We start from the raw sequence: 53,860 nt of genomic DNA, 5'->3' as shown, positions 1-53,860 counted from the left end.
GACGGTTCGCGCGGCGACACGGTGGACGTGGTCAGCATGAAGTTCGCCACCCCCGAGGGCGAGCTGGAGGCCAAGGAAGAGACGCTGTTCGGCCTGCCCAAGCAGGATGTGTTCCGCATTGCCGAAACCATCGTGCTGGCCATCGTCGCCATCCTGGTCATCCTGCTGGTCATCCGGCCGCTGGTGGCCCGCGCCCTGGACCGCACCCCGCAGCTGGATGAGGAGCCCGACCTGCTGTCCGACCAGAGCGGCGTGCCGCAGCTGGCCGGCCCCGGCGGCGGCGCGCTGGCCCGCGAGCTGGCGCTGGAGGCCGCCCAGGCCAACGAGGAACTGGAACAGATGATCGACATCAACCGCGTCGATGGCCGCGTGCGCGCGTCCTCGCTGCGCAAGGTGGGCGAGATCGTCGAAAAGCACCCGGAAGAGGCCGTATCCATCATCCGGAACTGGCTGTACCAGGAAAATTGAGCGCGGACGTAGCCCATGACCAACATCCGCAGATTCCTGTTCGACAATTCCTTCGATCCCGAGGGCCGCCGCGTTGAGGTGGCGGAGGATTTGCCGCCCCCTGTTGTGCCAGAGCTGCCGCCGGAACCGCCGCCCCCGCCCCCACCGCCGCCGGAACCCACCTTCAGCCTGGCCGACCTGCAGCAGCAGGTGCGCATGGCGCGCGAAGCCGCCTACGCCCAGGGCCATGCCGAGGGCATGCAGGCCGGTGCCGACCAGTCGGCGCTGGCGCTGGCCAACGTGCTGGCGCAACTGCAGGGCAGTGTCGGGCAGCTGATCCAGGCGGAGACACAGGGCCGGGCGCTGCGCGCCCAGAACACCGTCCGCATGGCGCTGGCCATCGTGCGCAAGCTGTTCCCCGCCATGGTCAAGCGCCATGGCCTGGTGGAGGTGGAGGCATCGGTCAACGCCTTCCTGGCGGAGCTGTCGGACGAACCGCGCCTGCTGGTGCGCGTGCATGAGAACTGGCTGGCCCCCATCAAGGAGAAGATCGAGGACATGGCGGCGCGCCAGGGCTTCGCCGGCTCCGTCGCCGTGGTCGCCGATCCCCGCGCCGGGGAACTGGACTGCAAGGCCGACTGGGGCGACGGCGGCGCCGAGCGCGACGTGGCCGCCCTGTGGGCGGAGATCGACCGCATCGCCGGCAATCTGGGACGCCCGCTGGAAGATGGCCGCGAAGCGGCGGAATGAGCGTATAGGCCGTGATAGGCCAACATGTTATGGGCCAGTGTTGTTAGGATGCGTGACCGGGCGGCGCCCCGGCGGTGAGAAACGAGGGAAACGATGAGCCTGGACGATTTCGACGGCCAAGCAGGCATGGACGCCGACGGCGCCCCTATCGTGAAGGACCTGGAGGCCGTCTACGACATCCCGGTTCAGATTTCCGCCGTGCTGGGCAAGTGCACCATGCAGGTGAGCCAACTGCTGAAGCTGGGCCGCGGCGCAGTGGTGGAACTGGACCGCAAGGTGGGCGAGGCCATCGACATCTACGTCAACAACCGGCTGGTGGCGCGCGGCGAGGTGGTGGTGGTGGAAGACCGCCTGGGCGTGACCATGACGGAAATCATCAAGTCCGAACGCACCTGATCCGTAATCGAGACCTGATCCGTAATCGAGAAAAGAGAGACCGTTGAACAGCCGCCCCCCTTCCCCGACCTTGCGCGCCGCCGGCACCGCCGCCGGACGGATGGCTGCGGCCGCGCCGGCGCCGGAGGCGGCGAACGAGACCAAGGGGCCGGCCCATCCGGTGGGGACTCAGGCGCCGGCGTCCGCCCCCCTGCCGGAGCCGGTGCGGGTGCGCCACGGGCTGGACCTGACCACGGTGCTGGGCCTGGCGGCGGGGTTCGCGCTGGTGTTCTCAGCCCTGGCCTTCGGCGGGCACGCGCGCGCCTTCATCAACGTGCCCTCGCTCATGATCGTGGTGGGCGGCACCATCGCCGTCACCATCGTGTCCTTCGCGCGCGAGGACCTGGCGGCCTGCCGCCGCCAGCTGGCCCGCGCCCTGATGCGGCCGGTGGCCGACATCGCCGATGTCTCCGGCTATGTCCTGCAGATGGCGGAGGCGGCGCGCCGCAACGGCCCGCTGACCCTGCAGCCGCTGATGAAGGACAAGGGGGTCGAGCCCCTGCAGGCCCGGGCCATCGAGCTGGTGGTGGACGGCATCGCGGCGGAGGATGTGGAGCGCATCCTGCGCACCGAGATCGAGGCGCAGCAGGCACGGTCCCGCCATGGCGCCGCCGTGCTGCGCCGCGCCTCGGAAGTGGCGCCGGCCATGGGCCTGATCGGCACCCTGGTCGGCCTGGTGCAGATGCTGGGCAACCTGCAGGACCCGGCGGCCATCGGCCCGGCCATGGCCATAGCCCTGCTGACGACCTTCTACGGCGCGCTGGTGGGCAACATGGCCCTGGCCCCGCTGGCCGGAAAGCTGGAACGCAACACCGACGCCCAGGCCATCGTGGACACGCTGTTCATGCTGGGCGCCATCTCCATCGCCCGGCAGGAAAATCCGCGCCGGCTGGAGATGATGATGAACACGGTTCTGCCGCCGGAGCTGCGGCTGAACCATTACGATTGATGGTTGGACGACGGACGCGTCCCCGGTGGGGCGTCCCGGTTTGAAAGGGTTTTGAGCGATGCGGTTGCTGATCGTAGGGACGCTGGAAGGCTACATCACGGCGGCGGGCAAGATCGCGCTCCAGAAGGGCGCGAAGGTCGCCCACACCGACAGCATCGGCGGTGCCCTCAACGCCCTGCGCGGCGGCCAGGGCGCCGACCTGGTGATGATCGACGTCAAGCTGGACGTCGCCATGCTGATCGAGGCGCTGAAGACCGAACGCATCACCGTGCCGGTGGTCGCCTGCGGCGTGGCGACCGACGCGCAGGCCGCGGTGAAGGCCATCCGCGCCGGCGCCAAGGAATACATCCCCCTGCCCCCGGACGCGCAGCTGATCGCTGCCGTGCTGGAAGCGGTGGCGGAGGAAAGCCATGCCATCGTCAGCCGCGACCCCTCCATGGGGGGCGTGCTGCGCCTGGCCGACCAGATCGCCCCCAGCGACGCCAGCGTGCTGATCACCGGCGAGTCCGGCACCGGCAAGGAACTGATGGCCCGCTACATCCACCGCAAGAGCCGCCGGGCCAACGCGGTGTTCGTCTCCGTCAACTGCGCGGCCATCCCGGAAAACCTGCTGGAATCGGAACTGTTCGGCCATGAGAAAGGCGCCTTCACCGGCGCCGTGGCGCGCCGCGTGGGCAAGTTCGAGGAGGCCAACGGCGGCACCCTGCTGCTGGACGAAATCTCGGAGATGGACATCCGGCTGCAGGCGAAGCTGCTGCGCGCCATCCAGGAACGGGAGATCGACCGGGTGGGTGGAACCCAGCCGGTGAAGGTGGACATCCGCGTGCTGGCCACCAGCAACCGCTTCCTGGAGGAGGAGGTGCGGGCCGGCCGCTTCCGCGAGGACTTGTTCTTCCGCCTGAACGTGGTGAACCTGGCCCTGCCGCCCCTGCGCGAACGCCCGGCCGACATCGCCATCCTGTCGCAGCACTTCGCCACCAAATATTCCGAGGCCAACGGCCTGCCGGAACGCAGGGTAAGCCCGGAAGCGCTGGCCATGCTGCAGGCCCACCGCTTCCGCGGCAACGTGCGTGAGCTGGAGAACACCATGCACCGCGCCGTCCTGCTGTCGCGCGGGACTGAGATCGGCACCGACGCCATCCTGCTGACCGGTGCGGAACCGGCGGCGCCGGCGCAAGCCTACAGCGCGGTGGCCCCGGTGGCCGCCCGCGCCACCGCCGCCGCCCAGCCCCCGGCCGCCCCGGCGGGCGAGCCCGGCGCCTCCGGCACTGCCGGCCTGGTGGGCCGCAGCGTGGCGGATGTGGAGCGTGACCTGATCATCGACACGCTCAGCCATTGCCTGGGCAACCGGACGCATGCCGCCAACATCCTGGGCATTTCCATCCGCACCCTGCGCAACAAGCTGAAGCAGTACAGCGATGAGGGCGTGGCCGTGCCGCCGCCGGCGGGTGGCGAGTTGGACCGGGCGGCGATGTAAGGCGAGGGAACGGACACCTGACAGGCACCGGGAAGAGAGACCATGGCTGACCAGACCGCGGCCTCCGGCGGCAACATGCTGCAGTCCCTGTTCGGCAACGCGCGGACCGCCGGTCCGGCGCTGCTGAAGCGGACGGAGATTCTGTTCGCGCTGGGCATCGTGACCATCCTGGTCATGCTGGTCATCCCGCTGCCGACCTTCCTGCTGGACTTCGGCCTCGCCGTTTCCTTCACCTTCTCCGTCCTCATTCTGATGACGGTGCTCAGCATCCAGAAGCCGCTGGAGATGAGTTCCTTCCCCACCATCCTGCTGGTGTCCACCATGTTGCGCCTGGCGCTGAACATGGCATCGACCCGCCTGATCCTGGGCCACGGGCATGAGGGCACCCAGGCCGCCGGCCACGTCATCCAGGCGTTCGGCGGCTTCATCATGGGCGGCAACTTCATCATTGGCGTGACGGTGTTCGCCATCCTGGTGATGGTGAACTTCACCGTCATCACCAAGGGTTCCGGCCGTATCGCCGAAGTGGCGGCGCGCTTCACCCTGGACGGCATGCCCGGCAAGCAGATGGCCATCGACGCCGACCTGTCGGCCGGCCTGATCGACGAGGGCGAGGCCAAGAAGCGCCGCCGTGAGCTGGAGGAGGAAAGCCAGTTCTTCGGCGCCATGGACGGCGCGTCCAAGTTCGTGCGCGGCGACGCCGTGGCCGGCATGGTCATCACCTTCATCAACGTCGTCGTCGGCATGATCATCGGCGTCGGCCAGAAGAACATGTCGTTCCTGAAGGCGGGCGCCACCTACACCCAGCTGACCATCGGCGACGGCCTGGTCAGCCAGATCCCGGCGCTGATCGTCTCGCTGGCCGCCGGCCTCATGGTGTCGAAGTCGGGTCAGACGGGGTCCGCCGACAAGGCGCTGTTCGGGCAGCTGAGCTTCTACCCCTCGGCCATGGGCCTCAGCGCCTTCCTGCTGTGCGCCCTGGCCCTGCTGCCGGGCCTGCCCTTCCTGCCCTTCGTCTCGCTGGCCATCGCCCTGTTCGCCGGCGCCTACTACTTGCCGCGCCTGCGGAAAGCACGGTCGGACCAGATGGTGGGGGCGGAAGCCGGCGGCGCGCCCGGTGCCCCCGCCGGCCCCGGCGGTGCCCCCCTGCCGGCGCCGGAGGAGCCCATCTCCTCCGCCCTAGCCATCGACCTCATCCGCCTGGAACTGGGCTATGGCCTGCTGTCGCTGATCAACACCGACGCCGGCCACCGCCTGACCGACCAGATCAAGGGCCTGCGCCGCCAGCTGGCCAGCGAGATCGGCATCATCATGCCGGCCGTGCGCATCCAGGACAATCTGCAGCTGCCGCCCAACAGCTACGTCATCCGCATCAAGGAGATCGAGGCCGGCCGCGGCGACGTGCGCCCCAACATGCTGCTCTGCATGGACCCGCGTGGCGAGCCCATCCAGCTGCCGGGCGAAGTGACGACGGAACCGACCTTCGGCCTGCCCGCCATGTGGATCGAGCCGGCCTATCGCGAGGAAGCGCTGTTCAAGGGCTTCACCGTGGTGGATCCGCCCACCGTGCTGACCACCCATCTGACCGAGGTGGTGCGCGACAACATGGCGGACCTGCTGTCCTACGCCGAGACCCAGAAGCTGCTGGACGAGCTGAACAAGGAACAGCAGAAGCTGGTGGCCGACGTCATCCCCGGCCAGATCGGCGTAGGCGCGCTGCAACGCGTCCTGCAAAGCCTGCTGGCCGAGCGCATCTCCATCCGCGATCTGCCCGCCATCCTGGAAGGCGTGTCGGAGGCGACGGGCTACACGCGCAACATCACCCAGATCACGGAGCATGTGCGCGCCCGCCTGTCGCGCCAAATCTCCGACAGCCATACCAACGACCAGGGCTACATTCCCCTCATCACCCTATCGCCGGAGTGGGAGCAGGCCTTCGCCGAATCCGTCGTGGGCGAAGGCGACGAGCGCAACCTGGCCATGGCGCCGTCGCGCCTGCAGCAATTCATCACCGCCGTGCGCCAGACCTACGACCGCCACGCCATGATGGGGGAATCGCCGGTGCTGCTGACCAGCCCGGGCATCCGGCCCTTCGTCCGTTCCATCATCGAGCGGTTCCGGCCGGCCACCGCCGTCATGTCGCAGAATGAAATCCATCCCAAGGCCAAGATCAAGACCTTGGGACAAGTGTAAGAGCCGCAGGGGCGGCCGGGGGTATAGAAATAGCGGGGGTGGCGGCAGGACGAAGCGGTCTTCCGCCTGGATGATGTGGGGCGTCACCGAACATGGCTAACGCAAAATTAAGCAAGCGCGGTGTAAATGACACGGCGGGCCGGAAGCTGCGCCCGCACGCCCTTATCGCTGATGCAACGGTCCGAATAAGATGCCATCCTTGGGTCCTTGACGTATTTGTCCTTTTGACGGCAGACAAGCCGGGTTAATGCCCGCATACGCGCAAATGACCTGGCACAGCGCTCTTGATGGGGCGTCGTGCCAGGATGGCCGAACCGGGAAGCGTTCGGCCGCTTCGGCGCAGGGTTGAGGTTGGGGTTTCAGATGCCGTGGGCGGCGGGTGCAGCCGCGGCGGTTCCGGTGGCAGGGTCCCTCGGGGGTGGGCCGCTGTGGGGAGGTGGAGTGGATATGGCCCCTAGGGCAGGACAATCATGCGGCTGAAGTCCTTTCATGCCCCAACCATGGGTGAGGCGATGCGCCTTGTCCGGGAGGTGCTGGGGGATGACGCCATCATCGTCGCCACGCGCGAGGAAGAAGGCGTCGGCGTCCGGGTGACGGCGGCGGTGGAGGAGTCCATCCCCGTTCCGGGCATGCCCGCCCTCAACGACCGCTATCACGACCCGCTGGCCCCCGACCCCGCCGACCAGGTGACGGATATCCTGTTCCGCCACGGCCTGCCGGCCGACCTGAACCAGCGGCTGATGGACAGCATCGCCGATTTCGACGCCAAGGACGCCCAGACCCTGCTGGCCGCCGCCCTGGAGTCCGTCTTCACCTTCCAGCCCCTGCCCGAGGGCCGCTTTCCCAAGCCGCTGATGCTGGTGGGCCCGCCGGGTGCGGGCAAGACGCTGACGGTGGCCAAGCTGTGCGCCCGTGCCGCCCTGAAGGGCCGGCCGGTGGGGGTCATCTCCACCGACACGGTGCGCGCCGGCGGCATCGACCAGCTGGCCGCCTTCACCCGCGTGCTGAAGCTGCGGCTGATGACGGTGGAGGATCCGTTGGCCCTGGCCGACGCCCTGGACGTGCAGCGGGGGGCGGAGCAGGTGCTGGTCGACAGCGCCGGCCGCAACCCCTACAGCCAGGCCGACCTGAACGACCTGCGCGATTTCCTGGTGGCCGCCGACATCGAGCCGGTGCTGGTGCTGCCCGCCGGCATGGACCCGGTGGAGGCGTCGGAAATGGCCCGCGCCTTCCGCGCCCTGGGCGCCCGCCGCCTGCTGACCACCCGCCTGGACATGGCCCGGCGCCTGGGCAGCATGTTGACCGCCGCGCACGAGGCCGGCCTGGCCCTGTGCGACGCCAGCACCAGCCCGCGCGCGGCCGAAGGCCTGACGCCCCTCTCACCCACATCGCTCGCCCGCCTGATGATGCCCGGCTCTGAAACTAGCGAACGCCGCGCCAAGCAAACGGGGACCCACGCATGAACGACCTCCTCTCCCCAACCGGCGCGCCGGCGGCCCTCGCCACCGCCGACAACGTCATGCCCCTGCGGCGCCAGAACATCCTGGCCGTGGCCAGCGGCAAGGGTGGCGTGGGCAAGACCTTCTTCTCCGTCACCCTGGCGCACGCCCTGGCGCGCAGCGGCAAGCGCATCCTGCTGTTCGACGGCGACCTGGGCCTGGCCAACGTGGACATCCAGCTGGGCCTGATGCCCAAGCGCGACCTGGGCCAGGTGATCGACGGCATGGTGACCCTGCAAGGGGCGGCCCAGCGCTTCCCCGAAGGCGGCTTCGACATCATCGCCGGCCGCAGCGGTTCCGGCAGCCTGGCCAACCTGCCGCCGGCGCGGCTGACCCAGCTGCGCACGGAACTGGCGGACGTGGCCAAGAGCTATGACTGGGTGGTCATCGACCTGGGCGCCGGCGTGGACCGCATGGTGCGCACCTTCTCCGGCCCGGCCGGCACCACCCTGGTGGTGACGACGGACGAGCCCACCTCCATCACCGACGCCTACGCCTTCCTGAAGCTCAGCTACCAGGCCAACCCCATGGCCGACCTGCGCGTGGTCATCAACATGGCCGACAGCAAGGCGCTGGGCGAGAAGACGTATGAGAAGCTGCTGACCGTCTGTCAGCGCTATCTGAAGATGTCGCCCAAGCTGGGCGGCATCGTGCGGCGCGACGCCAAGGTGCGCGAGGCCATCCGCAACCAGTCGCCCCTGTTCATGCGCTTCCCCACCTCCGATGCCGCCCATGACATCGAGATGGTGGCCAACCGCCTGAACCAAGGGGGCTGATCCGGCGTGGCCCCCGGCTGGACGGCGCTGATCGGACTGGGACCGCCCCCTAAGGGGTGGAGCCTTCGGCCATGAGCGGCGTCCAGACACCGTCCATCATCACCCAGACGGCTGGCGCCGGGGGCGGCGCCGCCCCCACCGTGCTGGGACAGGTCACGGTGACCCAACTGCCGGACAAGCTGACCGGCCTGGCCCGGGCCCTGGCCGTCAGCGGCATGGTCACGGAACAGCAGGGCGAGCAAGCCACGGTGCGTACCGCCGCCGGCGACGTGCAGGTCCGCACCGAAGCCCCCTTGCCCACCGACCGACCGGTCACCCTGCAAATTCCGGCGCAGACCACGGGCGCCGCGCTGACCGCCACCGTGGTGGCGCAGGCGGCGACGCAAGGGGCGGCCCAGGGGGCAGCGCAGACGGGCGGCAGCGGCCAAGCCGCAGCGGCCGCCCAGCCCCAGCCGCAGCCAGCCGTCCAGCTGCCCAACCCCACCGCCGGCCTGCCGGCCTTGCAGGTGGGCACGACGCTGGCCGCCATCCTGCTGAACCCCGCCCCCGCATCCAACAGCGCCAGCACGCCGGCGCCCAACACCCAGGTGCCGGTATCCGACATCAACCAGGGCCAGGGGCTGGGCCTGATCGTGGGCGCCCAGGGCGACACCGGCGATCAGCCCGACCTGACGGACGACTCCCCACAGCAATCACCGAACCAATCGGCACCGAACCAATCGGCACCGAACCAGCCGGCACCCAGTCCCGCCGCAGCCAACGGCAGCGGCGCCACGGCCCCACAGACAGGCGCCACCGCTCCGGATACGGGCACCGGCCAGCCCTCATCGACCACCCCGTCTGGGACAACCCTGTCCGGGACAAGCCCATCCACGGCCCTGCCGGCAGCCGGCGGCCAGGCCTCTCCCACCCCCACGGGCACGCCCATTCCCGCCTCGGCCACCAGCACCCTGGCAAATCTGCTGTTCGCGCAGACGACAGTCGGTATGCCCGGCCCTGGCGCCGGCACCAACCCGCCCTCGTTGGCCGACCTGCTGCCCGGCATCGCGCCCCCCCCGACGTCTCAAACACCGGTGCCAATCGGTGGCAGCACGCCAGCCACCGCCACGCCCACGCCCGACGGCCAGTCTGCCACGGGCCTGCCGTCGCCGGTTTCATCCCCAGCAACCCCGTCCCCCACCCAAACCGCCATACCGTCACCCATGGCTCCGGTGACGCCCGGCAGCGCCGCACCCGACACCGGACCGGCCGGGACGCAAGCATCCCCCACCGCCGGCGCCCCCCCTTCCACGTCAGCGCAGCAGCCCGCCCCACAAGTGCCGTCCCAACCGGCGGCCCCCGCGCCGCTCGACCATGCCGCCGCCCTGCTGGCTGCCTTGGGCGTCCCGGAGTTCCTGCCGGATCTGAGGCAGTCCGGAACAGCACGGACACAGTCCGGCACACCATCACCGGGGCCGCAATCGGGCGCTGCCCCCTTTCCCACCGTCGTGCCCCCGGTGACGGATGAGGCATCCTTCGTCAGCGGCGGCCTGTTCCTGAATGCGGCACGCCCCAGCTTCGTTCGCACCGGCCTGCCCTCCGGCACCGCCGCCCCCTTTTCCCCCCTGCCCGCCACGACGCCACCGCAGGGGCAGCCGATCACCTCGCCCACACCGTCGGCGGCAACGCCCGTCCCAAACGACCAGGCACCACAGGCCCTAGCGCCACAGGTTGCCACCGTCGCGGCGGCCCCCCTGACGAATCTATTGGCACAGAACACACCCGCACCTTCAGGCCAAGTTGCGTCTCCGCAGATTCCGAACGGTCCCCCGGCGCTGGCCGTACCCGCCGGCCAAGCCGGGCCATCGGCGGCCATGGGCGGCGGTATGGCGACCTCCCCCCTTGGCGTTCCGTCCCAGGCGCCCGGCGCCTCATCCCCTCAGGCGGCGTTGCCCGGCACGCCCCTGCCGGCGGCGCCGGCCCCCTACACTCCCCCCCTGCGCACGCCCCCCAGTCCCAGCCCCGGGCAGACGCTCAGCTTCACCCTGCTGTCCGTACAGCGCCCGGGCATGCCCTTGGAAGCCGCCCCCGCCGGCACACCCGCTGGCACGCCCGCTGCCGGCCCCGGCATCCTGCCGCCGGAGGATGCGGCGGAGGCGCCGCTAAACCCCGCCCTGGCCCGGCCGGGTGTCCTGCCGCCCCTGCCCGGCACGGTGGTGGCCCTGACCCGCACCGGCCAGCCGGTGGTGGAGACCCCGCGGGGCACCTTGCTGTTGCAGGCCCGTACCGACCTGCCCGTGGGCAGCAAGGTGCAACTGGCCACCGCCGCCACGACACCGGAGCTGGACGCTGTACCGCCGCCCATAGACCCGGCGCGGGGCCGCGACTGGCCAGCCCTGCGGGAGGCCTTGGCGGTCATCGCCGCCAGCGACCCCGCCCTGGCGCACCAGCTGATCAACAGCGTGCTGCCCCGCCCCACGCCGCAGCTGACCAAGACCCTGGTGGTCTTCCTGGCAGCCCTGCGCGGCGGCGACGCCAGCGGCTGGCTGGGGTCGGAGGCGATGTCGACGCTCAGCAAGGCGGGACGCGGCCGCCTGTCCGCCCGCCTCATCGATGATTTCAGCAGCATCGCCACCCAGGCGGCGGAACCCAATAAGGAGGGCTGGCGCACCTTCGCCGTACCCTTCGGTGATGAGGTGGGGCGCCTGCAAGTCCATGTCCGCGCCATCAATGAGGAAGAGAGCGAGGAAGAGGAAGGCGGCGCGCGCGGGGTTCGCAACCGCCCGCTGCGCCGCTTCCTGATTGATCTGCAGCTGTCGCAGCTGGGCCCCATGCAACTGGACGGCCTGATCTGGACGGGCCGTTTCGACCTGGTGATCCGCACCCGCCAGCTGCTGCCCAGCAGCCTGACGCGGGAACTGCACGGCATCTACAGCAACAGTCTGGCGGCCGTGGGCTACAGCGGCGGGCTGGCCTTCCAGACGGGCGCCCATGGCTGGGTCGATCATGCCGCCAGCGCCGGCAGCGGCGGCATGGGCCCCGCCACGCGGATATAGCGCCCCTTGTTTCGAGGCAAGACCGCCCCACCTTGGTTAACGCCCTCAGCCATGAACACTCGGACGTGAACAAGCGGGACCTGCCCCATGGACAACCAGCCCACCCTCACCCTGAACGACGGCCGCGTCATGCCCCAGCTGGGCCTGGGCGTCTGGCAGACGCCGGACAGCCAGGCCGCCCCCGTGGTGGGCACGGCCCTGGAGGCCGGGTATAGGCTGGTGGACACCGCCGCCATCTACGGCAATGAGGCCGGCGTGGGCCGGGGCCTGCGCAGCACCGGCATCACCGCCCGCAGCCTGTTCGTGACCACCAAGCTGTGGAACGACAGCCATGGGACGGAGGCGCCGGTGGCGGCACTGGACCACAGCCTGTCGCGCCTGGGCCTGCCCGCCGTGGACCTCTATCTCATCCATTGGCCGACACCGGCCCGCGCGCGCTATGTGGAGACATGGCGGGCGCTGATCGCCCTGTGGGAAACGGGCAAGGCCCGGTCCATCGGCGTTTCCAATTTCACCACCCTTCAGCTGGCCCAGCTGATCGAGGAGACGGGCGTGGTGCCGGCCGTGAACCAGATCGAGCTGCATCCCCGGTTCCAGCAGCGCGAACTGCGCGCCTTCCACGAGGAACACGGCATCGTCACCCAGTCGTGGAGCCCGCTGGGCCAGGGCAAGCTGCTGGACCACCCGGTGCTGGTGGAAATCGCGCGCAAGCATGAACGGACGGCGGCGCAAATCGTCATCCGCTGGCACCTGGACCTGGGCCTGGGCGTCATTCCGAAGTCCGCAACCCCGCACCGCATCCGCGAGAACATCGCCGTCTTCGACTTCCGCCTGGATGAGGCGGACAAGGCCCGCATCGCCGGCCTGGACGACCCGCGCGGCCGCCTGGGTCCGCACCCCGATGATTTCAACTGAGCCTTTCTGATGAAGGGCGGCCGGGACTCCCGGTTAAGTCCCTATTTAACGAGCGAATTGCCCTCTTGCGGGCTGTCGGCGCAGAGGGAAATGGGCTCCAGCGCATCCCGAACGGTTTCCTTGGTCACGGGCTTCCCGTTGGTATAGGCCAGGGAGAGGGCCGGGCCAGCCGCCAGAAACTTCTTGTAAGCGGCCAGGAATGACGAGGGGTCCTGCGGCCAGAAGCCCTTCACCTCAATGTTGTTGTCCTTCAGGTACTGGGGCCGGGGCGTCCACATATTGTATTTGCTGCGATAACCATAGTCCGTACTCCCATTGGGGTCTTGGACCTGCACGTAACAAAAAATGTCCTCGACTAGGCTGGGCTCCATCAACAGTTCCAAGGGCGCGCCGATCTTGGTGTAGAAGGCGAATTCGAATTTGGCCCTTTGGGCGTAGTGCTCATATGCGGGATCATGAACTTTGCCCCGCAGCAGTCGCTCCATCGTGGCGTCGGTGTGATGGAAAGCAACGAGTCCAAGATCGCCGACCGTGCGATCTCGCGCGGCCATGAAGATGAAGGATGCGCAAGCAGACATGCAGTGGCCATCCACCACCAGGGCGATGCCATTGTCATAAACGAGATTGCCGATGACCATGGCCGGCACGGGATACCCGCCACCACTGGTGATGCGCAACGTCCTGACACCCCCGGCCTGGACCAATTTAAGGAACGATACCGCCGTATTGTCGTCGATGGACCCGTCGATGATGACCTCACCCGCCTCCCCTGGTTGGGCAATCGCCATCTTGGACATTGATTGAGAGGGCGCGGGCTCAGATTTGGTTTGAGCGAAGGCAATCCCGGCGATGACCTGAAGGCACAGAAGGGTGGCAAGTAAAAGCGATCCACGCAAGATATCCTACTCCTCCCCCATCCCGCCCTCTTCCTGCTGGCGCAGGTGGCGCTGGGCGGCGACCTCGTCCAGCATCATGGCCTCTTTGCGGGCCAGTTCCGCCCTCTCCTTGCGGATGCGCTCCTCCTCCGCCAGTTCGAAGCGCTTCAGTTCCTGGAAGGCCTGGGCCAGGTCTTCCTCCGCCCGCCGCAGGGCGATCATCAGCTGTTGGCGCGCCGTTTCCATGGCGTTGCGGCGCAGCTTGATCTGGGGAAGGTAGCTGGCGAAGGCCATCGCCATGTCGACGGAGGTGCCGGACAGCTGGCGCTCCATCTCCACCTGCGCCTCGAACTGCTGGCGTTGCAGGGTCAGCCGGTCCTCCTGGTCGCGCAACTGCGTCAGGTGGCGGCGCTTGTCGTCCACCTGGTTCTTGTGCAGCCGGATCAGGGCCTTCAGGCTTTTCATGGGTTAGGGTGATCCTGGTTCGGCTCAGACGGGCCAGCTGGCGCCGTTCAGGATGGCCTGCAGCTGGGCGTAGCCGGTGGCTAGGTCGCTGCGCTCATGGCGGCCCTGGCGCAGGAAGCCTTCGATGTGGGGGTTCAGCTCGATGGCGCGGTCCACCTGCGGGTCGCTGCCGCGGCGATAGGCACCCAAGCGGATCATCTCCTCCATGTCGCTGTAGGAGGACATCAGCCGGCGGGCGGCGATCACCAGCGCGTTCTCCTCATCCGTGTTGCAGTCCGGCATGGTGCGCGAGACGCTGCGCAGGATGTTGATGGCGGGATAGCGCCCGCGCTCGCCGATGCGGCGCTCCATGACGATATGGCCGTCCAGGATGCCGCGCACGGCGTCGGCGATGGGCTCGTTATGGTCGTCGCCGTCCACCAGCACGGTAAACAGGCCGGTGATGGTGCCGTCGCCCGCCCCCGGCCCCGCCCGTTCCAGCAGGCGCGGCAGCTCGGCGAACACGGTGGGCGGATAGCCCTTGGTTGTAGGGGGCTCGCCGGCGGACAGGCCGATCTCGCGCTGGGCCATGGCGAAGCGGGTGACGCTGTCCATCATGCACAGCACGTCCAGCCCCTGGTCGCGGAAATGCTCCGCCACGGCGAAGGTCATGTAGGCGGCCTGGCGGCGCATCAGCGGCGGCTCGTCGCTGGTGGCCACCACCACCACGCTGCGGGCCAGGCCTTCTTCCCCCAGATCGTCCTCGATGAACTCCTGCACCTCGCGCCCGCGTTCGCCGATCAGGCCGATGACGGTGACGGAGGCGGCGGTATAGCGCGCCAGCATGGACATCAGCACCGACTTGCCCACGCCGGAACCGGCGAAGATACCCATGCGCTGCCCGCGGCAGCAGGACAGGAAGGTGTTGATGGAGCGTACGCCCAGGTCGATCTTCTCCCCCACCCGCTTGCGGGTGCTGGCCTGCGGGGGGGCTGCCTTGATCGGGTTGCCCACGGGGCCCAGGGGCAAGGGCCCCTTGCCGTCCAGCGGCTCACCCAGGGCGTTGATCACCCGGCCCAGCCAAGCGGGCGTGGGGTTGATCTCGGGCTGGCCCTCGCTGACCTCGGCGCGGCAGCCCAGGCCGATGTCCTCCAGCGTGCCGTAGGGCAGCAGCAGGGCCTTGCCGTTGCGAAAGCCGACCACCTCGCACGGTACGGGCCGTCCCCCGCGCGAGATGACGCGGCACCGTCCGCCGATGGACAGGCGGCGTTCCACGCCGCCGACCTCCACCAGCATGCCCAGCACCGACGTGACCCGCCCGAAGATCTTGAAGGGGACCAGCGCCTCGATCTCAGGGATCAGGAGGTTGGGATCGTACATCATGGCCGGCCTCTCACGCCCTAAATCCGGTTTTATCAAGCTGTTACGGCCCCAGACCATCCCAATCTCGCGACGGGTTCCGGAGTGGTGCCCACAACGGGTGGGATAGCTAAAGGATAGCCTTACCCGCATAGCATAATGTCGCGGCATCTGTTAACCTAGTCGGCAGTTAACCTCCCCGCTCCCTTGAGACTACACCCCTTTCAAGGAAGACGCCCATGAGAGTACTGGTCGTAGAAGACGATCCGTCGATGGCCAAGAGCATCCAATTGATGCTCAAATCCGAAGGGTTCATCGTTGACATAACCGATCTTGGCGAAGACGGCCTGGAGATCGGCAAGCTGTATGACTACGACATCATCATCCTGGACCTGATGCTGCCCGACATCGACGGGTATGAGGTGCTGCGGCGCCTGCGCTCGGCCCGGGTGACCACGCCCATCCTGATCCTCTCCGGCCTGACGGAGCTGGACGCCAAGCTGAAGGGCCTGGGCTTCGGTGCCGACGACTACCTGACCAAGCCCTTCGACAAGCGCGATCTGCTGGCCCGCATGCAGGCCATCGTCCGCCGCAGCAAGGGCCATTCGGAAAGCGTCATCCGCACCGGCGCGCTGACCGTGAACCTGGACACGCGCTCGGTCGAGGTGGCGGGCCAGCCCCTGCACCTGACGGGCAAGGAATACGGCATCCTGGAACTCTTATCCCTGCGCAAGGGCACCACCCTGACCAAGGAGATGTTCCTGAACCATCTCTATGGCGGCATGGATGAGCCGGAGCTGAAGATCATCGACGTCTTCGTCTGCAAGCTGCGCAAGAAGCTGGCGCAGGCGACGGACGGCAGCAACTACATCGAAACCGTCTGGGGTCGCGGCTACGTCCTGCGCGATCCCAACGAGGCCCGGCAGCAGGCCGCCGCCAGTTAGCCAGTCAACGGTTCCCAAATTTCGAAAGGCCGCGTGCCGCCTGACCAGGCCACGCGGCCTTTGTTTTTTGATCGGCGGCATGAGCTTTAACTCACGCCGTAGACCGCGACCGCGGTCGCCGGAACTTCCGGGAAGCGCAGCGGACTGGAAAGTGAGGATAGCCAAGGGCGCGGATGCGCCCGCCCGGCGCCTGAGGGCGCACTAAACACTCGGCAGCTTGTGAAAGCCGGTGGCGCCCGGATCGGTCCCTGGCGTGGCGTCCACCTCGGTCACCCGGGCATGTGTGGGCCCCCGGCGGCAGCGGGTCACCATGTCCGCCACGGCGGCGGGCGGGCCGGCGAACAGGGCCTCCACCGTGCCGTCGTGCCGGTTGCGCACCCACCCGTCCAAGCCCAGTTCCAGCGCCTGCTCCACCGTCCAGTTGCGGTAGAAGACGCCCTGGACCCGGCCGTGCAGGATGACGTGGGTGGCGACACGGTCGGCGGGTTCGTCCATGGCAGGCTCCATCGGCGAAGGATCAACAGGGTCAAGCATATAACGTCCCCCAACCTCCGACGCCAACGGTCAAGGCAGCGCCCGGTTCCCGTGCGGCAACGCCGGGATGGACAAGGCCCGGGGCCCTTCGGCATCATCGCCGCCAATGGCCCGGCGGGCCTGCGACCAGGGAACGGAGGAAGGCGATGCGGCGCGCGGTACTGGAATGGGGTCGCTTCATCCTGATCTGGGGCGTCTGCGTCCTGTCGTTCCGGGCGTTCGCCTTCGGCAGCTACTACGTGCCCTCGGAAAGCATGCTGCCCACCCTGGCGGTGGGGGACCACTTCATCGCCGCCAAGTACGCCTACGGCTACAGCCGCCATTCCCCGGACATCACCCTGCCGGAGGGATTCATCCCCACCGCCGACGGCCGCCTGCTGTCCCACCTGCCGCAGCGGGGCGACATCGTCGTGCTGAAGCCGGAGGGAGCGCCGGAGGCCCTGGTGAAGCGGGTCATCGGCCTGCCGGGCGACACGGTGCAGATCGCCCATGGGCGGCTGGTGCTGAACGGCCAGGTGATCGGCCGGCATGAGACGGGCGCCTACGATTATCGCGACGATCACGGCCGTACCGTGCATGTGACGGAATATGTGGAGGACCTGCCGTCCACCGACGGCAGCCTGGCCCGCCATGCCATCCTGCAGCGCAGCGATGAAGGTCCGGCCGACAACACCGGCGTCTACACCGTGCCCGCCGGACATGTCTTCCTGATGGGGGACAATCGCGACAACAGCCAGGACAGCCGCTTTCCCTATCCTGACCTGGGGTTCGTGCCGCTGGACCGGGTGATCGCGCGCGCGCAGTTCACCGCCTACACCAATCATTTCTGCAAGGCCGAGAGCGACCTGACCTGCCCCGGCGGCGATTGGAGCACCCGCTTCGGCCGCAGCCTGAAGCCCTGACCCCTTATTGGAAGAACGCCTGCCCCATGGCCAAGCCGACCAAGCCGCCCGCCGGCCCCACCGTCCCCGCCGAGGAACTGTTCGCCCAGGGGGTGGAGCACCAGAACCAGGGCCGCTGGGCGGAGGCGGAGGCCGTGTACCGTGAGGTGGCCCGCATGCTGCCGCGCGCCTCGGCCGTGCACTGGAACCTGGGCACGGTGCGCAAGCACCTGGGCCAGTGGAAAGAGGCGCTGGACGCCTTCCGCAAGGCTGTCAGCCTGGATCCCACCTGGCGGGGCCGCGACTTCAACATCGGCCTCTGCCACCAGAAGCTGGGCCACGCCAACGAGGCGGCGGAAAGCTTCGCCCGCGCCGTGGCGGCGGAGCCGGACGACCCCATCAACCGCTTCAACCTGGCGGCGGCCCTGCGCGACCTGGGCCGCCTGGCGGAAGCGGTGGTGCACACCGAGACGGCGCTGGAGCTGAAGCCGGACTTCATCGAGGCGGAACTGCAGCTGGCCAAGCTGCGCAGCGCCCTGACGCCGCGCTGGCACGTGCCAATGATGAACGACATCGAGCGCAACGCGGCCTATGAGGCGGCCATCACCGCCGCCGTGCGCCCGGGCGACATCGTGCTGGAGATCGGCACCGGCTCCGGCCTGCTGGCCATGATGGCGGCGCGCGCCGGCGCCGGCCATGTCTATACCTGCGAGGCCGATCCCGTCATCGCGGAGACGGCGCGCGCCATCATCGCCGCCAACGGCTACGCCGACCGCGTCACCGTCATCGCCAAACCGTCGGGCGCGGTGACGGTGGGCAAGGACCTGCCGCGCCCGGCCGACCTGCTGGTCTCCGAAATCCTGTCCAGCGACCTGCTGTCGGAACGGGTGCTGCCGGCGGTGCGCGACGCCAAGGACCGGCTGCTGACGCCCGAGGCGCGCATCATCCCCCAGGCGGGTGGCGTGCGCGCCCTGCTGGCCGAAAGCCGGGCGATGGAGCGCACCTTCTTCGTGGATGAGGTCTGCGGCTTCGACCTTGGCGAGTTCAACCGCCTGGCCCCCCGCGCCGTCCGGCTGGACCGCATCGTGCCCTTCACGCCGCTGTCGGCCCCCTTCCAGGCCCTGACCGTGGACCTGGCCGATCCCCAGCCGGGTCAAAGCTGGCGCGGCCACCTGGCCGTGCCGGTGACCGCCGACGGCCGCTGCGTCGGCCTGTTGCAGTGGATATGGCTGAAGCTGTGGGACGGGGTGGAATTCGAGAACAGCCCCCTCACCCCCACCGAGGCGTCGGGCTGGCAGCCCGGCCTTTACCTGCCGCGCCGGCCGCTGGACCTGATGGCGGGGGAGACGGTTGAGGTCACCTCCTTCCACGACGGCCATAACGTCTGGCTCAGCCTCAAGCGCTGACGGGCGTGCTTTACCGGCCCACGGGCCCGCATCGCCTCCCCATTACGCGGCGCAGCACGCCATACGGGAAAGTCCTTCTTGTCACGGCGCCCCAGTAGTGGAAACAATCCCGAGCAACACGCGATTAAGGGGAGCGATTCACAATGGGTGCATTCGAAACGGCGACGGCACGGCGGTCCCTGCTAAAAGGGCTGGGCGCCCTGGCGGTGGGAACCAGTCTGCCAGCCAAAGCGCAGCAGTTGCTGGCAGACCCCGGCATAGAATTGCATCCCCTGCCCCGTGTGGTCAGCAAGGGGGCTTGGTCCGACCTGGCGCGGGCCATGACAGGCGACCTAGTCTTGCCCAATGACGCTTATTTCGGCAACTACTCCCAGGTTAACAACCTGTCCTATTCCCAGCGTCCGGCGGCCATCGCCCGCTGCGTGACCGACGCGGACGTGAGTGCCTGTTTGAAATGGGCACATAACACCAACACGCCCTTCGCCGTGCGGTCCGGTGGTCACAACTACGCAGGCTTTTCCACCACCTCCGGTCTGCTGATCGACATGTCGCCCATGGCCAAGATCAAGGCGGACGGCGACCGCGTCATCATTGGCGGCGGCGCCATCAACGTGGCGGTCTACCGGGCGCTGGAGCGCATGGGCCGCACCATCACCCACGGCCGGTGTGAAGGCGTGGGCGCCGCCGGTTTCCTGCTGGGCGGCGGCATCGGCTTCAACATGCGGCTCTACGGCATCGGGTCGGATCTGCTGCGCTCCACGGACCTGATGCTGGCCAGTGGCGAGAAGGTGACGGCCAGCGCCACCGAGCACGCCAAGCTGTTGTGGGCCTGCCAGGGCGGTGGCGGCGGCAATTTCGGCGTTAACACCAGCTTCACCCTCCAGACCTTCCCGGTCAGCACCGTCACGGTGTTCATCCTGACCTGGAGTAAAAACCAGGAACGGGTGTTGTACGACCTGCTGCACCGCCTGCAAGAGGCGCCTCCCGGCTTTGGCTGCAAGATCTCCGTGACGCCCCCGACGCCGCAGCAGCGGGCCCAGGGGGACGATATCGTCATCTCCGTCATGGGGCAGGCTCACCAGGGCACGCCCCCCTTGAAGGAACTGTTCGGCACCCTGCTGGAACAGGCGGATCCGAAGCGCACGATTGAAATCGACATGCCCTACTGGGAGGCGCAGGACATTTTGGCGGAAGAGGCCTTGCCCTATTTTTACCGGGAGCAGTCCGTCTTCCTGAAAACGGAGAACCTGACAGAAAAGGCGGTGGCGGATATGATCGCCACGGCCCGGGCCATGCCCGGCACCAGCCTGCCGTCTTCCTTCAAGTTCTTCCAGGTGGGCGGGGAAGTGAATAAGCTGAAGCCCACCGACACGGCCTTCGTCCACCGCGGTTTCGACTGGCTGTTCTCCAGCGAGGTCAACTGGTGGGAGCTGCGCGATCCGCCCAGCCTGGTGTCGGACAACCTGGTCTGGCAGCAGCAATTCTATGACAAGGTGCGCCGCCTCACCCCGTCGGGGGGCGCGTACCAGAACTTCCCGGACCCGGCGCTGAAGGATTGGCAGAGCGCCTATTACGCGGAAAACTACCGGGACCTGCAGAAGGTGAAGGTGGAAGTCGACCCCGGTTCGCTGTTCACCTTCGCCCAGGCGATCAAGCCGGCCTGATCCAGGGCAAAACATCCCGGACACGGCGCCAGGGGAATGGGGTGCCCATACCCCTGGCGCCACCCGAAGGTGAAAGCACTCAATCGTCCAGCATGCCGGCCAGCTTCAAGGCCACGCCCATGTCGCCCTGGACCTTCAGCTTGCCAAAGGTGAAGGCCAGGGTGGGGCTGAGCTTGCCTTCGCTCAGCTTCACGAAGTCGGCCAGCGAGATCTTCAGGGTGGTGTTCACGTCCACCGGATCGCGCGACACGGTGGGCACCTTGGTCGCATCCAGGAACAGGGCCCCGTCGGTGCCGAAGTCGAACTTCACCTTTGCGCCCAAGCCGGTGAACTGGGAAAGCGAGGCGCGCATCTTGGCTTCAAGCTGGTCGAAGGTCATGGGGGAACGGATCCTTGATGGGCGGGGGATATGCGGGGCAAAACGGTTGTTGCACTGCATATAAGGGGGCTCCGCGCGCCCAGTTCCAATGTTTTCTGAGGGCCGTCGGCTCAGGCCTTCAGGAACTCCAGGTAACGTAAACTGGCAGCGAGGTCGGCCTTTAGCGACGTACGCCGGGCCCTGGCCTCATCATCCTCACCCCACTGCTCGATTTGGAACGACTCGTCGAGTTCGGCCAAGTCGAAGGCCTGGTCGGCGTCGATGCGGCCCTCGAACAGGGCCAGGCCCAGCACCAGCGATCCGGTCAGCGCCACGGCGTTCTGCACGCCGGTCAGCTGCCAGTCGTCCAGCGCCTCCAGCGCGCGCTTCAGCGCGTTCAAGGCTACCGGGTCCTGGGCGCGGTGCATGATGCCGGTGGTGGTCTGCAGCAGGGCGTCATAGCGCAACGCCGCCCAGTCCAGCAGCGGCTGCCAGGCGCGCGCTTGCCGTTCGGCCAGCTTCGCCGGCTCGGCGGCGCGGTAGCACAGCAGGTCGGTGCCGCCATAGGCGGCCGCCCCGTCCAGGATGGTGGCGCGCTGCGGCCCCACCCGGTCGACGCAGGTGGACGCCAGCTGCATCATGGGCATGGACTCCGGCACGACGGTGTCGCCCTGGGCGTCCCACTCCGCCGCCACCGCCCGGGCCAGCGCCTCGGTCGGCAACACCAGGTCGGCCTTGGCCGGCGACTTCAGGATACGGGCGTCCAGCTGAACCTGCCAGCCACCATGCGGGCCGGGCACCACGGCCACCGCCTTGTAAATCCGCTTCATCAGATCGTTCCCAATCTCACGCCCGACATTTCAGGCCACCACCAGGGCGGCCACCGCCGCCGGCACCTCGGCATAATCATGGCAGACGCGGGCGGCACCAGCCGCCAGCAAGCTCTGCGGCGCGTGATAGCCCCAGGCCACGCCCAAGGCGGCGGTCCCGGCATTACGCGCCATCTGCATATCGTAACTGGTGTCGCCGATGACCACGGTGGTGGCCGGGCCGGCCCCCGCCTCCGCCATCGCGCGCAGGGCCATGTCCGGCGAGGGCTTGCCCTGGGCGCGGTCGGCCGTCTGCAGGGTGATGAAACGCCCGCCCAGGCCGTGATGGTTCAACGTGGCGACCAGGCCCCGGTGCGACTTGCCAGTGGCGATGCCCAACAGGAAACCCGCCGCCTCCAGCGCGTCCAGCGCGGCCACCAGGCCCGGGTAAAGCGGTTCTTCCGCGATGCCCTTGGCCCGGTTCGCAAAGAACGCGTCCTTGTACGCCGCGACGATGCCGGCCACGGCACCCGCCCCCACCCCTTCGGGCAGCAGGCCCAGCACGGCAACCTCCAGCGACAGGCCAACCTGGCGCCGCACGGCCTCGTCGGTCGGCGGCGTCAAGCCCTGGCTGGCGAAGCCCGCGGCCATGGCGGCGATGATGGCGTGCTGGCTGTCCACCAGTGTGCCGTCACAATCGAACAGGGCCAGGCGATTGAAGGCGGACATGAGGTCAGACGTAGCTGGCGAAAGGATCGCCGTCCTTCATATCGAAGCCGAAATATTCCCAGGTCTTGGCCATGTGCGGCGGCAGGTTGGCCGTCACGTCGATGGGCTTGCCGCCGCGCGGGTTGGGGATGACGATGCGACGGGCGTGCAGGTGCAACTGGCGCGGCAGTTCGGCACCGCCAGGCAGGAAGGCCTCCTGCCCCGCGTACTTGCCATCGCCCAGGATGGGTGTGCCGATGGCCACCATGTGGGCGCGCAGCTGATGCGTGCGGCCAGTCAACGGCCATAGGGCGACGAAGGCGGCCTGCCGGTGCGCGTTCTCGATCACCTGGTACAGGGTGACGGCGCGCGCGCCCTCATCCTCGTCCACCGCCATGCGCTCGCCGCGCGTGCCGGCTTCCTTGGCCAGGGCAGCGTCGATCTTGCCCTGGTACTGCTTGGGCACACCCACGGTGACGGCCCAGTAGTACTTGCGCGCTTCCTTGCCCCGGAAGTACCCGGCCAGGCGCGTGGCGGCGAAACTGGTGCGGGCCAGCACCAGACAGCCGCTGGTATCCTTGTCCAGGCGGTGGACCAGCTTGGGCCGCTCCTTCCCGTCGAAGGTCAGCACGTCCAGCATGGCGTCCAAATGCTTGTTCTGGCCGGTACCGCCCTGCACCGCCAGGCCGGCGGGCTTGTTCAGCACGATGACGTCGCCGTCGCGGTACAGCACCGCGTCGCGCAGGGCCTTCACTTCCTTGTCCGACAAGACCGGCCGTTCCTTGCGCGTCACGGCGCCCGGCGCCAGGGGCGCCAGGTCGGGCATGGGGGGAATGCGCACGGACTGCCCAGCCTCCAGGCGCGTGGCGCCCTTGACGCGGCCGCCGTCCACCCGCACCTGGCCGGTGCGCAGCAGCTTTTCCAGCTGGATATGGCTCAGCGCCGGGAAATGCCGCTTGAACCAGCGGTCCAGACGCATCTCCGCCTCGTCGGCGGTCACGGTCCGCGTCTCGACCTTACGGCCACCCTCATCACTCATGACATCACCGCACGTACCAGGGCCATGCCCACAAAAAGACCGCCGACGCCGACCACCAGCGTCGCCATGAAATACAGCATCGTCACCGGCCAATCCCCTCGCGACACCAGCGTGCCGATGTCCAGCGAGAAGGAGGAGAAGGTGGTGAACCCGCCCAATACGCCCACCGCCAGGAAGGCGCGCAGCTCCGGCGAGGGATGCCACACCCGGCCCGCAGCCTCCGCCAGCACACCCATGAGCACGGAGCCCGCAACGTTCACGAACAGCGTGCCCCAGGGGAAATCCAGCCCCAGCCAGCGCCCCAGCCACACCTGCGACAGATAGCGCAGCACCGAGCCCAAGGCGCCGCCCACGGCGACGACGATAACCTGGTTCATCCCCGACCCCCGAAGGCGGCGGCCCCGCCAATGGCGATGTCGCCACCCGACATATCGCCGGTGACGCCAAAAATCCATCCTTCGCGCCGCGCCGTGCCGGTGTCCAGCCCCTTGGGCGTCCAGACATCGTCCAAAGGCGCCCAGCGCATCATGCCGGCGGCGGCGATCATGGCATCCCCCGCGTGGTCATCAAAGACCGCCGGCACCTCCGCCCCCGCATGGCAGCCAACCTTTGCCAGGGCCGCTGCCATATCCGCCCAGTCGCGAATCTTGGCCAGGCCGTGCGCGCGGCGCCGGAACAGGGTGGGATAGATCTCCGTGACCGCCGACCGGGCGGCACCCTCCGGCCCCGTCAGCGCTTCCGCCGGCCACACCGCCAGCGCATCGCCCAGGCGCCGCTTTAGATGGCGCAGCGACCGCATGCCGGCCAGCGAGGCCTTGCCCACCTGCTTGGACGCCGCCGCCAGGTTGAAGACGGAAACGGGGGTGCCCACGCCCGTACGGGCGGCCACCAGTTCCACCCTGCGGCGCTTGCCCCCGCCTTCCGCGTCGGTCCAGTGGGCCGGCCGCCGTCCCGCCAGCCAGAAGCTGGGGCCCAGGCGCGGGTCGGCCAGCGCCGGGGTGCCGCAAAAATCATCGGCGCCGATGCCGTCGCCGGCGGCCTCATCCACCAGGGCCCACAGGCCCATCATGTCGTCCACCCCGGCGGCGCGGCCATCCAGGTAGCCTACGTCCGGCACATAGGGCAGGGAAAAGCCGCAGTCGATGCCCACCAAGGCGCGGGCGCCGGCGCGGTGATGGTCCGCCAGGCGCTCGGCCACCCAGTCCATGGCCTCGCGGCGGCTCCAGTACCGGCCGGGCGGTGGCACCAGGTGAACCGCGGCCTCATCCGGCCGGACGCGGGCGATGGCGATACCCCGGGCGGGCAGGGCCCCCGTCCAGTCGATACCGATATACTCATCAAAGACCGGCACCAGCCTCTCCTTAACCCTTGGCCTTAGCCCTTGGCGTTTGCCACCCTTCGCCCGTCGCGGTACCGCGAGGCGGCGGATGGCCGCTTTTCAACCACCCCACCCCTGCCCTGTCTGCAACGGACGCGCGCACGGTCGTTGGGCAGGCAACAGTTGGCAGGACGGTCTCACGTGGTAAGCTATATGACCGTCGCTGCGGAGTTTTTCCCGTGTTCGCCCGTAACTGGCTTCTTTCCGCCCGTCCGCTGCCCGCCCTTCTGGGCACGGCGGCGCTCGCCCTGACGGTCCTCGCCGCCCCCGCCGCCCTGGCCCAGGCCCAGCAGCCTACCGCCGCGCCAGCGCCGCAGACCGACGCGCCCAAGCCCGGCCTGGACAAGAACGGCCTGCCCACCTCGGTGGTCAAGGTGGCTGCCCCGCCCGCCCCGGCCAAGGATCCCGACGCGGTCGAACCGCCCCGCACCGACGGCCCCATCGACGACATCATCATCACCGCCCCCCAGTTCGGCAACCGGGAGGAGGTCGAGGCCTTCCACAAGGCGGAGTTTGAGCGCCTGGACAAGATCTACGGCAAGCACGAGGAAAAGCGCAGCCGGGGCGACACCCTGACCAAGGCGCCCGAGTCCAACACCGGGACCACCCGCGACGGGCCGATCACCTTAGACCGGTAAAATTCCCTCAAACGCCGGGCGCCGACATCCGTCGGCTTGGCTGGTCCTCGATTTCCAGTCCACTATCGCTCCCCGGAAATGTCCGGCGACCGCGGTCGCGGCCTACGGCGGCGCGACGTGCGCCGCCGCTTGGATTGTGGGTCAGTCCAGCGCGATGTCGCTGATGTCGCGGCCCTGCACGTGGGCCAGGGCCGCCATGGCCAGCGTGTGATCCTCACGCTGCGGCAGGCCGGAGACGGTCAGCGCGCCGATGCAGCCCGCGCCCGCCACCACTAGGGGTACGGCACCGCCGTGGCTGGCGTAGTCGCGATGCGGCAGGCCGCTCTTGATCTCCAAATTCGTACCCTGCTGCGCCAGGCCCAGGCCGATGGCGTAGGAGCTGCGGGCGAAGTGCAGCGCGGTGGCCCGCTTGCGGCGAACCCAGTCGTCATGGTCCGGCGTGGCCGGCCCCACCGCCAGGCGCAGCAGCTGCTGGCGGTGCAGCGACACATCCACCACCAGCACCCCGCCACGCTCCAGCCCGGCCTGCCGCAACCACACGCCCAGGGCCCAGGCCTCCTCCTGTCCAAAGCGCTCGAACACCAGCCGCTGTTCCTGCAAGGCGATGCGGCGCAGGTCTTCTTCATGGGACATGGGGGGCCTTCCGTGGGGATGAGTGCAGGGCGTCGTGCAGGGTAGCGATACCTGGTCCCGAGCGCAGCCCTCAACGCTCGACCACGATGGTCACCCGCCGGTTCGCCGCCCGGTCGTGCACGTCCAGGGGCCTGGTGTCGGCGTAGCCCACCGCCCGCAGGCGTCCAGGCTCCACCCCGTTGGCGATCAGTTCCCGCACCACGGCGCTGGCGCGGGCGGAGGAGAGTTCCCAGTTGGTGGGAAAGCGGGCCGTGGCGATCGCGACATCATCGGTATGGCCTTCGACCGCGATGACGCCCGTCAGCACGCGGAGACTGCGGGCCACATTCGCCAGCAGTTGCCGGCCGGGCGGCGCCAAGTCTGCCTTGCCGGAGGCGAACAGGATACGGTCCTTGATGGCGATCGTCAGCTTGCGATCCGACAGGATGACGTCAAGGTCGGCCGGTTTCCCCGCCGCCTCCAACTGAGTCAGCAAGGCCTGGGCCGCCGGTGTCAGGGTGGCCCCTCCGCCGGACATGCCGTCCGCGGGCGCCGAGGCGGCCGGCTGTCGTTCGTCGGAAAATGCCTCACCCCGGGGGTTGGAAACTTCCTCCTGGGCTGAGTCGTCGTGCCGGGCCGCGACTGTGCCGGCATCCACCGGCTTGGCGGCCAGCCGTCCCTTCATGCCCAGGATCGCCACCATGCCCAGGAAGACGACCATCAGCAGCGTGACCATGTCCATGTAACTGATGACCCATTCCTCCGACTCCTCCGCCGGGGGCGGCAGCGTGGTGAACTTGGCTGGGTTCGGCCGTTTGGGCATCGGCGCGGATGCCGTACCGGTCTTCCCCAGCTCAGGACGTGCTCCTTCGGGGTGCCAGAGATCAGTCATTGTGTTCCAATCACAGACGGCGCGTCACGGAAAGGCGCCGGCATGGCGTCGATCGTCGGCACCCGGGCAAGAGTTGATATTGCGACCGGCAATTAACACTCACCGCATCGCGCCTTCAAATGTAGCGCAGACTGCAAAAATCCAATTGATTCAAATCATCACAACAGATCTGTAAGCGGATGTACAATAACCATAGCGCCGAAATGAGGCGCAAATGGCCATATTAGCCGTAAGGAAACATATCATGGCCACAAATACGCCGGACGTACTGGCGCATGTCGCCAGTATTATACAGAATAAGCAGGAATGCCGGGCAGCATTGCTTGATCTGTCGGGGGTTGTGGATGCCTATGAACCAGTCATCCACAGAATTGTTGATGCGGAATTAAAGGCGGTCGCAGCAGCCAATGATCATACCGTTGGGATTAATACTTATGGCATAGGCTCGTATGGCTGGCTTCTTATCGGCGATGCGGACAGCGGCGAGACATTGCTGGCCGCGACCGACCGTGTCTGCACCGTGTTCGCCGATGCACACCAGGGGAAGGTCGACGTCCATTGGTTTGATCTGCCCGGTGAGGCCAAGCCTCTGATCGCCTGCCTGCGCATCCTGATGGGCGACAAATCCCTGGCCCCGCCGTCACCCGCCACGGATGATGTGGTCGCCCTGCTGCGCATCGAACGCGGACTGCACGGGGCGGACCTGTCATCCCTGATCCGCCGCCAACCCGTTTACAGGGTTGGTGACGACGGCATCTCTCTGGAGCCGATCATGCTGGAACAGACGGTGGACCTGACCGCGCTGGAGCGGCTGTTCAACGTCACCATCATCGGCGCCCCTTGGATGCACGCCCGCGTGACCGAAATCCTGGACCGGCGCATGCTGCACCATCTGCTGCATGACGAAATGTCGCCGCGATTGCCCATCGCCATCAAGCTTCACGCCGGCAGCGTGCGTCAGGGGAGCTTCGCGGCCCTGCTGGATGAACTGCCGGCCCATTGGCATGCCCGCTTGGCGATCGAGCTTCCGTATGCCGAGTGGCTGGTGGCCCCCGACGCAGTGGAAGAGGCCTTGGCCGTTGGCCGGCGCCGTCAATGCCTGATGGTGTTGGATCACGTCCCGGTGGACCGGGCGGCCGAGGCCACGTTGCCCAAGGATGTGCTGTTGCGGCTGATGCCGGCAGTTTCCGCCACAAGTGGAGAGGCGCCGGCCGCCTTGCGGCCGCACACGGTGCCGAGCGGCGCCACCTTGCGCCAGCTGGTCCGCACCTTGGGCGCCGACCGCTGCATCCTGACCCACTGCGATAGCCTGGCCCTGGTCCATCACGCACTGGACGCGGGCATCCGCATGCTGCAGGGCCAGGCGGTCGCCGACTTCGCGGAGATGCGGCAGCAGGTGGTCCCACCGGCGGAGACGACGGTCGGCCAGGGGGCGGTGGAAGACGGACCGGAGGCGGAAGCCCCTCAGGAAGAAACCGGCCCACCAGAGGGTCTATGGCCCCGCCTTATGCGCTGGTTCCGCCCGCGCCACCGGGCGATGGCCGAGGACGCGCCCGCAGAAGCCCAGACCGGACCGAATGTAACCAAAGGGATGTGACCTCCGCCGCTAGCGTGCCCGCGCCCTAGGAGATATCACTAGGGTATGGCACCCGAGGCACCCAGGACCCGGAGTATGCGCACCGTCGGGGAGGTCCTGGCGGTGGCGCTGGAGCATCACCGGGCGGGCCGCCTGGCGGATGCCGGCGCGCTCTATTCCTCGTTGCTGGCGCAGGAGCCGGAGCAGCCGGACGCCCTCCACCTGCTGGGGGTCGCCACCGCCCAGGCAGGACGCGCGGCGGAGGCGGAGCCCCTGATCGCCCGGGCCATCGCGCTGCGGCCCGGCGTGGCCGACTTCCATGCCAACCACGCCCAGGTGCTGGACACGCTGGGCCGCACGGATGAGGCGCTGACCGCCTACACTCAAGCCCTGCGCCTGAATCCCAACCATCCCGACGCCCTGCGCAACATGGCCCGCCTGCTGGCCCGGCTGGAGCGACTGTCGGCTGCCGCCGACGCCCTGCGCGCCTGCGTGGAGCGGACGCCCGACGACCTGCCCACGGTGACGGAACTGGCGCGCCTGTGCGAGCGGCTGGGCCGGGGGAGCGAGGCGGAGACCTGGTACCGCCACGTCCTGGCGCGCGATCCCTTCAACATCCTGGCCCTGAACAATCTGGGGGAACTGAAACGGCGGGCCGGCGACGCGGCGGAGGCCGTCAGCCTATTGTCCCGCGCCGTGAGCGCCGCCCCCGACGCCCCCCTGCCCCGCTGCGCCCTGGCCAACACCCTGACCAGCCTGTTCCGCTTCGAGGAAGCGGAGGCCCATCTGGCGGAGGCGGCGCGCCGCCGGCCGGACGCTCTGCTGCCCCACCGCGACCTGGGCGTCCTGCTGCGCCTGCTGGGCCGGTCGGAGGAGGCGCTGGCCGCCTTCCAGGTGGCGGCCACCCTGGCGCCGCAGGATCCGGTGGCCAATTTCGGTGTGGCCCTGTGCCTGTTGCGCCTGGGCCGCTACCGCGAGGGCTTCGCGCACTATCGCTGGCGCTGGCCCTCCGCCGCCAAGCCGCCCCGGCACCAGGGCCTGCCGGCCTGGTCGACCGGCGTATCCATGGGCACCCCGGCCGGCCTGCGCCTGCTGGTTTGGCATGAGCAGGGGGTGGGCGACACGCTGATGTGCCTGCGCTTCCTGCCCCAATTGACCGCGGCCGGCGCCCGCCTGACCATCGAGGTGCCGGCCGGCCTGGCCCCGCTGGTGGCGGCCCAGGGCTATGGCGCCGTGGTGGTGGACGCGCAGACGCCGGCGCCGGGTGTGGGCTCTGCGGCCCCCCTGCCCTGGGATGGACAGGTGCCCATGATGGACCTGCCCGGCCGCTTCTGCCCCGACCCTGCCGCCGTGCCCTGGACCGGCCCCTACCTTAAAGCCGACCCCGGCCGCAAGCTGCGCTGGACGCAGATGCTGGGTCCCAAGCGGGGCCTGCGCGTCGGCCTGTTCTGGCAGGGCAATCCAGACTTCCCCGACGACCACTGGCGCTCGCCCGGCCTCGCCCCCTTGCTGCCGCTGCTGGACGTGCCGGGTGTGGAGTTCGTCAGCCTGCAGATGGGCCCGGCCAAGGCCGCCCTGACCGATCCGGCCATCCCCCCTGGCCGCATCCGCGACGCCGCCGCCTCCATCCGCGACTGGGCCGACACCGCCGCCCTGGTGGCCGGGCTGGACCTGGTCATCGGCTCCGACAGCGCCTGCATCCATCTGGCCGGCGCGCTGGATGTGCCCGCTTTCCTGCTGCTGTCCCCCACCACCGACTGGCGCTGGCACGACAGGGGCGACACCAGCCCCTGGTACCCATCCCTGCGCCTGTTCCGGCAGACGCGCCTGGGCGATTGGACGGCGCCGGTGGCCGCGGTCAAGGCGGCGCTGGAGGAGAGGGTGGCCGGGCGCTGACGTGCCGGCTCAGGGGCCACCCCGTGGCACCTTCAGCTGCTTCGGCGCCTCATCCTCAGCAGGAGACTCGTCATCGTCTTCATCCAGGATCTTGGTCACCAGCACATGGACATCCCAGCGGTGGATGATCCGCCATTTGCCGAAAGCCTTGATCAGGATCCGTTCGCCCGATCCGTTGTGGAAGGTGTAACGAACCTGGGCGAGGTGCCAGAGGGGTATTTCGAACCGGGTCACATCGACAAGCGGCTGCGGCCCATCACCCTCAAAGGCATCCCGGTAGCCCTCGGCACACCTCCGGTCGCGCCTTGATGTCGGGGGACAGGATAGGATGGAGAAGCCGGGCTGCCGCGCCTGTACCTCTCGCAGCAGGTCGTCAGGAAAAATACGCCCATCCAGGGAAACATAGACGGGATCGCGGGAACCGAAGTCGGTCAAGGCGTCCGCCAGCCCGTCCACCATCGCGACGAAGATGGGTAACTTTTCATCCTCTGTCGCCTGCTGATCCAGCTCTGCCGCCTTCCACAGCAGCACCAGCAGAATGACAGCGGTCACCACTGACAGGCACAGCCACAACGCAATTCGCAACAGCCAACGAAGCGCGCGCCGGCCCATCAGTACGCCGCCGCTTCAAGGTTGTTGAGCGTTGGCAAATGCTGGAAGCCTAGCGAAAACGCCGTTTTTCCTGGCATCACGATAAACAGTGAAAGAGCCAACCCGGCCCAAATCAACCGACGCTGCCACAGCCGTGGTGCGCTGAAACAAAGGCGCGTCAGCAGAAACAACACGACCCAAACCAACAATGGCCAGATGAAAAATCCGAAGATATCGGCGGATCGGCTGAAGTGTGTCAGCGAACCCGCCACATGCCAGCCGAAACCATAGATCAATCCCCAGAACAGGTTCTGGAAACCATGTTCTCCATTTCCGTCGGGCAGGAAGGTAAAAAAGCTCGCCATGAAGTAGGACACGAAGACAATGCCCACCCTGACCGCACGTTGCATCCTAACGGTCACGTCCATCTCCGCTGCCAACCTCACAACGCATACTGACGCCATGTAACCAGCCGACAAGCTGTTTTTAGCGATCAAAGAACATCCGCCCCGACAGCAATGCCGCAATGCACACGCCAATGCTGCATCTGCGAACGATCTTGGTTACCGTTGCCCTGGTCACCCGTTCGCCTACTTGAGTTTCCATGTCCCACGCCCACACGGTGCCCACCGACCGCTCCTCCCCGCTGGCCCGGCTCGCGCGCTGGCTGCAGGCGCGGTCGTTCGCGCTGACGCCGGAGCAGATCGGCATCACCGAGGGTCTGCGCGCCGCCACGGCGGTGGCGCTGATGGTCACGCTGGCGCTGTACCTGGACCAGCCCATCCTGTCGTGGGCGGCCTTTGCCGCCTTCTGGGCCTGCCTGGCCGACCCCGGCGGGCCTTTCGGCGTACGGCTGCGGGCCATGGGCGGATTCGCCCTGATCGGCACGGCCATGGCGGGGGCCGTCAGCGCGGTGGCAGCGCTGGGGCACGGCTGGGCGGCGGCGGCCCTGTTCGTCGCCCTGTTCATCTGCTGCCTCAGCCGCGTCTACGGCCCGGCCGCCACCCAGGTGGGCGTGCTGGCCTGCTGCGTCGCCGTGGTGGCGGTGGGCTATCCCATGGCGCCCCTGGACGCCCTGCGCCTGTCCGGCGTCTTCCTGCTGGGCAGCGGCTGGGCCGTGGCCCTGTGCCTGGTGCTGTGGCGCATCCATCCCTACGCCCCCGCCCGCCGCGCCGTCGCCGCCATCTATTCCGAACTCGGTGACATGACGGCCGAACTGCTGGCCCTGCACGCCAGCGGTGCCACCCAGGACGCGCGCTGGAAGGCGCATGCTGCCGAGCATCGCCGCGCGGTGCGCGACACGATCGAGCGGGCGCGTGCCGCCGTGGGCCGCTTCTCCGCCGGGCGCGGCAACGGGCGCGACATCCGCCGCGCCCTGCTGGCCGCCATCGAGGCGGGCGAACGCATCTTCGCCGGCCTGATCGCGCTGGGCTATGACCTTGAGCCGCACGCCACCGGCACACCTACCGACGCCGACACCTTGCCGCTGCGCCAGCTGCGCGCCGCCCTGACCCGCACCAGCCGCCAGGTGATGCGGTCCGAGCCCGACCGCGCCCTGGTGGCCTATGAGGCGGAGGTGCTGGACCGCGTCGCCCGGCCAGCGCACGATCTGGTGGGCCGCGTGGCCCAGGTCTGCGCCCAGGCCCTGGCCGACCTGACCCGCGCCTGGGCGCCGCCGGTGGATGACGGCGCACTGGCCACCGTGCCCGAACAGGACGAGACGCCGCGCCGCCGCCTGACGCCCGCCCGGGCCCTGCGCCTGGCCCTGGTCCCTTCCTCCCCCATCGCGCGCCATGCCCTGCGCGTGGCCCTGGTGGTGACGGTAACCTACGCCGTCACCGCCTATCTCGACGTCGCCTATGCCTACTGGGCCACCATGGCGGCGGTTGTGGTGATGCAGCCGCAGGCCGCCACCACTTGGCCCCGCACCCTGGAACGCGTGGTGGGCAGCGTCATCGGCGGCGCCGCAGCTGCCTTCCTGGCCGTGGCCCTGCCCACGCCCCTCGCGCTGCTGGCGGCCATCTTCCCCCTGGCGGCCGCCACCATCGCCCTACGCTCCGTCAGCTACAGCCTGTTCGTCACCTTCCTGACGCCGCTGTTCGTGCTGGTGGCCGACCTGCTGCACCCCGGCCTGAACGCCCATGGCGAAGGCATCGCGCTGGCCCGCGCCTTCAACAACACGCTGGGCAGCGTCATCGGCCTGGCCGGCTGCCTGGTCCTGTGGCCGGAGCGGGAGCCCAAGGGCTTCCCCCACAAGCTGGCGGCGGCGGTGGAGGCCAACATGCGCTACGCCACCCTGGTGGTGCGGGCGGGCCAGACGCCCTATGCAGAGATCGACGCCGCCCGCCGGGCCGCCGGCCTGGCCAGCACGGCGGCCGAGGTGACGCGCCAGCGCATGGTGCTGGAGGGCCGCCGGCGCAAGGCGCACCTGGACGAGGCCGGCGCCGTTCTGGAAACGCTGCGCCGCCTGGCGGGGGCCGCCACCGTCGCTTGGCTGGACGAACGCACCATCCCCGGCCCGCCCGACGCCCGGCGCATCGGCTATTGCGAGGCGGCCACGATGCGGCTGGGCGCCCTGGTGCGCGGCGTGCCGATGGATGATAGCGCCTTGGCGCGCGAGGGCGAACCGCCGGACGACATTGCCCGCGCCGTCACCCACGTCGTGCAGGCGGCCAAGGACTACGCCCGCGCCATGGCGCCGGACAGGGCATAGCCCGGTCCTATAGCTATACTTACACGCTCTTCAGGAACGGGATCAGGTTCTTGAAGTAGAAGTCCTGGTCGTCCCACATGCACAGGTGACTGCCTTGCGGGCAGGTCACGGACCGGGCGTTGGGCATCAGCGTCGCCATGCGCTTCATATCTTCCGGATCCATCTCGTCGTGGGTGGCGCCGATGGTCAGGGTCTTCACCTTGATCTGGGATAGCTGATCCCAACGTTCCCAGTCCTTCAGGTTGCCCGTCACCTCCAGCTCACTCTTTCCCTGCATCTGGTTGTAGATGGTGAGGTTGGCGTGGCGGAAGGCGCGGGTGACAGGCTCCGGCCAGGGGTCGAGGCGGCAGATCATCTGGGGATACATCTCCTCCATCATGATCTTCTCGTACGCCGGGTCGTCATAGGCCTGCTTCGCCTCCAGCTCCCGGATCAGCTTCTGGGACTCGGGCTTCATCAGGCTGCGCAGGGCATTGACGCGCTTCAGGTAGGCCTGGATGCCGGCCGCCATGTTGGAAATGACCAGGCCCTTCAGGTGCTTCTGGTATTTCAGCGCGTAATCGATGGCCAGGATGCCGCCCCAGGAATGGCCATAGAGCACGAACTGGTCCAGGCCCAATCCCTGGCGCACCTCCTCCACCTCCTCGACGAAGCGCGGCAGGGTCCACAGGCTGGTGTCGTCTGGCTGGTCGGAATTGTTCGACCCCAACTGGTCGTAATAATACATCTCGATCCCGGCCTCGGGCAGGAAGGACTCCATCGCCTCAAGGTATTCGTGGGAAAAGCCGGGGCCACCGTGCAGCAGCAGCACCTTCACGGCGCCGCTGCCGATCTTCTTGGTCCAGACCTTGTACTTGCCCCCCGCCACCGGGATCATGCGGATGCCGGCCATGCGAATACCGGGCGGGTTGAGGGGAGCGGCGGGGGCGGCCTCGGCCAGGGAGGGCGTCATCGGGGTGGTCGCGGCGGCCAGAACGGCGGCGGCCGACAGGAACTGTCTGCGGTCCATGAAATCCTCAATAGGAAGGGGCGCGCGGCATGCCGGCGCGAGTTCCGCGATAGAGGTGCCGGAAGCCCCCCTTCTCCGCAAATAATTTCAAGGGCATAGCCCATCAGGGCAGGCGTCAGCTCTCGCCGCTCTCCTTGCCCTCCGCCGCGCGCTGGCGCAGCTTGGCCCAGTAGTCCTGGCGCTTCTTGATCTCGCGTTCAAAGCCGCGCTCCACCGGCTGATAGAACTCCCGCCGCGCCATGCCATCGGGGAAATAATTCTGGCCGGAAAAACCATCGGCCGTGTCGTGGTCGTAGTTGTAGCCCTTGCCGTAGCCCAGATCCTTCATCAGACGGGTGGGCGCGTTCAGGATGTGCATGGGCGGCATCAGGCTGCCCGTTTCCTTGGCGGCGCGCTGCGCCTGCTTGATGGCCATGTAGGCGGCATTGGATTTGGGCGCCGTGCCCAGGTAGATGACGCATTGGGCGATGGCCAGTTCCCCCTCCGGGCTGCCCAGGCGCTCATAGGCGTCCCAGGCGGCAAGGGCGATGGTCAGGGCCTGGGGATCGGCCATGCCGATATCCTCGCTGGCGAAGCGCACCAGGCGGCGGGCGATGTAGCGCGGGTCCTCGCCGCCCGCCAGCATGCGGGAATACCAGTAGAGGGCGGCGTCGGTGTCCGACCCGCGCAGCGACTTGTGCAGGGCGCTGATGAGGTTGTAGTGCCCCTCCTGCGCCTTGTCGTAGAGGGGCATGCGCCGCTGCACCGCCACGGTCAGGGCGTTGGTGTCGAGCGGGTCCTCCCCCGGACGCACCACGGCGTAAATCTCCTCCACCAAATTCAGGAAATAGCGCCCGTCGCCATCGGCCATGGCCTTCAGCGCCGCCCGCGCGTCTTCGGTCAGCGGCAGGGCGCGGCCCTCCTCCGCCTCCGCCCGGCCGATCAGCTTCTCCAGCGCCTCCTCGCCTAAGCGGTTCAGGACGAAGACCTGGGCGCGGGACAGCAAGGCAGCGTTCAGCTCGAACGACGGATTCTCCGTCGTGGCGCCCACCAGGGTGACCGTGCCGTCCTCGACATAGGGCAGGAAGCCGTCCTGCTGGGATCGGTTGAAGCGGTGGATCTCGTCGATGAACAACAGGGTGCCCTGGCCCGCCTGGCGGCGCTGCTTGGCCGCCTCGAACACCTTGCGCAGGTCGGCCACGCCGGAGAACACGGCGGACAGGGGCTCGAACGCCAGGGTGGTGGCTTGCGCCAGCAGACGGGCGATGGTGGTCTTGCCGCAGCCCGGCGGGCCCCACAGCACCATGGAGCTGAGACGGTGGGCGGCCACCATGCGGCCGATGGGTCCCTTGGGGCCCAGCAGATGCTCCTGCCCCACCACCTGGTCCAGCGCGGTCGGCCGCAGCCGGTCGGCCAGCGGGCGCGGCGCCTCCGCCTCGAACAGGGAACCCGATCCGCTCTTCACCATCGCGCCTTACTCATGAGGATACAAACCCGGAACAGCGGGCCCCGGAACACCATGCCAGAGTAGGGCCCGCCTTGGCATCGTCCATTTCAGGGATGCCTGTCGCGGGGCCCCCATTTACACCCTCGCCGGGTTGCATAAACGTTCCCCGTATAAACCAAAGTGGGTCGCTGGTCGCCGGCCAGCCCAATGGAAACAGGGCCTATCCATGAGCCACACACTGACGCGGCTGATCCTGGGCACGGTCTTGGCATGGGTCCCCAGCCTCCCCTGGGCGGCCGTGGCCAGCGACGCCACAACCACGTCGCCCACACCGCCGCCGGTTCAACGGATCAAGCGCACCGACAGCCCTGCGGAATTGGCCCGCCATATCTCGGCCCTGCACGCCGCGCCGTTCAAGGACACGGCCGGGCAGCCGTTCCGCTTCGACAGCCTGAAGGGCAAGATCGTTTGGGTGAACCAGTGGGCCCACTGGTGCGCCCCTTGCGTCGCGGAATTCCGCGTGATGCGCCAGGTGCAGGAGCAGGTGGGCGCGGACAAGCTGGAAATCGTCCTGGTCTCCCGGCTGCGCGACTGGGAAAAGGACCAGGCCTATGTGAAAGAGCATGACTTGCCCTGGCGGCAGGTGGTGCTGGACCTGCCCCCCGGCACGTCACGGGACCTGTATGCCGACGTCTCGATGAATCCGCCGGAACAGACGGCCATCGGCACCGCCTTCCCCATGAGTACCTTCCTGGGGAGGGATGGCGAAGGCTTGCGCTTCGATCGCCACCCCATTCCGGTGACGCAAGGGGGCGATCCGCAAAATTCCCATGACGTGGACATATTGGTCCGGACCTTGACCGGGTGGGCGGCCCGGGCGCCGGGCTGACGCGGCGGCAAACCGCGTCAGCCGGCGACGAAGCCCTCAGCCACCGACGCTCAGCGTCAGCACCTGATCACCCCGGCGGACAGCCAAGTCCCAGCGGCGCTGTGGCTGGTTCACCAACCGTTTCAGGTCGGCCACACGCGTGATGGGCTGGCCGTTCACCTTCACCACCACGTCGCCCGGCTGGAAGCCCAGGGCCTGGGCGGTGGTGCCCGGCTGCACCTTCAGCACGATGACGCCATCGGAGCTGCCGGCGTAGCCGACCTCCTCGGCAAGTGCCGGGTTGATGTTGGCGACGGTGGTGCCGGCGAAGGGTTGGCGGCCATCCAGCGCGGTCTCATCCCGGGGCGGGTCTTCCGGCGGGCCGATCAGCTTCACCGGCAGCTTGGTCTCGGCCCCCTTGCGGATGATGGTCAGGGTCGCGTTCCCGCCCACGGGCAGCAGCGCGATGCGGTAGCGCAGGCTTTCCGGATCATCGACCAGGTGGCCGTTCACCGCCGTCACCACGTCCCCCACCTTCACGCCCGCCTGCTCAAGCGGCCCCTTGGGGTTCAACTGGTTGATCAGCACGCCCTGGGGCCGGGGCAGGCCCAGGTTGGTGGCCAGCTCCTGCGTCACCGGCTGGCCGCTGGCGCCCATCCACGGGCGCACCAGCTTGCCACCCCCCTCCACCGCGGTGACGACGGAGCGCACCATGTCCGCCGGGATAGCGAAGCCGATGCCGACCGAGCCGCCGCTGCGCGAATAGATGGCCGAATTGATGCCGGCCAGCTTGCCGTCCATGGTGATCAGCGCGCCGCCCGAGTTGCCCGGGTTGATGGCGGCATCCGTCTGGATGAAGAAGTTGAAGTCCGACACGCCCACGCCGGTGCGGGCCAGGGCCGAAACGATGCCGCTGGTGACCGTCTGGCCGACACCGAAGGGGTTGCCGATGGCCAGCACCAGGTCACCCACCTGGATGCTGTCGCTATCGCCCAGGTCCAGCGTGGGCAGCTTCTCACCCTTGGTGTCGATGCGCAGGACGGCCAGGTCCACCTTCTCGTCCGCGCTCATTACCTTGGCGGGAAACTCCCGCCGGTCCGCCAGCACCACGGTGATCTGGTCGGCGTCCTTGATGACATGGTCGTTGGTGACGATCAGGCCGTCGGGCCGGATGATGACGCCAGAGCCCAGCGAGGACTCCACCCGCTCGCGCGGAACGCCGCGGAAGGCGTCGCCGAAGAACTGCCGGAAGAACGGGTCCTCCATGAAGGGGGACACGCGCTGCTTGATGACACGGCGGCTGTAGATGTTGACCACCGCCGGCGCCGCCCGCTTCACCAGGGGGGCGTAGCTGAGCGTGATCTGCTCTCGGCTCTGCGGCACCTGCTGGGCCAGGGCCGGCGGCGTCAAGGCCAGGCCGGCGGCGACAGCCACCAGGGCGCAACGGGAGACTAGGCGGCGGAACGGCGTTTCAAGCGTCACGGGGAAGAACTCTCACGTCTGATCGAAACGAGGGGACGGGGGTGAGATAGGGTTCAGCCCGGGTCGCCGCAACGGTTCAGGCAGGATTTCAGGTCGCGTTGGCACATGCCGTTGTTCAGTTCGGGCGTATGATCGCTCTGCCCGGCCTTGGTGTCGCCGCACACCTGGCTGTCGCGGTTGCAGCGCGCCACGCAGGCCGCGTGGGTGTCCAGCTTGCCCTCGCGCTGCGACGGCAGCGCCATGCAGCCCGCCAGCCCTATCAAAAGCAGGCCGGCGAAAGCCGCCTTGGTCCCCAAAATACGCACCGGTTCATCCTCCTGTCCGCGCCCGCCGCACGCCTGTCGTACCGGCGATGGACGGGCGGCAGGATGCGCGATTTGGCCCCCGCCCGTCCACGGGCTTATACGGGCGCTGCGGCGCGACACGGTCGCGCCCCGCCCCCGCCGCCAGAGCAATGAAAAAGGGCGGACCCTCACGGATCCGCCCCTTCCCTTACCATTCCGGAAGTGGAACAGCCTAGACTCAGGCCGCTTCTTCCTCGGTCTCCGTCACCTGGACCGGACCGCTGTCCTGGCCCTTGGCGGAGACGTCGCGGTCCACCAGCTCGATGACGGCCATGGCGGCCATGTCACCGTAGCGGAAGCCGGCCTTCAGGACGCGGGTGTAGCCACCCTGACGGTCCTTGTAACGCTCGGCGATAGTGGTGAACAGCTTGTCGACCATGGCGTTGTCGCGCAGTTCCGCGAACGCCAGGCGACGGTTGGCGAGGCCGCCCTTCTTGCCCAGCGTGATCAGCTTCTCCACGATCGGCCGCAGGTCCTTGGCCTTCGGCAGGGTCGTCTTGATCTGCTCGTGCTTAATCAGGGCATTGGCCATGTTGGAGAACATGGCCAGACGGTGGGTAGAGGTCTTGCTGAACTTACGCCCGGAAACGCCGTGACGCATGGTGCTTCTCCTTTCATGTCCGGGTGTCGGATGCCGACACCTATGACGATCCCCGAAACGCCCGCCTGTGCCCGTAAGGGGCGCTGGCCGGTACGGCGGGGGTGGGCCCTATGCCCTGTACTCCGCATCCGGCCGTAACCGGATGCGGAGAACCTCACATCAAGCTCAGTACGGCTCTTCCAAACGCTTGGCCAGGTCCTCGATGTTCTCGGGCGGCCAGTTCGGGATTTCCATGCCGAGGTGCAAGCCCATCTGGGACAGCACTTCCTTGATTTCGTTCAGCGACTTGCGGCCGAAGTTCGGGGTGCGGAGCATTTCCGCTTCCGTCTTCTGCACCAGGTCGCCGATGTAGACGATGTTGTCGTTCTTCAGGCAGTTGGCCGAACGGACCGACAGTTCCAGCTCGTCCACCTTGCGCAGCAGGTTCTTGTTGAACGGCACCTCGTCGGACTTCTCCGACGCGGTGACGGCCTGCGGCTCCTCGAAGTTGATGAACAGCTGCAGCTGGTCCTGCAGGATGCGGGCGGCGATGGCCACGGCATCCTCGGGCGTCACGGCGCCGTTGGTCTCGATCGACAGCGACAGCTTGTCATAGTCGGTGCGCTGGCCCAGGCGGGTATTCTCCACCTTGTACGCCACCTTGCGGATGGGGCTGTACAGGGCGTCGATCGGGATCAGGCCGATGGGGGCGTCTTCCGGACGGTTCTGGCTGGCGGGGACGTAGCCCTTGCCCTTCTCGACCGTCAGTTCCATGTTCAGGCGGGCGCCGGCGTCCAGGGTGCAGATCACCAGGTCGGGATCCATCACCTCGATGTCGCCCGTCACCTCGATCATGCCGGCGGTGACTTCCTTGGGGCCTTCGGCGCGCAGGCGCAGCCGCTTCGGGCCCTCGCCCTCCATCTTCAGACCCATGTTCTTGATGTTCAGAACGATGTCGGTCACGTCCTCACGGACGCCGGGGATGGAGGAGAATTCGTGCAGGACGCCATCGATGTGGATGGCGGTGACCGCCGCCCCCTGAAGGGACGACAGCAGGACGCGGCGCAGGGCGTTGCCCAGGGTCAGGCCAAAGCCACGCTCCAGCGGGCCGGCGACGATCGTGGCCTCACGGCGCGGATCGGCACCGACGTTCACGTCGAGCTTGCTGGGCTTTTCCAGGGTCTGCCAGTTCTTCTGAATCACGGGTAGTTGCCTCTAATGCCATCGGGAGGACACGACACCCGGTTTCACCGCTGTCGGGTTGCGGATCAGGGCGCCGGTCCTGCGACCGGCGCCCTGTCCTGAACCTGACCACCTCCCCCATGCATGGGCGATCGCGATGGCATGCGAAAGCCGGTCCCGGGGCGGCGGGGAAACGCGGAAGCGTTTGGACCGGAAGCGGCCGCAAGGGCCGCCTCCGTAATCGGTAGAACGATCAGACGCGGCGCTTCTTCGGCGGGCGAACGCCATTGTGCGGGATCGGCGTCACGTCGCGGATGGACGTGATCTGGAAGCCGACCGACTGCAGGGCGCGCAGGGCGGACTCACGGCCCGAACCCGGACCCTTCACTTCCACTTCCAGGGTGCGCATGCCGTGTTCCTGGGCCTTGCGGCCCGCGTCTTCGGCGGCCATCTGGGCGGCGTAGGGGGTCGACTTGCGCGAACCCTTGAAGCCCATCATGCCCGACGAGGACCAAGCGATGGTGTTGCCCTGGGCGTCGGTGATGGTGATCATGGTGTTGTTGAACGAGGCGTTCACATGCGCCACGCCCGAGGTGATGTTCTTGCGCTCGCGGCGACGAAGCCGGGCGGCAGAAGCGTTGGGCTTTGCCATTTCTTATCAGTCCTTCAGCTTACTTCTTCTTACCGGCGATCGGCTTGGCCGGGCCCTTGCGGGTGCGCGCGTTGGTGTGCGTGCGCTGACCGCGGACCGGCAGGCCCTTGCGGTGACGCAGGCCGCGGTAGCAGGCCATGTCCATGAGCCGCTTGATGTTCATGGCGACAGAGCGACGCAGGTCGCCTTCGACCGAGTAGTCGCTGTCGATGACTTCGCGGATACGCAGGACTTCGTCGTCGGTCAGCTGATGCACGCGGCGCTCCAGCGGAATGCCGACCTTGCCGCAGATCTCCTTCGCCATGAAGGGACCGATGCCGTGAATGTACTGAAGGGCGATTTCCACCCGCTTCGCGGTGGGAATATTAACGCCAGCGATACGCGCCACGCGCTTTCTCCATCGTTCATGCCCGCCCCGGCGTCACGCCCGGGCGATGCGATCTTCGTCCACACCCCGCCTGATCACCGGCTCCCGTGGCGGGGACATCCAATGACCTTCGGGGCATCTCATCCGAAGAAAACCTGGAAACTCCAGGATCTCCAAATGCACATACGAACCAACTCCGTCCCGCCACCCCAAAGGGGCGCCAGGGCCGAGAGCCGGTTTCATCCGGACCCGCAGGGCCACAGCCCGGAACGGATCGGATGCGGGAGTATACGCAGGCGCGACCGGATGTCAACCGCGCCCACGCGGGCGGCGCCCACGCCGGGCATGCAGCCAGGTGATAGGCCACCAAAGGAAAAGGCCGCCTCCCCCACTGGAGAAACGGCCCTTTCCCTATTCGGACAACCGCGACGCCCGAGGCTCAGGCGGCGATGATGGCTTCCAGCTGACGGGTGACCTCGTCGATCTCCGCCATGCCGTCCACCTGCTTCAGCACGCCCTTGCCCTGATAGTAAGGCAGGATGGGCGCCGTCAGCGCGTGGTATTCCGCCAGACGCTTGGTGAAGGTCTCGGCGTTGTCGTCGGCCCGGCGCTTGAACTCGGTCGAGCCGCAGATGTCGCAGACGCCCGCCACCTTGGGCTGGTGGAACTTGTCGTGATAGCCGGCGCCGCATTTGGCGCAGGTATACCGGCCGGTCACACGCTCCACCAGGGCTGCGTCGTCCACCACCATCTCGATGATGTGGTCCAGCTTCAGGTGCTTGTCCGCCAGCATGCGGTCCAGGGCCTCAGCCTGTGGAACCGTGCGGGGGAAGCCGTCGAGGATGAAGCCCTTGGCGCAATCCGGCTGGGTGATGCGGTCGGCGATCATCTCGACCATGATCGCGTCCGGCATCAGCTTGCCGGCGGCCATGATCTCCTTGGCCTGCTGACCCAGGGGGCTGCCGCTATCCTTCAGCGCCCGCAACATGTCGCCCGTCGACAACTGCACCAACCCGAACTTCCGTTCAAGCCGCTGCGCCTGCGTTCCCTTGCCGGCGCCCGGCGGCCCCAGAAGAATCAGGTTCATCCACGCCTCCCCCTCAGCTTTGCCTTCTTGATGAGGCCTTCATATTGATGCGCCAGCAGATGCGAATGGATCTGGGCGACCGTGTCCATAGTCACCGTTACCACAATTAGCAGGCTGGTGCCGCCAAAATAAAAAGGAATAGCGTTCTTGGCCATCAACAGTTCGGGCAATAGACAAACCACCACCAGGTAGCCGGCGCCCAACACCGTCAAACGGGTGAGAACAAAGTCCAGATAGTCAGCGGTGTTCTTACCCGGACGGATACCGGGGATGAAACCGCCATACTTCTTCAGATTCTCCGCCGTCTCGGTCGGGTTGAACACGACCGCGGTATAGAAAAAGCTGAAGAACACGATCAGCGCCATGTACAGCACGATATAGAGCGGCTGGCCATGGGTGACATAGCGGGCGATGGTCTGCAGGATCTCCGGACCGGTGCCGCCGGAAAAACCGGTGACGGTGGCCGGCAGCAGCAGAAGCGAGCTGGCGAAGATCGGCGGGATGACGCCCGACGTGTTCAGCTTCAGGGGCAGGTGCGAGGCTTCACCCCCATAGACCTTGTTGCCCACCTGGCGCTTCGGGTACTGCACGATCAGCCGGCGCTGGGCGCGTTCCATAAACACGATGAAGAAGATCACGCCCACGGCGATGGCCAGCAGCAGGGCCAGGATGCCGAAGCCGATGGCCCCGGTACGGCCCAGTTCCAGCAGCTGCATCAGCGCCTTGGGCAGGGCCGCCACGATGCCGGTGAAGATGATCAGCGAGGTGCCGTTGCCCACGCCCCGGGCAGTGATCTGCTCACCCAGCCACATCAGGAACATGGTGCCACCCACCATGGTGACCACGGTGCTGATGATGAAGAAGGGGCCGGGATCGATCACCGTGCCGCCCTTGGCGCCCTGCAGTGCCACGGCCAGGCCATAGGACTGGAAGATGGCCAGGATCACCGTGCCGTAGCGGGTGTACTGGTTGATCTTCTTACGACCCGCCTCGCCTTCCTTCTTCATGGCTTCGAGGCTGGGGATCACGGCCGTCAGCAGCTGCACGATGATGCTGGCGGAGATGTAAGGCATGATGTTGAGCGCGAAGATGCTCATGCGCTCAATGGCGCCACCCGCGAACATGTTGAACATGCCCAGGATGCCGCCCTTGGCCTGGTTGAAAACGTCGGCGAAGGCCTGGACGTTGATGCCCGGCAGGGGAATGTAGGTGCCCAGGCGGAAAACGATGAGCGCTCCCAGGGTGAACCAGAGCCGCTTCTTCAGTTCCGTGGCCTTGGCGAAGGAGCCGAAATTAAGATTGGCGGCGAGCTGCTCGGCGGCTGAAGCCATGGAATCCGTTCCTATCGAGGCGCCTCTCAGGGGCGCGGCACAGACGGTATCAAAAAGACAAAAGAAAAGGGACCGTCGCCGGTCCCCCTAACGGGTCCCACCCCAGATGGGGAGACCTGCGGCAGAAAGAAAGACGGCCGGCGCTCGCTTTTAACACGAACGCCGGCCGCACTTCCTTAATTACTCGGCAGCCGCTTCGACCGCGGGCACCTTGACCGAGCCACCAACGGCTTCCACGGCGGCCACGGCCGCGGCGGAGGCGCCGGCGACATCGAACGCCACCTTGGCGGTGATGCTGCCCTTGGCCAGCAGGCGCACGCCGTCGCGGGACGGGCGCACCAGACCGGCGGCGACCAGCACCTCGGCGGTGATCACGTCGGCGACGTTCAGGCGGCCTTCATCGATGGCCTTCTGGACGGTGCCCACGTTCACCACCGAATAGTCGGTGCCGAACAGGTTGTTGAAACCGCGCTTCGGCAGGCGGCGATGCAGGGGCATCTGACCGCCTTCGAAGCCGTTGATCGACACACCGGAACGCGAGGTCTGACCCTTCACGCCACGGCCGCCGGTCTTGCCCTTGCCGGAGCCGATGCCCCGACCAACCCGGGTGGGCGCCTTGCGGGCGCCCGGGTTGTCGCGAATATCCGTAAGCTTCATGACTTTATCCCTTCAAGCCGTATCGGGAAGGCCTCAGGAGGCCTTCTCGACGCGCACGAGGTGCTGCACCTTGGCGATCATACCGCGGACCGAAGGGGTATCCTCCAGCTCGCTGGTACGGTGCAGCTTGTTGAGACCAAGACCCACCAGCGTCGCCCGCTGGTCCTTCTGGCGGCCGATCGGGCTGCCGATCTGGGTCACGATGACGGTGTTCTTCTCGCTCATCACGCGCTCTCCTTCGCCTCGGCACCAGCCTCGCGGCGGCCCAGGATATCGCTGACGCGACGGCCACGGCGGGCGGCGACGGCGCGGGGGCTGACGCACTGGGACAGGGCGTCGAAGGTCGCCTTGATCATGTTGTGCGGGTTCGACGTGCCAACCGACTTGGTCACGACGTCCTGGACGCCGAGAGCCTCGAAGATCGCGCGCATCGGACCACCGGCGATGATGCCGGTACCGGCGTCGGCGGTGCGCAGCACCACCTTGCCGGCGCCGAAGTGGCCGTGCACGTCATGATGCAGCGTCCGGCCCTCGCGGAGCGGCACGCGGATCATGGAGCGCTTGGCCTGATCGGTGGCCTTGCGGATGGCCTCCGGCACTTCGCGGGCCTTGCCCGAACCAACGCCGACGCGACCCTTGGCGTCACCCACCACGACCAGGGCGGCGAAGCCGAAGCGACGGCCACCCTTCACCACCTTGGCGACGCGGTTAATACCAACGAGCTTTTCTACCAGCTCGCTTTCCTCGCGGTCCCGGGGCGTACGATCCCGGTCCCCGCCACGCTCGCGACCGCCGCTGTTGCCGCCGTCCCTCTCGTTACGTGCCATAATCGCTACCCCTTAGAACTGCAGGCCGGCTTCGCGCGCGGCGTCGGCCAGGGCCTTGACCCGGCCATGGAACAGGTACGAACCGCGATCGAACACCACTTCCGTGATGCCGGCTTCCTTGGCCCGCTCGGCGATCAGCTTGCCGACGGCCTTGGCCGCTTCGATGTCGGCGCCAGTCTTCAGCTCCGCACGCAGGGTCTTGTCGATGGACGAGGCCGCGGCCTTGGTCTGGCCGGCCACGTCGTCGATGACCTGGGCGTAGATGTGCTGGCTGGACCGGAACACGGACAGGCGCGGACGCCCCTGCCCCAGCTTCCGGACCCGCGTGCGCACCCGCTGCTTGCGGCGCGCGCTCAGAACTTTTGCATTGCTCATGATCGTGCGCCTTACTTCTTCTTGCCTTCTTTGCGGATGATGACCTCATCCGCGTACCGGATGCCCTTGCCCTTGTAGGGCTCGGGCGGACGGTACGCGCGGATCTCAGCCGCAACCTGGCCAATCTTCTGCTTGTCGAAACCGGTGATCGAGATGGAAGTGGGCTTGTCGCACTTCATCGTGATGCCGGCCGGGATCGGGAAGCGCACGTCATGGCTGAAGCCCAGGTTCAGGAGCAGTTCCTGACCCTGGACGGCGGCCTTGTAACCCACGCCCGTGATCTCGAGGTTCTTGGTGAAGCCGGTGTCGACACCCTTGACCATGTTGGCCAGCAGCGTGCGGGAGGTGGCCCAGTTCACGCGAGCCTTGCGGCTGTCGTTCGCGGGCTTCACCACCACAGCGCCGTTTTCCAGCGTGGCGGAGATGTCGTCAACCAGGGTCAGACTGAGCTGGCCCAGCTTGCCTTTCACGGTGACGTTCTGGCCGGTGACCTGAACGGTCACGCCGGCCGGAACGGGCACCGGATGCTTGCCGATACGAGACATGTGGCCAGCTCCTTAGAACACTTTGCAGAGGACCTCGCCGCCAACATTGGCGGCACGGGCCTCGCTGTCCGACATGACGCCACGGGGCGTCGACAGGATCGAGATGCCGAGGCCATTAAAGACCCGCGGCAGATCGGCGATCTTGGAGTAAATGCGGCGGCCGGGCTTCGACACGCGCTGCACCTGCTTAATGACAGGCTCGCCTTCGTGATACTTCAGCTCGATACGCACGCTATGGACGCCCGGACGAACCGTGTCCAGGGAGTAGCCACGGATGTAACCCTCGCGCTTCAGCACCTCCAGAACGTTGGTGCGCAGCTTCGAGGCCGGGCTGGTGACAGACTGCATGCGGGCCCGCTGTCCATTACGGATGCGGGTCAGCATATCGCCCAAGGGATCGCTCAACGCCATTTCCCGAACCTCCGATTACCAGCTGGACTTCGTCATGCCCGGGATCTGGCCGGTAGAGGCCAGGTCGCGCAGGGCAATACGAGACAGCTTAAACTTGCGGTAAAAAGCACGCGGACGACCGCTCAGCTCGCAGCGATTCCGAATACGGGTCGGGCTGGAGTTGCGCGGCAGCTCGGCGAGCTTGAGGCGGGCGGCGAACCGCTCCTCGGGCGGCAGGGTGCGATCGGACGCGATGGCCTTCAGAGCATTACGCTTGCCGGCGTACTGCTTCGCGAGGCGCTCGCGGCGCTTGTTCTTCTGAACAGAACTGGTCTTGGCCATGGGAAGCTCCTGCCGCTCAGTTCGCGAACGGCATCTGGAAGCCCTTCAGGAGGGCCTTGGCCTCCTTATCGGTCTTCGCCGTGGTGACGATGATGATGTCCATCCCCCGGATTTCGTCCACGCGGTCGTAGTCGATTTCCGGGAAAATGATCTGCTCCTTGAGACCCATGGCGTAGTTGCCACGACCGTCGAAGCTCGTGCCCGACACGCCACGGAAGTCGCGGACGCGCGGCAGGGCGATCGTGATCAGACGGTCCAGGAACTCGTACATGCGGTCACGGCGCAGGGTCACCTTGCAACCAATGGCCATGCCCTCGCGCAGCTTGAACTGCGCGATGGACTTGCGGGCGCGGGTCACCACCGGCTTCTGACCGGACAGGGCGGTCAGATCGGTGACGGCGGCGTTGATCTTCTTACCATCGGACGTGGCTTCGCCGACGCCCATGTTAATGATGATCTTCTCGATCCGCGGCACTTCCAGGTCGTTGGCGTAGTTGAACTCGCTCTTCAGCGAGGCGCGAACGACGGAATCGTAATGTTCTTTAAGCCTGGCAGCCATAACGCGCCTCACAGGTCGATGACTTCACCGGAAACCTTGGCAAAACGGACCTTGCGGCCGTCTTCCAGGATCCGGTAGCCGACGCGGGTCGGCTTGTTGGTCTTGGGGTCGACATGGGCGACGTTGGAGACGTCGATGAACGCCTCGAGCTCAACGATGCCACCCTGCTGGGTCGGAGTCGGACGCTGGTGCTTCTTCACCAGGTTCACGCCGCGCACCTTGACGCGGTTCTCCTTCGGCAGAACGGCGATCACCTCGCCCTGCTTGCCCTTGTCCTTGCCGGCGATGATGACGACCTTGTCGGCCTTCTTAATCTTCGACATTTACAGGACCTCCGGCGCCAGGGAGATGATCTTCATGAACTTCTTGGCGCGCAGCTCACGCGTGACCGGCCCGAAGATACGGGTCCCGATCGGCTCACCCTGCTTGTTGATGAGCACGGCCGCGTTGCGGTCGAAGCGGATGGCGGAACCGTCGGTGCGACGGATTTCCTTGGCGGTGCGAACGATGACGGCGCGGTGCACGTCACCCTTCTTCACGCGGCCCCGCGGAATGGCCTCCTTGACCGAGACGACGATGACGTCGCCAACGGCCGCGACCTTCCGCATGGAGCCGCCCAGCACCTTGATGCACTGCACCCGGCGCGCGCCGCTGTTGTCAGCGACCTCCAGGTTGGTTTGCATCTGGATCATGGTTTGGCTTCCTTAAGCAAAACAGTTAGACGGCGGCGCCCGACGGGGCGGCGCTTTCCACGACGACGGCCCACCGCTTCCGCTTGGAAATCGGACGGCACTCTTCGATCGTCACCGTGTCGCCAGCCTTATAAGCATTCTGCTCGTCATGAGCAGCATACTTCTTCGACTGCTTAATAAACTTCTTGTACACGGGGTGCATAACACGACGCTCGACCAGCACGATGACGGTCTTGTCGCCCTTGTCGCTCACAACCGTGCCCTGCAAAACACGCCGGGGCATAACGCTTCCCCCTGTCAGGACACGGGCGCAGCGGTTTCCCGCTGGCCCAGGATGGTCTTAATCCGAGCGATGTCGCGCCGAACCTGGCCGACACGCGCGGTATTCTCCAGCTGCCCGGAGGCGCGCTGGAAGCGCAAATTGAACTGCTCTTTCTTCAGCTGCAAGAGCTGGTCCTGCAACTCATCCACGCTTTTCGTGCGCAGGTCGACGGCTTTGGTCATGCCTCAGCTCCCTCACCCAGGCGGGTGATGAATCGGGTCTTAATCGGCAGCTTGGCAGCGGCCAGCTCGAAGGCGCGCTTGGCGAGGTCCGCCGGCACACCATCCAGCTCGAACATGATGCGGCCGGGGGCCACGCGGGCCGCCCAGAACTCGGGCGAACCCTTACCGGAGCCCATGCGGACTTCGGCGGGCTTGCTCGACACCGGCACGTCCGGGAAAATCCGGATCCAGACCCGGCCCTGACGCTTCATGTGACGGGTGATCGCGCGGCGGGCCGCCTCGATCTGGCGCGCGGTGATGCGCGCCGGTTCGACCGCCTTCAGGCCAAAGGCGCCGAAGTTCAGCTGGCTGCCGCCCTTGGTGGCGCCGTGGATGCGCCCCTTGTGCTGCTTGCGGTACTTAGTACGTTTCGGACTCAGCATGGCAATTGCCCTCTAGTATCCGTTCACCCTCAGCGCGCCGCGACGGGCTGCTGATCGGCGCGCTTGTCCTGGGCGAACGGATCGTGCGCCAGAATTTCGCCCTTAAACACCCACACCTTGACACCGCAGGTGCCGTAGGTGGTCTTAGCCGTGGCCGTGCCGTAATCGATCTCGGCGCGCAGCGTGTGCAGCGGCACGCGACCTTCGCGGTACCACTCCATACGAGCGATCTCAGCACCACCCAGACGGCCGCCGCAGTTGATGCGGATGCCCTGGGCGCCGAGGCGCATGGCCGACTGCACGGCGCGCTTCATGGCGCGACGGAAGGCGACACGACGCTCCAGCTGGCTGGCGATGTTCTCGGCGATCAGCCGGGCGTCGAGTTCCGGCTTGCGGATCTCGACGATGTTCAGGCTGACCTCGGAGCCGGTCATGCGGCCCAGATCGGTGCGCAGCTTCTCGATGTCGGCGCCCTTCTTGCCGATCACCACACCCGGACGGGCCGTGTGGATGGTGACGCGGGCCTTCTTGGCCGGCCGCTCGATGATGATGCGCGAGGCGCCGGCCGCGGCCAGCTTGCCCTGCAGGTGCTTGCGCAGGCGCAGGTCCTGGTGCAGCAGCGTGGCGTAGTCGCGGCTGGCGAACCAGCGGCTGTCCCAGGTCCGGTTGATACCGACGCGGAGCCCGATGGGGTTGACTTTCTGACCCATGTTACGCGGTCTCCCCCGTGGCTTCCTCGGCGCGCTCGCGCACCACCACGGTCAAGTTGCTGTAAGACTTCTCGACACGGGCGCCGCGACCGCGGGCCCGGGCATGGAAGCGCTTCATCACCAGGGCGCGGCCCACGGTGGCGTAAGCAACCACCAGACGGTCAACGTCCAGCTGGTGGTTGTTTTCGGCGTTGGCGATGGCCGACTGCAGAACCTTCTTCACTTCGCCGGCGATGCGGCGCTTGGAGAAGGTCAGCATGGCCAGCGCGGTGCCGGCTTCCTTGCCGCGGATCATCTGGGCGACGAGGTTCAGCTTGCGGGCACTGGACTTGATCATCCGGCCGTGCGCCGCAGCCTCGTTGTCGGCGAAAGGCCGTTCAGATTGAGGCTTGCTCATTTTACTTCCTCTTCGCCTTCTTGTCGGCCGCGTGGCCGTAGAAAGTCCGCGTCGGGGAGAACTCACCGAACTTGTGTCCGATCATGTTCTCTGTCACGAGCACCGGCAGGAACTTATGGCCGTTGTAAACGCCAAAGGTCAGACCGACGAACTGGGGCAGGATCGTGGAACGGCGCGACCAGATCTTGATGATCTCGTTGCGGCCGGACGCGCGCGCCTTCTCTGCCTTCTTCAAAAGGTAGCCGTCAATGAACGGCCCCTTCCAGACGGAACGGGTCACGGGTCCTACTCCTTACTTAGAGCGACGACGACGGATAATCAGGCCGTCCGTCTTCTTGTTGCTACGCGTCTTCTTGCCCTTGGTCGGCTTGCCCCACGGCGTGACCGGATGACGGCCACCGGAGGTACGGCCTTCACCACCACCGTGCGGGTGGTCGATCGGGTTCATGGCGACGCCACGGACGGACGGACGACGGCCCAGCCAACGGTTGCGACCGGCCTTGCCGATCACGGTGTTGGACTGGTCGGGGTTGGACACGGCACCGATGGTGGCCATGCACTCGCCCCGGACCATGCGCAGCTCGCCCGAGGGCAGCTTCAGCTGGGCGTAACCCTGGTCGCGGCCCACCAGCTGCAGGAACGTACCGGCGGAACGGGCGATCTGCCCGCCCTTGCCCGCACGCAGCTCCACATTGTGGACGATGGTGCCAACCGGGATGTTCTTCAGCGGCATGGCGTTGCCGGGCTTCACATCGACCTTCTCACCAGCGACGACGACGTCGCCGGCCTTCAGGCGCTGCGGAGCCAGGATGTAGGCCAGGTCGCCGTCCTGATAGCGGATCAGAGCGATGAAGGCCGTCCGGTTCGGATCGTACTCCAGACGCTCGACCGTCGCGGGGACGTCGAACTTGTTGCGCTTGAAGTCGACCAGACGGTAACGGCGCTTGTGGCCGCCGCCCATGCGACGCGCGGTGATGCGACCGGTGTTGTTACGACCGCCGGTGCCGCTCAGGCCCTCCGTCAGACGCTTAACCGGCTTGCCCTTGTACAGCTCCGAGCGATCGACCAGCACCAGCTGGCGCAGGCTCGGGGTAATGGGACGGTAAGTCTTAAGTGCCATCGTTAATGCCCTCACACGCCGGTGGTGACGTCGATCGTGTGCCCTTCGGCGAGGGTCACGATGGCCTTCTTGAAGTCGGACCGGCGAGCCACGATGCCCCGGAAGCGCTTGGTCTTGCCCTTCGAGACGATGGTGTTCACGGCCGTCACCTTGACCTTGAACAGGCCTTCGACGGCCTGCTTGATCTCGGGCTTCGTGGCATCCAGGGGCACCCGGAAGGTGACCTGGTTATGCTCGGAGCCCAGGGTGGACTTTTCGGTGATGACGGGCGCGACGATCAGGTCGTACATGCGCTCGGCGCTCACAAACGGCTTCGCGTTCTTGCTCATTTCAGGCGAGCCTCCAACTGCTCGACCGCGTTGCGGGTCAACACCAGGGTGTCGCGCCGCAGGATGTCGTACACGTTGGCGCCCTGCTCCGGCAGCACATCCACGTGAGGAATGTTGCCGGCGGCCCGGACGAAATTCTCATCCAGGTTGGCGCCGTCGATGATCAGAACCGAGCTCAGGCCCAGGGCGCCGAACTGCTCGACCAGCGCCTTCGTCTTGTGGGTCTCGGCGCGGGCGTCGTCCAGGATGACCAGCTTGCCCTCGGCGGCCTTGACCGACAGGGCGGTCTTCAGGGCCAGCTTGCGGACCTTCTTCGTCAGGTCGTGCTCATGGCTGCGCACCACCGGACCGAAGATCACCGCACCGCCGCGGAACTGCGGCGAGCGCAGGGAGCCCTGACGGGCACGGCCGGTGCCCTTCTGCTTCCACGGCTTCTTGGTCGTGCCGGAGATCTCGGAGATCCCCTTGGTCTTGTGCGTGCCCTGACGGCGCTTGGCCAGCTGCCAGTTCACCATGCGGGCCAGCAGATCGGCACGGGCCGGCAGGCCGAACACGGCGTCGTCCAGCTCGATCTCGCCGACTTGCTCGTTCTTCAGGTTCTTAACGGTCGTCTTCATGATGCTCAGCCCTCCTGCGCGGCAGGAGCGTCCTGCGTCGGCGCACGGAAGGCGGCCGGGAAGGGAACGCCCTCCGGCAGCTTCTTCTTCACGGCGTCCTTGACCAGGATGTAACCGCCTTCGGAGCCGGGGACGGCGCCGCGGACGAGGATCAGGCCGCGCTCGACATCGACCGAGACGACCTTCAGGTTCTGGGTGGTGACCTGCTCAACGCCCAGGTGACCCGCCATCTTCTTGTTCTTGAAGGTGCGGCCGGGATCCTGGCGCTGACCGGTCGAACCGTGCGAACGGTGCGACACGGACACACCGTGCGTGGCGCGAAGGCCGCCGAAGTTCCAGCGCTTCATGCCACCGGCGAAGCCCTTACCGATGGTCGTCCCGGTGACGTCCACGAACTGGCCAGCGACGAAGTGATCGACGGTGATCTCCGCACCGACCTCGACCAGGGCGTCCGGGGTCACCCGGAACTCCACGGTCTTCTTCTTCGGCTCAACCTTCGCCTTGGCGAAGTGGCCGCGCTCAGCCTTCGTGACGTTCTTCACCTTGGCCTTGCCCACGCCGATTTCCAGGGCGGTGTACCCGTCCCGGTCTTCGGTCTTGTGGGAGACGACCTGGCAATTGTCGACTTTCAGCACAGTCACCGGCACGTGCTCACCCTCATCCGTGAAGATGCGGGTCATGCCGAGCTTCTGCGCGATCAAACCGGATCGCATTTTAGTCTCTTCTCCTAACAGGGGACATCCTCAGGGGGAGAGGTCCCACAACTCAAACTTACAGCTTAATCTCGACGTCGACGCCGGCGGCCAGGTCGAGCTTCATCAGCGCGTCCACGGTCTGCGGGGTCGGATCGACGATGTCCAGCAGGCGCTTGTGGGTACGGATCTCGAACTGCTCACGCGACTTCTTGTCGATGTGCGGGCTGCGGTTCACCGTGAACTTCTCGACCTGGGTCGGAAGGGGGATCGGACCGCGCACCCGGGCACCGGTCCGCTTGGCCGTATTCACGATCTCGCTGGTCGACTGGTCGAGCACGCGATGATCGAACGCCTTCAGGCGGATCCGGATATTCTGGCTTTCCATCGTCCTAAACCTTGGTTGGAAGCGGTGCCGAATAGCATCGGCACCGCACACCGTCAATCAAATCAGTTGGTACTTATCAGGCGATGATCTTCGCGACCACGCCGGCGCCGACGGTGCGGCCGCCCTCGCGGATGGCGAAGCGCAGGCCTTCGTCCATGGCGATCGGGGCGATC

At 67.2% G+C, this 53,860-nt stretch carries 65 protein-coding genes (1 of these 65 cut by a window edge); 19 read left to right on the top strand and 46 right to left on the bottom strand.

All coding sequences use genetic code 11. From position 1 onward, the window contains the following. The 10 genes from fliF to FBZ87_RS04260 all read left to right on the top strand — a co-directional run. Window positions 1–468, top strand: the final stretch of a protein-coding gene (gene fliF / locus FBZ87_RS04305) for a flagellar basal-body MS-ring/collar protein FliF (RefSeq protein WP_088871724.1). It extends 1,194 nt beyond the left edge of the window; only the last 468 of its 1,662 coding nucleotides appear in the window; its start codon lies off the left edge, out of view; the stop codon is at window positions 466–468. 15 nt (window positions 469–483) lie between these two features. Beyond that, entirely contained in the window at window positions 484–1,197 is a 714-nt protein-coding gene (locus tag FBZ87_RS04300; protein ID WP_145609145.1) for a FliH/SctL family protein, read from the top strand. 93 nt (window positions 1,198–1,290) lie between these two features. Then, complete coding sequence (gene fliN / locus FBZ87_RS04295; RefSeq protein ID WP_004273939.1) at window positions 1,291–1,593, top strand: flagellar motor switch protein FliN; 303 nt, start codon at window positions 1,291–1,293, stop codon at window positions 1,591–1,593. 43 nt (window positions 1,594–1,636) lie between these two features. Then, the gene (locus tag FBZ87_RS04290; protein WP_246134234.1) at window positions 1,637–2,581 is read left to right on the top strand and encodes a motility protein A; all 945 of its coding nucleotides are present in this window, start codon (window positions 1,637–1,639) and stop codon (window positions 2,579–2,581) included. A gap of 58 nt (window positions 2,582–2,639) precedes the next feature. After that, window positions 2,640–4,058: a sigma-54-dependent transcriptional regulator FlbD gene (flbD, locus tag FBZ87_RS04285; protein WP_145609144.1), complete on the top strand. Its 1,419-nt coding sequence runs from the start codon at window positions 2,640–2,642 to the stop codon at window positions 4,056–4,058. A 42-nt stretch (window positions 4,059–4,100) separates the two neighbouring features. Continuing rightward, a complete protein-coding gene (gene flhA, locus FBZ87_RS04280; protein ID WP_145609143.1) occupies window positions 4,101–6,251 on the top strand; it encodes a flagellar biosynthesis protein FlhA in 2,151 nt (716 codons plus the stop codon). A 470-nt stretch (window positions 6,252–6,721) separates the two neighbouring features. Beyond that, window positions 6,722–7,714 (top strand): flagellar biosynthesis protein FlhF, encoded by a 993-nt coding sequence (locus tag FBZ87_RS04275; protein WP_145609142.1) that lies wholly within the window; start codon window positions 6,722–6,724, stop codon window positions 7,712–7,714. Beyond that, entirely contained in the window at window positions 7,711–8,526 is an 816-nt protein-coding gene (locus tag FBZ87_RS04270; protein ID WP_004274049.1) for a MinD/ParA family protein, read from the top strand. The genes FBZ87_RS04275 and FBZ87_RS04270 overlap by 4 nt, the downstream gene beginning before the upstream one ends. A gap of 71 nt (window positions 8,527–8,597) precedes the next feature. Next, window positions 8,598–11,561, top strand: coding sequence for a hypothetical protein (locus tag FBZ87_RS04265; RefSeq protein ID WP_145609141.1), 2,964 nt, complete (start codon window positions 8,598–8,600; stop codon window positions 11,559–11,561). A gap of 87 nt (window positions 11,562–11,648) precedes the next feature. After that, a complete protein-coding gene (locus tag FBZ87_RS04260; protein ID WP_145609140.1) occupies window positions 11,649–12,476 on the top strand; it encodes an aldo/keto reductase in 828 nt (275 codons plus the stop codon). Window positions 12,477–12,517: 41 nt separating this feature from the next. Here FBZ87_RS04260 and FBZ87_RS04255 read toward each other — a convergent pair whose 3' ends face one another. The 3 genes from FBZ87_RS04255 to fliI are packed head-to-tail and all read right to left on the bottom strand — an operon-like array spanning window position 12,518 to window position 15,178. Beyond that, a complete protein-coding gene (locus FBZ87_RS04255; RefSeq protein WP_145609139.1) occupies window positions 12,518–13,372 on the bottom strand; it encodes a Clp protease/crotonase-like domain-containing protein in 855 nt (284 codons plus the stop codon). 6 nt (window positions 13,373–13,378) lie between these two features. Next, window positions 13,379–13,816 (bottom strand): flagellar FliJ family protein, encoded by a 438-nt coding sequence (locus FBZ87_RS04250; RefSeq protein ID WP_145609138.1) that lies wholly within the window; start codon window positions 13,814–13,816, stop codon window positions 13,379–13,381. Between the two features lie 24 nt (window positions 13,817–13,840). Next, window positions 13,841–15,178 (bottom strand): flagellar protein export ATPase FliI, encoded by a 1,338-nt coding sequence (gene fliI, locus FBZ87_RS04245; protein WP_145609137.1) that lies wholly within the window; start codon window positions 15,176–15,178, stop codon window positions 13,841–13,843. Between the two features lie 215 nt (window positions 15,179–15,393). Here fliI and ctrA point away from each other — a divergent pair, with 215 nt between their 5' ends. Continuing rightward, window positions 15,394–16,098, top strand: a complete 705-nt coding sequence (gene ctrA / locus FBZ87_RS04240; protein ID WP_145609136.1) for a response regulator transcription factor CtrA — start codon at window positions 15,394–15,396, stop codon at window positions 16,096–16,098. Window positions 16,099–16,299: 201 nt separating this feature from the next. Here the strand turns inward: ctrA and FBZ87_RS04235 are convergent, their stop codons facing one another. After that, window positions 16,300–16,593 carry an acylphosphatase gene (locus FBZ87_RS04235; RefSeq protein ID WP_186454569.1) on the bottom strand — a complete coding sequence of 98 codons (294 nt, stop codon included), beginning with the start codon at window positions 16,591–16,593 and terminating at the stop codon, window positions 16,300–16,302. A 185-nt stretch (window positions 16,594–16,778) separates the two neighbouring features. Between FBZ87_RS04235 and lepB the strand changes: the two genes are divergently transcribed. The 3 genes from lepB to FBZ87_RS04220 all read left to right on the top strand — a co-directional run bounded on the left by lepB (window position 16,779) and on the right by FBZ87_RS04220 (window position 20,583). After that, a complete protein-coding gene (gene lepB, locus FBZ87_RS04230) occupies window positions 16,779–17,534 on the top strand; it encodes a signal peptidase I (protein WP_145609135.1) in 756 nt (251 codons plus the stop codon). A gap of 26 nt (window positions 17,535–17,560) precedes the next feature. After that, a complete protein-coding gene (locus FBZ87_RS04225; RefSeq protein ID WP_145609134.1) occupies window positions 17,561–18,919 on the top strand; it encodes a tetratricopeptide repeat protein in 1,359 nt (452 codons plus the stop codon). A 143-nt stretch (window positions 18,920–19,062) separates the two neighbouring features. Then, the gene (locus FBZ87_RS04220) at window positions 19,063–20,583 is read left to right on the top strand and encodes an FAD-binding oxidoreductase (RefSeq protein WP_145609133.1); all 1,521 of its coding nucleotides are present in this window, start codon (window positions 19,063–19,065) and stop codon (window positions 20,581–20,583) included. Between the two features lie 79 nt (window positions 20,584–20,662). Here FBZ87_RS04220 and FBZ87_RS04215 read toward each other — a convergent pair whose 3' ends face one another. From FBZ87_RS04215 to FBZ87_RS04190, 6 genes are all read right to left on the bottom strand, one after another. After that, the gene (locus FBZ87_RS04215) at window positions 20,663–20,962 is read right to left on the bottom strand and encodes an SCP2 sterol-binding domain-containing protein (RefSeq protein WP_088871739.1); all 300 of its coding nucleotides are present in this window, start codon (window positions 20,960–20,962) and stop codon (window positions 20,663–20,665) included. A 110-nt stretch (window positions 20,963–21,072) separates the two neighbouring features. Continuing rightward, a complete protein-coding gene (locus tag FBZ87_RS04210) occupies window positions 21,073–21,771 on the bottom strand; it encodes an ATP12 family chaperone protein (protein WP_145609132.1) in 699 nt (232 codons plus the stop codon). Window positions 21,772–21,801: 30 nt separating this feature from the next. Beyond that, entirely contained in the window at window positions 21,802–22,479 is a 678-nt protein-coding gene (locus FBZ87_RS04205) for an HAD-IA family hydrolase (protein ID WP_145609131.1), read from the bottom strand. Window positions 22,480–22,483: 4 nt separating this feature from the next. Then, window positions 22,484–23,497, bottom strand: a complete 1,014-nt coding sequence (locus FBZ87_RS04200) for an RluA family pseudouridine synthase (protein ID WP_145609130.1) — start codon at window positions 23,495–23,497, stop codon at window positions 22,484–22,486. Next, a complete protein-coding gene (crcB, locus tag FBZ87_RS04195; protein ID WP_145609129.1) occupies window positions 23,494–23,874 on the bottom strand; it encodes a fluoride efflux transporter CrcB in 381 nt (126 codons plus the stop codon). Before crcB ends, FBZ87_RS04200 begins: the two co-directional genes overlap by 4 nt. After that, entirely contained in the window at window positions 23,871–24,848 is a 978-nt protein-coding gene (locus FBZ87_RS04190; RefSeq protein ID WP_145609128.1) for a hypothetical protein, read from the bottom strand. Before FBZ87_RS04190 ends, crcB begins: the two co-directional genes overlap by 4 nt. Window positions 24,849–25,054: 206 nt before the next feature. Here FBZ87_RS04190 and FBZ87_RS04185 point away from each other — a divergent pair, with 206 nt between their 5' ends. Further along, a complete protein-coding gene (locus tag FBZ87_RS04185; protein ID WP_145609127.1) occupies window positions 25,055–25,513 on the top strand; it encodes a hypothetical protein in 459 nt (152 codons plus the stop codon). 141 nt (window positions 25,514–25,654) lie between these two features. On the opposite strand, the gene FBZ87_RS04180 is transcribed toward FBZ87_RS04185, so the two are convergent. Both FBZ87_RS04180 and FBZ87_RS04175 read right to left on the bottom strand, forming a co-directional pair. Next, a complete protein-coding gene (locus tag FBZ87_RS04180) occupies window positions 25,655–26,146 on the bottom strand; it encodes a heme-degrading domain-containing protein (RefSeq protein ID WP_145609126.1) in 492 nt (163 codons plus the stop codon). 70 nt (window positions 26,147–26,216) lie between these two features. Next, complete coding sequence (locus FBZ87_RS04175) at window positions 26,217–26,948, bottom strand: OmpA/MotB family protein (RefSeq protein ID WP_186454568.1); 732 nt, start codon at window positions 26,946–26,948, stop codon at window positions 26,217–26,219. Window positions 26,949–27,231: 283 nt separating this feature from the next. Here FBZ87_RS04175 and FBZ87_RS04170 point away from each other — a divergent pair, with 283 nt between their 5' ends. Next, window positions 27,232–28,614: an EAL domain-containing protein gene (locus tag FBZ87_RS04170; protein WP_145609124.1), complete on the top strand. Its 1,383-nt coding sequence runs from the start codon at window positions 27,232–27,234 to the stop codon at window positions 28,612–28,614. Window positions 28,615–28,689: 75 nt separating this feature from the next. Next, complete coding sequence (locus tag FBZ87_RS04165; protein WP_186454567.1) at window positions 28,690–30,489, top strand: tetratricopeptide repeat protein; 1,800 nt, start codon at window positions 28,690–28,692, stop codon at window positions 30,487–30,489. Window positions 30,490–30,498: 9 nt separating this feature from the next. Here FBZ87_RS04165 and FBZ87_RS04160 read toward each other — a convergent pair whose 3' ends face one another. Further along, entirely contained in the window at window positions 30,499–31,101 is a 603-nt protein-coding gene (locus FBZ87_RS04160; protein ID WP_145609122.1) for a hypothetical protein, read from the bottom strand. Further along, complete coding sequence (locus FBZ87_RS04155) at window positions 31,101–31,508, bottom strand: hypothetical protein (protein ID WP_145609121.1); 408 nt, start codon at window positions 31,506–31,508, stop codon at window positions 31,101–31,103. The genes FBZ87_RS04160 and FBZ87_RS04155 overlap by 1 nt, the downstream gene beginning before the upstream one ends. Before the next feature lie 176 nt (window positions 31,509–31,684). Between FBZ87_RS04155 and FBZ87_RS04150 the strand changes: the two genes are divergently transcribed. Next, window positions 31,685–33,793 (top strand): FUSC family protein, encoded by a 2,109-nt coding sequence (locus FBZ87_RS04150; RefSeq protein WP_145609120.1) that lies wholly within the window; start codon window positions 31,685–31,687, stop codon window positions 33,791–33,793. Between the two features lie 19 nt (window positions 33,794–33,812). Here the strand turns inward: FBZ87_RS04150 and FBZ87_RS04145 are convergent, their stop codons facing one another. After that, window positions 33,813–34,802, bottom strand: a complete 990-nt coding sequence (locus FBZ87_RS04145; RefSeq protein ID WP_145609119.1) for a proline iminopeptidase-family hydrolase — start codon at window positions 34,800–34,802, stop codon at window positions 33,813–33,815. Window positions 34,803–34,917: 115 nt separating this feature from the next. Further along, complete coding sequence (locus tag FBZ87_RS04140; protein WP_145609118.1) at window positions 34,918–36,249, bottom strand: replication-associated recombination protein A; 1,332 nt, start codon at window positions 36,247–36,249, stop codon at window positions 34,918–34,920. Window positions 36,250–36,454: 205 nt separating this feature from the next. Between FBZ87_RS04140 and FBZ87_RS04135 the strand changes: the two genes are divergently transcribed. Continuing rightward, window positions 36,455–37,117 (top strand): TlpA family protein disulfide reductase, encoded by a 663-nt coding sequence (locus FBZ87_RS04135; protein ID WP_145609117.1) that lies wholly within the window; start codon window positions 36,455–36,457, stop codon window positions 37,115–37,117. Between the two features lie 36 nt (window positions 37,118–37,153). On the opposite strand, the gene FBZ87_RS04130 is transcribed toward FBZ87_RS04135, so the two are convergent. From FBZ87_RS04130 to FBZ87_RS03985, 30 genes are all read right to left on the bottom strand, one after another. Next, window positions 37,154–38,578: a DegQ family serine endoprotease gene (locus FBZ87_RS04130; protein ID WP_145609116.1), complete on the bottom strand. Its 1,425-nt coding sequence runs from the start codon at window positions 38,576–38,578 to the stop codon at window positions 37,154–37,156. 53 nt (window positions 38,579–38,631) lie between these two features. Beyond that, window positions 38,632–38,883: a hypothetical protein gene (locus FBZ87_RS04125; RefSeq protein WP_145609115.1), complete on the bottom strand. Its 252-nt coding sequence runs from the start codon at window positions 38,881–38,883 to the stop codon at window positions 38,632–38,634. 217 nt (window positions 38,884–39,100) lie between these two features. Next, window positions 39,101–39,523 carry a 50S ribosomal protein L17 gene (gene rplQ, locus FBZ87_RS04120; RefSeq protein WP_040848395.1) on the bottom strand — a complete coding sequence of 141 codons (423 nt, stop codon included), beginning with the start codon at window positions 39,521–39,523 and terminating at the stop codon, window positions 39,101–39,103. Between the two features lie 165 nt (window positions 39,524–39,688). After that, window positions 39,689–40,705, bottom strand: a complete 1,017-nt coding sequence (locus FBZ87_RS04115; RefSeq protein ID WP_040848396.1) for a DNA-directed RNA polymerase subunit alpha — start codon at window positions 40,703–40,705, stop codon at window positions 39,689–39,691. Between the two features lie 232 nt (window positions 40,706–40,937). Then, window positions 40,938–41,336: a 30S ribosomal protein S11 gene (rpsK, locus tag FBZ87_RS04110; RefSeq protein ID WP_004273656.1), complete on the bottom strand. Its 399-nt coding sequence runs from the start codon at window positions 41,334–41,336 to the stop codon at window positions 40,938–40,940. Between the two features lie 19 nt (window positions 41,337–41,355). Next, on the bottom strand, window positions 41,356–41,724 hold the full coding sequence (gene rpsM / locus FBZ87_RS04105) for a 30S ribosomal protein S13 (RefSeq protein WP_004273657.1): 369 nt from the start codon (window positions 41,722–41,724) through the stop codon (window positions 41,356–41,358). Between the two features lie 418 nt (window positions 41,725–42,142). Beyond that, the gene (locus FBZ87_RS04100; RefSeq protein ID WP_004273658.1) at window positions 42,143–42,790 is read right to left on the bottom strand and encodes an adenylate kinase; all 648 of its coding nucleotides are present in this window, start codon (window positions 42,788–42,790) and stop codon (window positions 42,143–42,145) included. Continuing rightward, window positions 42,787–44,121: a preprotein translocase subunit SecY gene (gene secY, locus FBZ87_RS04095; RefSeq protein ID WP_145609114.1), complete on the bottom strand. Its 1,335-nt coding sequence runs from the start codon at window positions 44,119–44,121 to the stop codon at window positions 42,787–42,789. Before secY ends, FBZ87_RS04100 begins: the two co-directional genes overlap by 4 nt. A 180-nt stretch (window positions 44,122–44,301) precedes the next feature. After that, entirely contained in the window at window positions 44,302–44,778 is a 477-nt protein-coding gene (gene rplO, locus FBZ87_RS04090; protein ID WP_145609113.1) for a 50S ribosomal protein L15, read from the bottom strand. Between the two features lie 33 nt (window positions 44,779–44,811). Next, complete coding sequence (gene rpmD / locus FBZ87_RS04085) at window positions 44,812–45,003, bottom strand: 50S ribosomal protein L30 (protein ID WP_040848399.1); 192 nt, start codon at window positions 45,001–45,003, stop codon at window positions 44,812–44,814. Continuing rightward, entirely contained in the window at window positions 45,003–45,605 is a 603-nt protein-coding gene (gene rpsE, locus FBZ87_RS04080; RefSeq protein WP_040848400.1) for a 30S ribosomal protein S5, read from the bottom strand. Before rpsE ends, rpmD begins: the two co-directional genes overlap by 1 nt. Before the next feature lie 12 nt (window positions 45,606–45,617). Beyond that, window positions 45,618–45,980, bottom strand: coding sequence for a 50S ribosomal protein L18 (rplR, locus tag FBZ87_RS04075; protein WP_088871756.1), 363 nt, complete (start codon window positions 45,978–45,980; stop codon window positions 45,618–45,620). 11 nt (window positions 45,981–45,991) lie between these two features. After that, the gene (rplF, locus tag FBZ87_RS04070; RefSeq protein WP_145609112.1) at window positions 45,992–46,525 is read right to left on the bottom strand and encodes a 50S ribosomal protein L6; all 534 of its coding nucleotides are present in this window, start codon (window positions 46,523–46,525) and stop codon (window positions 45,992–45,994) included. Between the two features lie 12 nt (window positions 46,526–46,537). Next, entirely contained in the window at window positions 46,538–46,936 is a 399-nt protein-coding gene (gene rpsH / locus FBZ87_RS04065) for a 30S ribosomal protein S8 (protein ID WP_004273660.1), read from the bottom strand. A 15-nt stretch (window positions 46,937–46,951) separates the two neighbouring features. After that, window positions 46,952–47,257, bottom strand: coding sequence for a 30S ribosomal protein S14 (gene rpsN / locus FBZ87_RS04060; RefSeq protein ID WP_004273661.1), 306 nt, complete (start codon window positions 47,255–47,257; stop codon window positions 46,952–46,954). 16 nt (window positions 47,258–47,273) lie between these two features. After that, window positions 47,274–47,816 carry a 50S ribosomal protein L5 gene (gene rplE / locus FBZ87_RS04055; protein ID WP_040848402.1) on the bottom strand — a complete coding sequence of 181 codons (543 nt, stop codon included), beginning with the start codon at window positions 47,814–47,816 and terminating at the stop codon, window positions 47,274–47,276. A gap of 8 nt (window positions 47,817–47,824) precedes the next feature. Continuing rightward, window positions 47,825–48,139, bottom strand: coding sequence for a 50S ribosomal protein L24 (gene rplX, locus FBZ87_RS04050; RefSeq protein WP_040848403.1), 315 nt, complete (start codon window positions 48,137–48,139; stop codon window positions 47,825–47,827). After that, a complete protein-coding gene (rplN, locus tag FBZ87_RS04045) occupies window positions 48,140–48,508 on the bottom strand; it encodes a 50S ribosomal protein L14 (RefSeq protein ID WP_004273662.1) in 369 nt (122 codons plus the stop codon). Window positions 48,509–48,533: 25 nt separating this feature from the next. Next, window positions 48,534–48,791 carry a 30S ribosomal protein S17 gene (gene rpsQ, locus FBZ87_RS04040; RefSeq protein WP_004273663.1) on the bottom strand — a complete coding sequence of 86 codons (258 nt, stop codon included), beginning with the start codon at window positions 48,789–48,791 and terminating at the stop codon, window positions 48,534–48,536. A gap of 14 nt (window positions 48,792–48,805) precedes the next feature. After that, complete coding sequence (gene rpmC, locus FBZ87_RS04035; protein WP_040848404.1) at window positions 48,806–49,012, bottom strand: 50S ribosomal protein L29; 207 nt, start codon at window positions 49,010–49,012, stop codon at window positions 48,806–48,808. Further along, window positions 49,009–49,434 carry a 50S ribosomal protein L16 gene (gene rplP / locus FBZ87_RS04030; protein ID WP_040848405.1) on the bottom strand — a complete coding sequence of 142 codons (426 nt, stop codon included), beginning with the start codon at window positions 49,432–49,434 and terminating at the stop codon, window positions 49,009–49,011. Before rplP ends, rpmC begins: the two co-directional genes overlap by 4 nt. A gap of 29 nt (window positions 49,435–49,463) precedes the next feature. After that, on the bottom strand, window positions 49,464–50,144 hold the full coding sequence (gene rpsC, locus FBZ87_RS04025; protein WP_040848406.1) for a 30S ribosomal protein S3: 681 nt from the start codon (window positions 50,142–50,144) through the stop codon (window positions 49,464–49,466). Window position 50,145: 1 nt separating this feature from the next. Continuing rightward, window positions 50,146–50,541, bottom strand: coding sequence for a 50S ribosomal protein L22 (gene rplV / locus FBZ87_RS04020; protein ID WP_004273664.1), 396 nt, complete (start codon window positions 50,539–50,541; stop codon window positions 50,146–50,148). A 1-nt stretch (window position 50,542) separates the two neighbouring features. After that, window positions 50,543–50,821: a 30S ribosomal protein S19 gene (rpsS, locus tag FBZ87_RS04015; protein ID WP_004273665.1), complete on the bottom strand. Its 279-nt coding sequence runs from the start codon at window positions 50,819–50,821 to the stop codon at window positions 50,543–50,545. 12 nt (window positions 50,822–50,833) lie between these two features. After that, window positions 50,834–51,661 (bottom strand): 50S ribosomal protein L2, encoded by an 828-nt coding sequence (gene rplB, locus FBZ87_RS04010; protein ID WP_040848407.1) that lies wholly within the window; start codon window positions 51,659–51,661, stop codon window positions 50,834–50,836. Between the two features lie 11 nt (window positions 51,662–51,672). Then, window positions 51,673–51,990 carry a 50S ribosomal protein L23 gene (locus tag FBZ87_RS04005; protein WP_088871757.1) on the bottom strand — a complete coding sequence of 106 codons (318 nt, stop codon included), beginning with the start codon at window positions 51,988–51,990 and terminating at the stop codon, window positions 51,673–51,675. Next, the gene (gene rplD, locus FBZ87_RS04000) at window positions 51,987–52,607 is read right to left on the bottom strand and encodes a 50S ribosomal protein L4 (protein WP_145609111.1); all 621 of its coding nucleotides are present in this window, start codon (window positions 52,605–52,607) and stop codon (window positions 51,987–51,989) included. The genes FBZ87_RS04005 and rplD overlap by 4 nt, the downstream gene beginning before the upstream one ends. Before the next feature lie 5 nt (window positions 52,608–52,612). After that, the gene (rplC, locus tag FBZ87_RS03995; RefSeq protein WP_040848410.1) at window positions 52,613–53,320 is read right to left on the bottom strand and encodes a 50S ribosomal protein L3; all 708 of its coding nucleotides are present in this window, start codon (window positions 53,318–53,320) and stop codon (window positions 52,613–52,615) included. 58 nt (window positions 53,321–53,378) lie between these two features. Next, window positions 53,379–53,687, bottom strand: coding sequence for a 30S ribosomal protein S10 (gene rpsJ, locus FBZ87_RS03990; protein ID WP_040848411.1), 309 nt, complete (start codon window positions 53,685–53,687; stop codon window positions 53,379–53,381). A 76-nt stretch (window positions 53,688–53,763) separates the two neighbouring features. Further along, a partial coding sequence (locus FBZ87_RS03985; RefSeq protein WP_000507943.1) for an EF-Tu C-terminal domain-related protein occupies window positions 53,764–53,860 on the bottom strand: 97 nt, incomplete at its 5' end.

The sequence above is a fragment of the Nitrospirillum amazonense genome (assembly GCF_007828035.1).
GTDB classification, from domain to species: Bacteria; Pseudomonadota; Alphaproteobacteria; order Azospirillales; family Azospirillaceae; genus Nitrospirillum; species Nitrospirillum amazonense.
This window is presented reverse-complemented; position numbering and strand designations above follow the sequence as displayed.

What these genes read in the sequence shown, in the direction of transcription:
- FBZ87_RS04300 (WP_145609145.1), top strand. Translation starts at nt 484, where the DNA reads ATGACCAACATCCGCAGATTCCTGTTCGACAATTCCTTCGATCCCGAG.
- fliN (WP_004273939.1), top strand. Translation starts at nt 1,291, where the DNA reads ATGAGCCTGGACGATTTCGACGGCCAAGCAGGCATGGACGCCGACGGC.
- flbD (WP_145609144.1), top strand. Translation starts at nt 2,640, where the DNA reads ATGCGGTTGCTGATCGTAGGGACGCTGGAAGGCTACATCACGGCGGCG.
- flhA (WP_145609143.1), top strand. Translation starts at nt 4,101, where the DNA reads ATGGCTGACCAGACCGCGGCCTCCGGCGGCAACATGCTGCAGTCCCTG.
- FBZ87_RS04275 (WP_145609142.1), top strand. Translation starts at nt 6,722, where the DNA reads ATGCGGCTGAAGTCCTTTCATGCCCCAACCATGGGTGAGGCGATGCGC.
- FBZ87_RS04270 (WP_004274049.1), top strand. Translation starts at nt 7,711, where the DNA reads ATGAACGACCTCCTCTCCCCAACCGGCGCGCCGGCGGCCCTCGCCACC.
- FBZ87_RS04265 (WP_145609141.1), top strand. Translation starts at nt 8,598, where the DNA reads ATGAGCGGCGTCCAGACACCGTCCATCATCACCCAGACGGCTGGCGCC.
- FBZ87_RS04260 (WP_145609140.1), top strand. Translation starts at nt 11,649, where the DNA reads ATGGACAACCAGCCCACCCTCACCCTGAACGACGGCCGCGTCATGCCC.
- FBZ87_RS04250 (WP_145609138.1), bottom strand. Translation starts at nt 13,816, where the DNA reads ATGAAAAGCCTGAAGGCCCTGATCCGGCTGCACAAGAACCAGGTGGAC.
- fliI (WP_145609137.1), bottom strand. Translation starts at nt 15,178, where the DNA reads ATGATGTACGATCCCAACCTCCTGATCCCTGAGATCGAGGCGCTGGTC.
- ctrA (WP_145609136.1), top strand. Translation starts at nt 15,394, where the DNA reads ATGAGAGTACTGGTCGTAGAAGACGATCCGTCGATGGCCAAGAGCATC.
- FBZ87_RS04235 (WP_186454569.1), bottom strand. Translation starts at nt 16,593, where the DNA reads ATGGACGAACCCGCCGACCGTGTCGCCACCCACGTCATCCTGCACGGC.
- lepB (WP_145609135.1), top strand. Translation starts at nt 16,779, where the DNA reads ATGCGGCGCGCGGTACTGGAATGGGGTCGCTTCATCCTGATCTGGGGC.
- FBZ87_RS04225 (WP_145609134.1), top strand. Translation starts at nt 17,561, where the DNA reads ATGGCCAAGCCGACCAAGCCGCCCGCCGGCCCCACCGTCCCCGCCGAG.
- FBZ87_RS04220 (WP_145609133.1), top strand. Translation starts at nt 19,063, where the DNA reads ATGGGTGCATTCGAAACGGCGACGGCACGGCGGTCCCTGCTAAAAGGG.
- FBZ87_RS04215 (WP_088871739.1), bottom strand. Translation starts at nt 20,962, where the DNA reads ATGACCTTCGACCAGCTTGAAGCCAAGATGCGCGCCTCGCTTTCCCAG.
- FBZ87_RS04210 (WP_145609132.1), bottom strand. Translation starts at nt 21,771, where the DNA reads ATGAAGCGGATTTACAAGGCGGTGGCCGTGGTGCCCGGCCCGCATGGT.
- FBZ87_RS04205 (WP_145609131.1), bottom strand. Translation starts at nt 22,479, where the DNA reads ATGTCCGCCTTCAATCGCCTGGCCCTGTTCGATTGTGACGGCACACTG.
- FBZ87_RS04200 (WP_145609130.1), bottom strand. Translation starts at nt 23,497, where the DNA reads ATGAGTGATGAGGGTGGCCGTAAGGTCGAGACGCGGACCGTGACCGCC.
- crcB (WP_145609129.1), bottom strand. Translation starts at nt 23,874, where the DNA reads ATGAACCAGGTTATCGTCGTCGCCGTGGGCGGCGCCTTGGGCTCGGTG.
- FBZ87_RS04180 (WP_145609126.1), bottom strand. Translation starts at nt 26,146, where the DNA reads ATGTCCCATGAAGAAGACCTGCGCCGCATCGCCTTGCAGGAACAGCGG.
- FBZ87_RS04175 (WP_186454568.1), bottom strand. Translation starts at nt 26,948, where the DNA reads ATGCCCAAACGGCCGAACCCAGCCAAGTTCACCACGCTGCCGCCCCCG.
- FBZ87_RS04170 (WP_145609124.1), top strand. Translation starts at nt 27,232, where the DNA reads ATGGCCATATTAGCCGTAAGGAAACATATCATGGCCACAAATACGCCG.
- FBZ87_RS04165 (WP_186454567.1), top strand. Translation starts at nt 28,690, where the DNA reads ATGCGCACCGTCGGGGAGGTCCTGGCGGTGGCGCTGGAGCATCACCGG.
- FBZ87_RS04160 (WP_145609122.1), bottom strand. Translation starts at nt 31,101, where the DNA reads ATGGGCCGGCGCGCGCTTCGTTGGCTGTTGCGAATTGCGTTGTGGCTG.
- FBZ87_RS04155 (WP_145609121.1), bottom strand. Translation starts at nt 31,508, where the DNA reads ATGGACGTGACCGTTAGGATGCAACGTGCGGTCAGGGTGGGCATTGTC.
- FBZ87_RS04150 (WP_145609120.1), top strand. Translation starts at nt 31,685, where the DNA reads ATGTCCCACGCCCACACGGTGCCCACCGACCGCTCCTCCCCGCTGGCC.
- FBZ87_RS04145 (WP_145609119.1), bottom strand. Translation starts at nt 34,802, where the DNA reads ATGGACCGCAGACAGTTCCTGTCGGCCGCCGCCGTTCTGGCCGCCGCG.
- FBZ87_RS04140 (WP_145609118.1), bottom strand. Translation starts at nt 36,249, where the DNA reads ATGGTGAAGAGCGGATCGGGTTCCCTGTTCGAGGCGGAGGCGCCGCGC.
- FBZ87_RS04135 (WP_145609117.1), top strand. Translation starts at nt 36,455, where the DNA reads ATGAGCCACACACTGACGCGGCTGATCCTGGGCACGGTCTTGGCATGG.
- rplQ (WP_040848395.1), bottom strand. Translation starts at nt 39,523, where the DNA reads ATGCGTCACGGCGTTTCCGGGCGTAAGTTCAGCAAGACCTCTACCCAC.
- rpsK (WP_004273656.1), bottom strand. Translation starts at nt 41,336, where the DNA reads ATGGCAAAGCCCAACGCTTCTGCCGCCCGGCTTCGTCGCCGCGAGCGC.
- FBZ87_RS04100 (WP_004273658.1), bottom strand. Translation starts at nt 42,790, where the DNA reads ATGAACCTGATTCTTCTGGGGCCGCCGGGCGCCGGCAAGGGAACGCAG.
- secY (WP_145609114.1), bottom strand. Translation starts at nt 44,121, where the DNA reads ATGGCTTCAGCCGCCGAGCAGCTCGCCGCCAATCTTAATTTCGGCTCC.
- rplO (WP_145609113.1), bottom strand. Translation starts at nt 44,778, where the DNA reads ATGAAGCTTACGGATATTCGCGACAACCCGGGCGCCCGCAAGGCGCCC.
- rpmD (WP_040848399.1), bottom strand. Translation starts at nt 45,003, where the DNA reads ATGAGCGAGAAGAACACCGTCATCGTGACCCAGATCGGCAGCCCGATC.
- rpsE (WP_040848400.1), bottom strand. Translation starts at nt 45,605, where the DNA reads ATGGCACGTAACGAGAGGGACGGCGGCAACAGCGGCGGTCGCGAGCGT.
- rplR (WP_088871756.1), bottom strand. Translation starts at nt 45,980, where the DNA reads ATGAGCAATGCAAAAGTTCTGAGCGCGCGCCGCAAGCAGCGGGTGCGC.
- rplF (WP_145609112.1), bottom strand. Translation starts at nt 46,525, where the DNA reads ATGTCTCGTATCGGCAAGCATCCGGTGCCCGTTCCGGCCGGCGTGACC.
- rpsH (WP_004273660.1), bottom strand. Translation starts at nt 46,936, where the DNA reads ATGGCGTTGAGCGATCCCTTGGGCGATATGCTGACCCGCATCCGTAAT.
- rpsN (WP_004273661.1), bottom strand. Translation starts at nt 47,257, where the DNA reads ATGGCCAAGACCAGTTCTGTTCAGAAGAACAAGCGCCGCGAGCGCCTC.
- rplE (WP_040848402.1), bottom strand. Translation starts at nt 47,816, where the DNA reads ATGGCTGCCAGGCTTAAAGAACATTACGATTCCGTCGTTCGCGCCTCG.
- rplX (WP_040848403.1), bottom strand. Translation starts at nt 48,139, where the DNA reads ATGTCGAAGATTAAGAAGGCCGACAAGGTCGTCATCATCGCCGGCAAG.
- rplN (WP_004273662.1), bottom strand. Translation starts at nt 48,508, where the DNA reads ATGATCCAGATGCAAACCAACCTGGAGGTCGCTGACAACAGCGGCGCG.
- rpsQ (WP_004273663.1), bottom strand. Translation starts at nt 48,791, where the DNA reads ATGCCCCGGCGTGTTTTGCAGGGCACGGTTGTGAGCGACAAGGGCGAC.
- rpmC (WP_040848404.1), bottom strand. Translation starts at nt 49,012, where the DNA reads ATGACCAAAGCCGTCGACCTGCGCACGAAAAGCGTGGATGAGTTGCAG.
- rplP (WP_040848405.1), bottom strand. Translation starts at nt 49,434, where the DNA reads ATGCTGAGTCCGAAACGTACTAAGTACCGCAAGCAGCACAAGGGGCGC.
- rpsC (WP_040848406.1), bottom strand. Translation starts at nt 50,144, where the DNA reads ATGGGTCAGAAAGTCAACCCCATCGGGCTCCGCGTCGGTATCAACCGG.
- rplV (WP_004273664.1), bottom strand. Translation starts at nt 50,541, where the DNA reads ATGAGCAAGCCTCAATCTGAACGGCCTTTCGCCGACAACGAGGCTGCG.
- rplB (WP_040848407.1), bottom strand. Translation starts at nt 51,661, where the DNA reads ATGGCACTTAAGACTTACCGTCCCATTACCCCGAGCCTGCGCCAGCTG.
- FBZ87_RS04005 (WP_088871757.1), bottom strand. Translation starts at nt 51,990, where the DNA reads ATGAGCAAGAACGCGAAGCCGTTTGTGAGCGCCGAGCGCATGTACGAC.
- rplD (WP_145609111.1), bottom strand. Translation starts at nt 52,607, where the DNA reads ATGAAGACGACCGTTAAGAACCTGAAGAACGAGCAAGTCGGCGAGATC.
- rplC (WP_040848410.1), bottom strand. Translation starts at nt 53,320, where the DNA reads ATGCGATCCGGTTTGATCGCGCAGAAGCTCGGCATGACCCGCATCTTC.
- rpsJ (WP_040848411.1), bottom strand. Translation starts at nt 53,687, where the DNA reads ATGGAAAGCCAGAATATCCGGATCCGCCTGAAGGCGTTCGATCATCGC.